The sequence below is a fragment of the Streptomyces sp. SAI-127 genome (assembly GCF_029894425.1).
Taxonomy (GTDB): domain Bacteria; phylum Actinomycetota; class Actinomycetes; order Streptomycetales; family Streptomycetaceae; genus Streptomyces.
This window is the reverse complement of the sequence record NZ_JARXYJ010000001.1, coordinates 9,024,169-9,081,839: the sequence shown is the minus strand read 5'-3', so window position 1 is coordinate 9,081,839 and position 57,671 is coordinate 9,024,169. Positions and strand designations below refer to the sequence as shown.

General features: G+C 69.1%; 42 protein-coding genes and 3 pseudogenes (2 of these 45 only partly in view). 30 read left to right on the top strand and 15 right to left on the bottom strand.

Features of this window, described 5'->3' with window-relative positions; genetic code table 11:
- Both M2157_RS41695 and M2157_RS41690 read left to right on the top strand, forming a co-directional pair.
- Positions 1-26, top strand: the final stretch of a protein-coding gene (locus M2157_RS41695; RefSeq protein ID WP_280867758.1) for a hypothetical protein. Its footprint begins 394 nt before the window's first position; the window shows 26 of its 420 coding nt (coding positions 395-420); its start codon lies off the left edge, out of view; it ends in the stop codon at positions 24-26.
- A gap of 614 nt (positions 27-640) precedes the next feature.
- Positions 641-1,069, top strand: a complete 429-nt coding sequence (locus M2157_RS41690; RefSeq protein WP_280867757.1) for a hypothetical protein — start codon at positions 641-643, stop codon at positions 1,067-1,069.
- Between the two features lie 30 nt (positions 1,070-1,099).
- Here the strand turns inward: M2157_RS41690 and M2157_RS41685 are convergent, their stop codons facing one another.
- The 4 genes from M2157_RS41685 to M2157_RS41670 all read right to left on the bottom strand — a co-directional run bounded on the left by M2157_RS41685 (position 1,100) and on the right by M2157_RS41670 (position 7,682).
- Positions 1,100-2,221: an IS630 family transposase gene (locus tag M2157_RS41685; RefSeq protein ID WP_348541822.1), complete on the bottom strand. Its 1,122-nt coding sequence runs from the start codon at positions 2,219-2,221 to the stop codon at positions 1,100-1,102.
- Between the two features lie 165 nt (positions 2,222-2,386).
- The gene (locus M2157_RS41680; RefSeq protein ID WP_280867755.1) at positions 2,387-4,219 is read right to left on the bottom strand and encodes an ABC transporter ATP-binding protein; all 1,833 of its coding nucleotides are present in this window, start codon (positions 4,217-4,219) and stop codon (positions 2,387-2,389) included.
- Positions 4,216-6,135 (bottom strand): ABC transporter ATP-binding protein, encoded by a 1,920-nt coding sequence (locus M2157_RS41675; protein WP_280867754.1) that lies wholly within the window; start codon positions 6,133-6,135, stop codon positions 4,216-4,218. Before M2157_RS41675 ends, M2157_RS41680 begins: the two co-directional genes overlap by 4 nt.
- 137 nt (positions 6,136-6,272) lie before the next feature.
- The gene (locus M2157_RS41670; RefSeq protein ID WP_280867753.1) at positions 6,273-7,682 is read right to left on the bottom strand and encodes an aldehyde dehydrogenase family protein; all 1,410 of its coding nucleotides are present in this window, start codon (positions 7,680-7,682) and stop codon (positions 6,273-6,275) included.
- Between the two features lie 514 nt (positions 7,683-8,196).
- On the opposite strand from M2157_RS41670, the gene M2157_RS41665 reads away from it, so the two are divergent.
- The 11 genes from M2157_RS41665 to M2157_RS41615 all read left to right on the top strand — a co-directional run bounded on the left by M2157_RS41665 (position 8,197) and on the right by M2157_RS41615 (position 20,213).
- On the top strand, positions 8,197-8,565 hold the full coding sequence (locus M2157_RS41665) for a cupin domain-containing protein (protein ID WP_280867752.1): 369 nt from the start codon (positions 8,197-8,199) through the stop codon (positions 8,563-8,565).
- 6 nt (positions 8,566-8,571) lie between these two features.
- Complete coding sequence (locus M2157_RS41660) at positions 8,572-10,062, top strand: nucleotidyltransferase family protein (protein ID WP_280867750.1); 1,491 nt, start codon at positions 8,572-8,574, stop codon at positions 10,060-10,062.
- On the top strand, positions 10,056-11,606 hold the full coding sequence (locus M2157_RS41655) for a class I adenylate-forming enzyme family protein (protein WP_280867749.1): 1,551 nt from the start codon (positions 10,056-10,058) through the stop codon (positions 11,604-11,606). The genes M2157_RS41660 and M2157_RS41655 overlap by 7 nt, the downstream gene beginning before the upstream one ends.
- 112 nt (positions 11,607-11,718) lie before the next feature.
- On the top strand, positions 11,719-12,978 hold the full coding sequence (locus M2157_RS41650) for an aminotransferase class I/II-fold pyridoxal phosphate-dependent enzyme (protein ID WP_280867748.1): 1,260 nt from the start codon (positions 11,719-11,721) through the stop codon (positions 12,976-12,978).
- The gene (locus M2157_RS41645; RefSeq protein ID WP_280867747.1) at positions 12,975-13,748 is read left to right on the top strand and encodes an SDR family oxidoreductase; all 774 of its coding nucleotides are present in this window, start codon (positions 12,975-12,977) and stop codon (positions 13,746-13,748) included. Before M2157_RS41650 ends, M2157_RS41645 begins: the two co-directional genes overlap by 4 nt.
- 49 nt (positions 13,749-13,797) lie before the next feature.
- Positions 13,798-15,162: a 3-deoxy-7-phosphoheptulonate synthase class II gene (locus tag M2157_RS41640; protein ID WP_280867746.1), complete on the top strand. Its 1,365-nt coding sequence runs from the start codon at positions 13,798-13,800 to the stop codon at positions 15,160-15,162.
- Positions 15,155-16,309 carry a hypothetical protein gene (locus M2157_RS41635; protein WP_280867744.1) on the top strand — a complete coding sequence of 385 codons (1,155 nt, stop codon included), beginning with the start codon at positions 15,155-15,157 and terminating at the stop codon, positions 16,307-16,309. Before M2157_RS41640 ends, M2157_RS41635 begins: the two co-directional genes overlap by 8 nt.
- Positions 16,306-17,163 carry a hypothetical protein gene (locus tag M2157_RS41630; protein ID WP_280867743.1) on the top strand — a complete coding sequence of 286 codons (858 nt, stop codon included), beginning with the start codon at positions 16,306-16,308 and terminating at the stop codon, positions 17,161-17,163. Before M2157_RS41635 ends, M2157_RS41630 begins: the two co-directional genes overlap by 4 nt.
- A gap of 5 nt (positions 17,164-17,168) precedes the next feature.
- A complete protein-coding gene (locus M2157_RS41625; protein ID WP_280867742.1) occupies positions 17,169-17,915 on the top strand; it encodes a hypothetical protein in 747 nt (248 codons plus the stop codon).
- The gene (locus tag M2157_RS41620; protein ID WP_280867741.1) at positions 17,915-18,898 is read left to right on the top strand and encodes a phosphotransferase; all 984 of its coding nucleotides are present in this window, start codon (positions 17,915-17,917) and stop codon (positions 18,896-18,898) included. The genes M2157_RS41625 and M2157_RS41620 overlap by 1 nt, the downstream gene beginning before the upstream one ends.
- Positions 18,899-19,130: 232 nt before the next feature.
- Positions 19,131-20,213, top strand: coding sequence for a 3-deoxy-7-phosphoheptulonate synthase (locus M2157_RS41615; protein ID WP_280867740.1), 1,083 nt, complete (start codon positions 19,131-19,133; stop codon positions 20,211-20,213).
- 62 nt (positions 20,214-20,275) lie between these two features.
- Here the strand turns inward: M2157_RS41615 and M2157_RS41610 are convergent, their stop codons facing one another.
- Complete coding sequence (locus M2157_RS41610) at positions 20,276-21,613, bottom strand: condensation domain-containing protein (protein ID WP_280867739.1); 1,338 nt, start codon at positions 21,611-21,613, stop codon at positions 20,276-20,278.
- 1,314 nt (positions 21,614-22,927) lie between these two features.
- On the opposite strand from M2157_RS41610, the gene M2157_RS41605 reads away from it, so the two are divergent.
- Positions 22,928-24,340, top strand: coding sequence for a condensation domain-containing protein (locus M2157_RS41605; protein ID WP_280867738.1), 1,413 nt, complete (start codon positions 22,928-22,930; stop codon positions 24,338-24,340).
- Positions 24,341-24,388: 48 nt separating this feature from the next.
- On the opposite strand, the pseudogene M2157_RS41600 reads toward M2157_RS41605, so the two are convergent.
- Positions 24,389-24,511, bottom strand: a pseudogene (locus M2157_RS41600) (type II toxin-antitoxin system PemK/MazF family toxin); the annotation flags it as partial.
- 9 nt (positions 24,512-24,520) lie between these two features.
- Between M2157_RS41600 and M2157_RS41595 the strand changes: the two are divergent.
- The 5 genes from M2157_RS41595 to M2157_RS41575 all read left to right on the top strand — a co-directional run bounded on the left by M2157_RS41595 (position 24,521) and on the right by M2157_RS41575 (position 31,766).
- Positions 24,521-24,688, top strand: coding sequence for a hypothetical protein (locus M2157_RS41595; RefSeq protein WP_280868384.1), 168 nt, complete (start codon positions 24,521-24,523; stop codon positions 24,686-24,688).
- A gap of 138 nt (positions 24,689-24,826) precedes the next feature.
- Positions 24,827-25,882 (top strand): NAD-dependent epimerase/dehydratase family protein, encoded by a 1,056-nt coding sequence (locus tag M2157_RS41590; protein ID WP_280867737.1) that lies wholly within the window; start codon positions 24,827-24,829, stop codon positions 25,880-25,882.
- A gap of 136 nt (positions 25,883-26,018) precedes the next feature.
- Positions 26,019-27,716 carry an NlpC/P60 family protein gene (locus M2157_RS49185; RefSeq protein WP_348541821.1) on the top strand — a complete coding sequence of 566 codons (1,698 nt, stop codon included), beginning with the start codon at positions 26,019-26,021 and terminating at the stop codon, positions 27,714-27,716.
- Between the two features lie 167 nt (positions 27,717-27,883).
- Positions 27,884-30,787: a glycosyl hydrolase 115 family protein gene (locus tag M2157_RS41580; RefSeq protein WP_280868343.1), complete on the top strand. Its 2,904-nt coding sequence runs from the start codon at positions 27,884-27,886 to the stop codon at positions 30,785-30,787.
- Between the two features lie 208 nt (positions 30,788-30,995).
- Positions 30,996-31,766 carry a LuxR C-terminal-related transcriptional regulator gene (locus M2157_RS41575; RefSeq protein WP_280867736.1) on the top strand — a complete coding sequence of 257 codons (771 nt, stop codon included), beginning with the start codon at positions 30,996-30,998 and terminating at the stop codon, positions 31,764-31,766.
- On the opposite strand, the gene M2157_RS41570 is transcribed toward M2157_RS41575, so the two are convergent.
- The 7 genes from M2157_RS41570 to M2157_RS41540 all read right to left on the bottom strand — a co-directional run bounded on the left by M2157_RS41570 (position 31,735) and on the right by M2157_RS41540 (position 43,517).
- On the bottom strand, positions 31,735-33,216 hold the full coding sequence (locus M2157_RS41570; protein WP_280867735.1) for an MFS transporter: 1,482 nt from the start codon (positions 33,214-33,216) through the stop codon (positions 31,735-31,737). The genes M2157_RS41575 and M2157_RS41570 overlap by 32 nt on opposite strands.
- A gap of 107 nt (positions 33,217-33,323) precedes the next feature.
- Complete coding sequence (locus M2157_RS41565) at positions 33,324-34,769, bottom strand: alpha-amylase family glycosyl hydrolase (protein WP_280867734.1); 1,446 nt, start codon at positions 34,767-34,769, stop codon at positions 33,324-33,326.
- The gene (locus M2157_RS41560; protein ID WP_280867733.1) at positions 34,766-37,477 is read right to left on the bottom strand and encodes a glucosidase; all 2,712 of its coding nucleotides are present in this window, start codon (positions 37,475-37,477) and stop codon (positions 34,766-34,768) included. The genes M2157_RS41565 and M2157_RS41560 overlap by 4 nt, the downstream gene beginning before the upstream one ends.
- Before the next feature lie 103 nt (positions 37,478-37,580).
- A complete protein-coding gene (locus M2157_RS41555) occupies positions 37,581-40,958 on the bottom strand; it encodes a pyruvate carboxylase (protein ID WP_280867732.1) in 3,378 nt (1,125 codons plus the stop codon).
- 148 nt (positions 40,959-41,106) lie between these two features.
- A complete protein-coding gene (locus M2157_RS41550; RefSeq protein WP_280867731.1) occupies positions 41,107-41,895 on the bottom strand; it encodes a DUF427 domain-containing protein in 789 nt (262 codons plus the stop codon).
- A 13-nt stretch (positions 41,896-41,908) separates the two neighbouring features.
- A complete protein-coding gene (locus tag M2157_RS41545; RefSeq protein ID WP_280867730.1) occupies positions 41,909-43,105 on the bottom strand; it encodes a cysteine desulfurase-like protein in 1,197 nt (398 codons plus the stop codon).
- A 43-nt stretch (positions 43,106-43,148) separates the two neighbouring features.
- Positions 43,149-43,517, bottom strand: coding sequence for a MerR family transcriptional regulator (locus M2157_RS41540; protein ID WP_280867729.1), 369 nt, complete (start codon positions 43,515-43,517; stop codon positions 43,149-43,151).
- Between the two features lie 101 nt (positions 43,518-43,618).
- On the opposite strand from M2157_RS41540, the gene M2157_RS41535 reads away from it, so the two are divergent.
- The 3 genes from M2157_RS41535 (at position 43,619) to M2157_RS41525 (ending at position 46,796) form a co-directional block, all read left to right on the top strand.
- Positions 43,619-44,692: an alkene reductase gene (locus M2157_RS41535; protein WP_280867728.1), complete on the top strand. Its 1,074-nt coding sequence runs from the start codon at positions 43,619-43,621 to the stop codon at positions 44,690-44,692.
- A 74-nt stretch (positions 44,693-44,766) separates the two neighbouring features.
- Positions 44,767-46,026 carry a glycosyltransferase family 4 protein gene (locus M2157_RS41530; protein WP_280867727.1) on the top strand — a complete coding sequence of 420 codons (1,260 nt, stop codon included), beginning with the start codon at positions 44,767-44,769 and terminating at the stop codon, positions 46,024-46,026.
- Positions 46,023-46,796, top strand: a complete 774-nt coding sequence (locus M2157_RS41525; RefSeq protein ID WP_280867726.1) for a hypothetical protein — start codon at positions 46,023-46,025, stop codon at positions 46,794-46,796. Before M2157_RS41530 ends, M2157_RS41525 begins: the two co-directional genes overlap by 4 nt.
- Positions 46,797-46,800: 4 nt before the next feature.
- Here M2157_RS41525 and M2157_RS41520 read toward each other — a convergent pair whose 3' ends face one another.
- The gene (locus M2157_RS41520; RefSeq protein WP_280855974.1) at positions 46,801-47,511 is read right to left on the bottom strand and encodes a GntR family transcriptional regulator; all 711 of its coding nucleotides are present in this window, start codon (positions 47,509-47,511) and stop codon (positions 46,801-46,803) included.
- 91 nt (positions 47,512-47,602) lie between these two features.
- On the opposite strand from M2157_RS41520, the gene manD reads away from it, so the two are divergent.
- From manD to M2157_RS41495, 5 genes are read left to right on the top strand one after another with little or no spacing between them, the layout of a single operon-like run.
- Positions 47,603-48,811, top strand: a complete 1,209-nt coding sequence (gene manD / locus M2157_RS41515; protein ID WP_280867725.1) for a D-mannonate dehydratase ManD — start codon at positions 47,603-47,605, stop codon at positions 48,809-48,811.
- Positions 48,808-50,106 (top strand): mannitol dehydrogenase family protein, encoded by a 1,299-nt coding sequence (locus M2157_RS41510; RefSeq protein WP_280867724.1) that lies wholly within the window; start codon positions 48,808-48,810, stop codon positions 50,104-50,106. The genes manD and M2157_RS41510 overlap by 4 nt, the downstream gene beginning before the upstream one ends.
- A gap of 38 nt (positions 50,107-50,144) precedes the next feature.
- Positions 50,145-51,524, top strand: coding sequence for an MFS transporter (locus M2157_RS41505; protein ID WP_280867723.1), 1,380 nt, complete (start codon positions 50,145-50,147; stop codon positions 51,522-51,524).
- The gene (locus M2157_RS41500; protein ID WP_280855977.1) at positions 51,521-52,549 is read left to right on the top strand and encodes an L-idonate 5-dehydrogenase; all 1,029 of its coding nucleotides are present in this window, start codon (positions 51,521-51,523) and stop codon (positions 52,547-52,549) included. The genes M2157_RS41505 and M2157_RS41500 overlap by 4 nt, the downstream gene beginning before the upstream one ends.
- A gap of 35 nt (positions 52,550-52,584) precedes the next feature.
- Positions 52,585-53,559 (top strand): sugar kinase, encoded by a 975-nt coding sequence (locus tag M2157_RS41495; protein WP_280867722.1) that lies wholly within the window; start codon positions 52,585-52,587, stop codon positions 53,557-53,559.
- A 3-nt stretch (positions 53,560-53,562) separates the two neighbouring features.
- On the opposite strand, the gene M2157_RS41490 is transcribed toward M2157_RS41495, so the two are convergent.
- A complete protein-coding gene (locus M2157_RS41490; RefSeq protein ID WP_280867721.1) occupies positions 53,563-54,720 on the bottom strand; it encodes a cytochrome P450 in 1,158 nt (385 codons plus the stop codon).
- A gap of 121 nt (positions 54,721-54,841) precedes the next feature.
- Between M2157_RS41490 and M2157_RS41485 the strand changes: the two are divergent.
- From M2157_RS41485 to M2157_RS41475, 3 genes and pseudogenes are all read left to right on the top strand, one after another.
- A pseudogene (locus M2157_RS41485) lies at positions 54,842-55,372 on the top strand (hypothetical protein); the annotation flags it as partial.
- Positions 55,373-56,329: 957 nt separating this feature from the next.
- Positions 56,330-57,103: pseudogene (locus M2157_RS41480) on the top strand (hypothetical protein); the annotation flags it as partial.
- 62 nt (positions 57,104-57,165) lie between these two features.
- On the top strand, positions 57,166-57,671 hold the start of the coding sequence (locus M2157_RS41475) for an AAA family ATPase (protein WP_280867720.1). The gene runs 712 nt beyond the window's last position; the window shows 506 of its 1,218 coding nt (coding positions 1-506); it begins with the start codon at positions 57,166-57,168; its stop codon lies off the right edge, out of view.

Sequence of the window (57,671 nt, the reverse complement as noted above, 5' to 3'; positions counted from 1 at the left end):
GCCCCACGACCAGACACTCTCCCTGAGCTTGGGGCGCACAGCGGAACGGCCCGGCAACCATGGGGCCATCTGACGACGTTTGAAGACGGACCCTAGTGCTTCACACCGGCTCCTACCGCCCGTTTCCGCGGCCGTGCCGTCAGGCGCGTCTGATGCTGCTCGTGCCATAACGGCCCTATCTCGGCGATCAGTTCAGCGATCACAACCGGCGACAGCCCGATGCATCTTCCATGATCGGGAGTTACACCGAACGTCTTACAGTCCCCCGGGCCACGGCCAACCGTGCACGAGGACGTTAGAGTCCTTTGGGTCCCTTACGGGCGCGACTTAACGCTGTGACCTGCACATTTACGAGGGACCGAACGGCAGGGACTGAACGTGCACAGGCCCTCCACCAAGTGCGTGTCGTTGCCGGGTGTAGCGGTGGAACGGCACGGCTCTGCCGGCGTATGTACGGGGAAGCGCCCGTCGGCGCCACTGTTCTGAATGTGGGGCCTACGGCTAGTGCTGTGACCGCATAGGTTCGCCGGGTTGGTCGTGTGCTCAGCTCCTCGCCGATCCGTTGCTGATGATGCGCGGAGATCAGCGCAAGGTGACACCTTCGTGATCCATACTCTGTGGCGGAAGCTTCGGGGAGGGCATGTCCTTGCAGCACAGCGGTGGGATTACACGAGCAGTCAGGCGAGCAGCGGCCGTTGTCGTTGCCGCTGTCCTGATGAGCGGTTGTTCGTCGGACGATCCAGCGCAGGCCAAGGAGCGGCAACGGGATTACTGCACCAAGCTGGGGTCCTGGCAGGACGCGGCGCACGCCACGACAACCGGCGAGCCAGACGCCGATGCCGGTGACGGACAGAGTGTCCAGTCGCCCGAGTTCGATAACACCGAATCGGCAGGGCATGCGGTCATCGAGGCCTCGAAAGGGCTTGACCGGGCAGGCCTGGAACACGGTGGCACCGACATCCTCGATGACACCGTCAACGCGGTCGGCGGCGACATCGGGGCTGAGGGTCGTGCAGTGTCCTACTGCGATAGCTCAGGTTTCGAGACCTTGGTCAGTTCGGCTGGCTAGTGCTATGAGCGCATGGGTTCGCCGGGTCGTTCAGGCCGCGGCGGCGAGGGGGCGTCTGCCCCATCGGATGACCTTCTCGCTGCGGATGCGGGCGCGTTCCTTGCGTTCGGCGGCCAGGACGCCCGGGTGGCGGGCGTTGGCGTTGCGCCAGCGCAGGTAGGCGTGCAGGGCCCGGGTCTGGACGGTGTGGTTGGGGTGGTGGGAGTTGGCGATGGTGAACTGCCGCAGCGGTCCGAAGTGTGCCTCGATGGGGTTCGCCCAGGAGGCGTAGGTCGGGGTGAAGCACAACTCGACCTTGTTCTTCTTCGCCCAGCGGCGGACGTCGGCGCCCTTGTGGGCGGACAAGTTGTCCAGGATCACGTAGATCGGTGCGCCGTCGGGCCGGGCGGCACGGATCGACTTCAGCGCGGCCAGCGTGTTCGCGGCACCTTTCCTGCGGTGGTTGACGCCCCACAGGCGGTCGTCGCCGACCGAGTAGCAGCCGTGGAAGTACCGGACTCCGTGAGTGCGGTGGTAGGTGGCCGGCAGCCTGTCGGGGCGTTTCCGTGGTGCCCAGCCCGAGCCTGCGGTGGGCCGGATGCCGAGCGGTCCGAACTCGTCGAAAGCGAAAACCCGGTCCGGGAAGCGGTCCAGGACCTCCTCGATCCGGTCCAGCTTCGCCTCGCGGTCCGGGTCGGGAGATTCCTTCCAGGTCTTGGTGCGCTGGAAGGTGACACCGCGGCGGGCGAGCAGGCTGCGTAACGCTTCGCGGCCGATGCGAATGATCCGGCCGTGGACTCTGCGCAGGTAGGCGACAAGTTTGCGCAGTGACCAGCGAGTGAAGGGCTGGCCGAGCTTGACCGGGCGGGTGGTGGCCGTCTGGACGACGAAGTCCTCGTCGTCAGGGCTGAGTTGGCGGGGACGGCCTCCCGCCCACTGAGGGTCCAGACAGGCCAGGCCGATCTCGTTGAACCGGTGGATGACATCCCGGACGGTGTCCTCGTCGGCCGCCACGAGTTGGGCGATCACCGGCACGCGGTTCCCGCCGGCCGAGGCCAGCAACATCATCGCGCGCCGGTAGCGCACCGAGTTGGTACTGCCCCGGCGCACGATCTGCTGCAGCTTCTGCCCCTCCTGGTCGGTCAACCTGCGCACACGGACAGGCTCAGCCACCGCGCCTCCAGCGGTCGGATCGGACGTCACCCCACATCCAACCGCCACCACGGCCAGCCCGGCGAACCTATGCGGTCAGAGCACTAGATAGAGGCTTCGCGACCGTGGTCCTTATGACTTCGGCCGAGCAGTGGGCGTTCTGCGATGAGCTGAAGTCCTTGAGGATCATGTATAGGCGGATGCCTGAGCCTTGTAGAGGGCGGCGTAGTGCAGGCCGGCCGCCATCAGCTCCTCATGGGTTCCGTTCTCCACGACCTTGCCGTCCTCGAGAACGACTATTTGGTCCACCATCCGCAGTGTGGAGAACCGGTGCGATATGAACACGGTGATGCCGCCTCTGCGTCTGCTGGTTACAGCGGCTCGCTCGGCGATCTGCTCGAACAGGTCGTGCTCCGCCTGAGGGTCGAGTGCGGCAGTCGGCTCGTCAAGGACGGTCAGGAGGGGTTCCTCCCGCATCAGGGAACGGGCGAGCGCCAGTTTCTGCCACTGCCCGTGGGAGAGTTCGGTCCCCGCGTGTGAGGTGCCCAGCAGGGTGTTCAGTCCGTGCGGCAGTACGTCGATCAGGCTTGCGGCGCCTGCTGCGTCGACGGCCCGGCGTACCACCGTCTCGTCGTCTTTGCGTGCCATGTCGCCGATTCCCACCACCTGGCTGACGGGGAGGTGGAATTTGGAGAAGTCCTGGAACACGGCTGCATTCCTGGCATACCACTGCGCGGGGTTCATCGCTGTGGTCGGCCGACCATCGAGAGCGATCTCCCCTCGTACGGGACGGTACATGCCGAGCAGCAGCTTGATCAGAGTGCTCTTTCCCGCACCGTTGAGTCCGACAATGCCCACCGTCGATCCCGGCGCGATGGACAGGTTGATGTGCGACAGAACCTCGTGGTCGTGGTGGGGGTAGGTGAACGACACGTCCTTCAGGACAAGTCCGTGGCCGATACTGGTCGGTGCGGGTTCCCGGCCGCCGGGATGACCTGCTTCGTAGTCCTGCAGCCAGAGGTATTCAGCCGCGACCTGCCGGACCTCCGCGATTTCTCCGACTCCGCCGACCGCGTCCGACACTTGTAGGCGCAAGCGGACGGACAGGGTGATGACCAGGATGACGTCTCCCAGACCTGCTTGGCCTCCCTGGACCAGTTGCGCAACGACGGCCAGCGCCCCGACGAGGCCCACGGCGTAACAGGCCCAGCCGGCGACCTGCCACAGGGCGGCCTTCGCGCGAGCCGTACGTTCCGCCGCCGTGCACTCCTCCCACCGCTGATCGGCGAGATCGGACAGATGGGCACCGCTGCCTGAAATCCAGATCTCCTTCGCGGAATCGGGAGAAATGCACAGGGAATGCAGCCGTCGCTCGTGCCGCATGGTCTCGGCCACCCGTTCCTCCGCGGCCGCCACGATGCGATGCCCCCGTTTGCCGAACCAGATCGGCGGCGCGGCGAGAACCGCCAGCCCTATGACCGCCGGGCTGATGGACGCGAGGAGCACTATCGACAGGCCCAGGCTCAGCGCCGCGGCGGCCGCGTCCGCGATCGTCCAGCAGGATTGGGCGAGTTTTCTGGTGCCCCGCTGGAGAATAGCTATTCGATTGAGGTCTCCGGACTCCTCCAGGTGCGTGATGGTAGGAATGTCCGCCGTAGCCCGCAGCGTCTCGTCCGTGAGCAGCATCGCCACTCGATCGGCCAGGTCACCCTGCAGATGTGTCTGAATGCGATGGCATGCTCCACGGACGACCTGACCCGCCATAGCGACACCGACCGCGGTCAGGACCCCGAGGGTGATTCCGCCGCGGCAGGACTCCACGATCCAACGCTGGCTCACCGCGATGGCGCTGATGGACAGTGCGTAGGCCACAGTGAGCACGACGATCAGCCTGGCGGCTCTGGGATCGGTACGACGGGACAGGCGCAACACGTGTCGCAGGACCGAGAAGATCCGGGAGGGAGCCGTTCCGCCGACTTTGCCTGTGGTGGTTCGCGCGGCTTTGGTGAATGGCTTCATGAGTTCGCCCTCTGCGCCTGGAAGCGCGAAGCTTGCAGCTTGAAGAGTCTCGCGTATTCGCCGCCTGCGGCCATGAGTTCCGAGTGGCTTCCGTTTTCTGCGAGTTGGCCGTCCTGGAGGAGGAGTATCCGATCGGCGTTGCGTATCGTCGACATGCGGTGGGAGATGAGGATGACGGTGGCTGACGGCACGCTCTGAACGACACGTTGGTAGAAGTCGGCCTCCGCATGGGGATCGAGGTGGGCGGTCGGCTCGTCGAGGATCAGGCAGGTACGTTCGTGATCCATCGCGTACAAGGACCGGGCGATGGCGAGTTGCTGCCACTGACCGCCGGAGAGACCGGTCGCCGACGTCCCGGCCGACCACAGCGATGTTTCCACGCCGGCGGGCAGGTGGGAGAGGACGTCCTCGGCGCCGGAGCGGCGCACCGCCTCCAGCAACTCCGCCTCATGACTGTCCTGCTCGGGCGCCGACAGCCACACGTTGTCTGCGACAGACAGCGGATAGCGGACGAAGTCCTGGAATACGACGGTCAGTCTGCGCCGCCAGTCGTCGATGCGAACCGATGTAAGGTCCTGGCCGTCGAGGAGGATCCTGCCACCGGTCGGGCGGTACAGGCCGGCGAGTAGCTTGATCAGCGTGGTCTTGCCGACGCCGTTGCCTCCGACGATGGCCGTCACTTCTCCGGGGCGAACGTCGAGCGTCAGACCGTCGAAGACCTTGTGCGGTGAACCCGGGTAATGGAAGGAGACCGCTTCGAACCGGATGGCAGGTCGTTCAGCGAGAAGGGGCAGCCGACCGGTTTCCGAAGCCGACCATTCCCGACCTCGTCGGCGCAGTCGGGAGGTGGCTTCAAACCCACGGAGGCCGATCTCGATGTCGTAGGCCTCACGGCCGATGAAACTGATGCTCAGAATGGCCCACATCGACACAAGACACGTGGTCAGAGTGGCGATGGAAATCCTTCCGGCCAGTGCGGCGAGGCCGGGCAGGAGCATACCGATCAGCACCGACCCGCCAGCGAGGATCAGGGTCCAGTGCTGCCGTCCGAGCACGCCCCGCAGCACAGTCAGATAGGTGTCGATCCACTGCTGAGCCTCCTGGTACCGCAGGTGCACGAAGTGTGGGGACAGCCCGTACAGCCTCACCTCTTTGGCATCGGTGCCCTCGCTGAGGACCGAGGTCCAATAGCGCGTGCGTCGTTCGATCGGCGCGGCCCCGTCCTGCGCCCGGGCCAGGTAGAGCCACTGACGGCGCAGCAGGGTGCGGGTGAGTAGGGCGGCGGCGAGCACGGTGGCCGCCAGAGCCCATGAGAACGCGACCGCCATGACGACGGCGGCGATCACCGCGCTGAGTAGACGGCCGGCCAGGCTCAATTGAGCCGTGGCTGCCATTCCCGGCGAGCGCTCCCGCTCCTGGTTCGCCGGACCGATGTCCGAGGCACGCACGATGTCGGCTTGAAGTGCGGAGTCCTCCAGATGCGCGATGGTTTCGGGCGACAGCGCGAGGCGCCGTATGTCCGACCGTAGCCACCCGTCCAGGCGTTGGGCGATGCCGCGCTCGAGTACGCTCTTCGCCGCCTCGAGGACGTGTCCCAGCAAGAGCACTCCGCCGAGGCCTACCAGCAATACAGTGGTCGAACTGCCCGAAGAGCTATGCGGATTGGACAGTCTCGCCGAGATCGTCCGTGTCAGGTGTCCCGCGAGCAGGGCGTTCACGCCGGGCAGCAGAGCGTTGGCGAGGACGACGACGATGAGACACGGGACGGCGAACGGGCCGCCATGCCTTAGGAACAGCAGCAGTCGGCCCCTGGAGCGCCAGGCCTTCCGGGTCCTGCTTACGGAGAGACCCGCCCGGTCCTTGAACGTCGGCGCATCCGATCGGCTTGCCTGTTCGTAGGCGTCGTGGCTATTCACCGTCGCTCCGGCGTCGTGAGGTCCGGACGGCAGGCGCATGCTTCGCGCATGCCGGTATGCCGCTTGTCACGCCTTGTCTCTCCCCTGGTCGGCCTGCTTCGGACGGTGTACACGGGAGTGCTCCAACTACCCGGCTGTCATCCGGTGTTGACCGTGATTGTCTTGGGCCGCTGGTATTCGGTGAGCGCGAGAACACTGAGGTCGGTGCCGTGCCCCGACTGCCCGCGACCGCCGTGCGGCAGTTCAGCGGTCTGCTCCAGGTGGCAGTTGACCCACACCTCTCCGGCATTGATCAGCCGCGCCATGTGGAGGCCGCTGCCCACCGAGGTGCTCCATACGCTCGCCGCGAGGGCGTGGGGCAGGCTATTGGCCATGAGCACGGCCGCCTCCTCGTTCTCCGCCTCCTGCACGGTGAGCGCTGGCCCGAACGTTTCCTCGGTGATGACGGGGGCGTCGTCCGGCAGGTCCGCCAGGATCAGTCCGGGCCGCCAGTACCCTTCCGTCTCGTTGTCGGCCAGGGCCATCTCGGCGACGTGCCGGATGCCCGCCGGGGCCGCATCGATGATGCGGTCGTACCGGTCGAGCTGTTGAGAGTTGTTGAGCGGGCCAAAGTCCACGCCTGCCCGGCGTCGCCCCATTGCTGCGGCCAGACCTTCGATCACCTTGTGGTAGTTGTCCCGGAGGGTGATGATCCTGGCCGGTGCCGCGCAGCTCTGGCCCGCGTTGTAGAGGCAGGCGTCGACCAGTCTCAGGTAGGTGTGGTCGGGAGCGTCGGGTAGCACGATCGCAGGGCAGTTTCCGCCCAGTTCGAGGCTCACCCGGCGTGTCCCCGCAGCGGCCACGACGTCCATGCCGCCTGCTTGGCTTCCGGTGAATGCGACCGCGTCCACGGCGCTGCGCACCAGCAGCCTGCCGGTTTCCCGATCGCCGGGAATTACAGTGAGCACCCCACTGCCCAAGGCCTCTTCGGCATCCTCGGCGATGCGCAGAACACTGTCCGGGGTGGTCTCGGCCGGCTTCACCACCACCGTGTTTCCCGCAGCCAGCGCCGGCGCGATCCGCCAGATCGCCATCAGCAGTGGGTAGTTCCACGGCACAATCACGCCCACCACCCCCAGCGGCTCCCACCGGACCCAGCTCTCCCGGTGCGGCAACCGATGTCCGCTGCCGGGGGTCAGGTCGGCGCGAATCGCGCCGGCGTAGAAGCGGAGCAGGTCCGCACACTGCGCGACCTCCCCGGCGGCCTCGGCACGAGGCTTTCCGGTTCCCGCCTGCTCGGCGTGGATGTACGCGTCGGCCCTGGCCTCGACGAGTGCCGCCAACCGAAGCAGGGCGCGTGAGCGCTCGCCTGTCGTCGTGCCTGCCCAGCCGGGCTGTGCGCCCCGCGCCGCCTTCACCGCTGCGGCCACGCCCTGCTCATCAGTCTTGGTGACATTGCCCCGGGGGCGGCCTGTGCGCGGGTCGACGAGCATGACGGTGTCCATCTCGCCCGAGGTTCCGTCAGTCTTCGCGGGTTTCTCCTGAGTTACCAAGCCGTCCTTCTCCATCCGCTGTCAGATGCAACCGGAGTACCGCCAATTCGTCCCCCCACATGTGAGCGGCCAGGGCAACGTAACCCTGGCCCTACTCCCCGACAAGGCACCGGCGATCCTTAGAGGATCTCTTTGCACTTCCGAAGAAAGCCTTTGCCATGCATCTGTGGCGGCCGCGGGGTACGGGATTGACACACCGGGTAGACAACCCCACGATTGAAACGCTCCTGTCGCTCACTCATCGCCAGTTAACTCTCCTATCAGCAAGAGAGATTGACTGTCACCGCCATATGTCCTGCGGTCTCGCCGCAGACACGTCAGCGCGTGCTGGTGACGTGGAGCGTGAGAAGGAAAGCGCACTCATTCGAGAGAGCCAATCGAGTTTGCGAGTGAAAGTTGATGAAGGCTCTTTGCCTCAGCGAGCCTTCTGCCACGTACGTCATTCCTGACGCCTCGGAAAGAGAGCCATATGCGCGGGTTCAACTCCACCGGACACCTCCGTTCCCTCCCGCAGTGCCCTCCTGTGCAGGTGCGCGACGGAAAGGGCTTCGACCTGCTGGGAGTGACCGGCCGCTCCGGCCCACAGGCGGTTTCGTTCTCGGGCCATGCCATCGGTCTGGACGAGATATGTATGGAGCCGGGGACCCGGTTCGACATGCACGAGCACGAAGGCGACCACATCCTCTACGTCCTCGACGGCGAAGGAGCCATCTGGATCGGAGGATCGCTCTACCCGCTGAAGCAGGGAGACTCCGTCTTCGTTCCCGCGGAGTGCCCTCATGGGGTGACCACCGCGCAGGGCTGCGACAGCGTTTTCAGGTTCCTGGCCTTCGGAGTTCCGCACCATCCGCTGGACGACGACCACAGGATGCGGCTCGTCGAGACCCACGAGGTGTGACCCGCGATGCAGCAGACACTCGATGACATCGCGACCACTGTGGCCGACGTCCTCGCCGGACTGCTGGAGTCGCAGGACGAGGCTCCCGCACTCGACCGCGGCGCGTTGGAAGGCGCCTCGCTCCATGACCTCGGGGTCGACTCACTGACGCTTGTGCAGTTCACCCAGTGCGTCGAGGATACGTTCCAGATCCGTATCGAGGACGACGACCTGACCCAAGAGGCCTTCACCAGTTTCGACAGCGTGTGCGCGTTGGTGGCGCGCTACCTCGACGCCGGGAAAGCTGGCAGCCGCCAGGCGGAATCTCTTCCCCCCGCTGCCGGGCGACGGCCGGACGTCAGCGGCCCGGCAGTCACCGCACAGTGGGCCGAGGCCGGCCTGGAGGCCGAGCTGCTGGTTTGTACAGCGCGCGTCGGCATGACGCGGGAACACGTCGAACGCGCACTTTCTCTGCTGAGCTCTACCGAACCCCGCCTGGACTGGGGCTTGTTCATGGACCTCGCCACCAGGCACCGGGTGCTGGGGCTGGTCGCGCACAACTTCGACCGGGAGGGCCTCGGCCCGATCGGCACGGTCCGCAGGTCCATTCTGCGCGCGGTCTACCTGTACAACCGCGGCCGGGCCCAGGCCTGGGAGCGCGAACGCCGTCAGCTGTTCACCGCGTTCGACAAGGACGGCGTACGGCCGGTCGTCCGCAAGGGCTCGTACCTGTCACCGCACGTCTATCCCGACCCGGCCATGCGCTACATGGAGGACACGGACCTGTACGTCGCCGGCGACGACGTCGAACAGGTCGCCGCCACCCTGCAGCGCCTCGGCTACCAGCAGGGCACCGACTCGGCCGACCGGCGGACGGTCGGCCCGTTGCCCCGCACGACCGCGCTGTTCTGGGGATTCAACGTCGCGGCCCTGCCCCCGTTTCTCCGGCCCACGAGCGACCCGTACATCGACGTGTTCTCCATCGACCTGCGTCGCGACCTGATGGAGCCGGCCAGCGGGAAGAGCCTGCCCGCAGAAGACTTCCGGAGCCGGGCACAACGGGTTCGCCTCGCCGGTGATACGGCGTGGGTGCCGAGTCACGAGGACATGTTCCTGGACCTGGGCATCCATCTGTTCCGGGAGGCCACGACCCTCAGCTCCATCCGCTCCGGCAAGGATCTGTGCCTCATCCGCTTCGTCGACATGGTGCAGTGGTACCGGCACGCGGAGAGTGCGCTCGACATCGATCAACTGGTCCGGCTCGCCGAACGGTACGGCGTGGAGGCGGAGTTCTACTACAGTCTGCACTTCACCGACGTGCTGTTCCCCGGTGTGCTCGATCCGGGGCTGCTGAGGCGACTGCGTCCCGACGATCTGTCGTACCTGGACGAGTACGGTGCCCTTGACGGGAGTCCCGCCACCTGGCCGGTCGGCTTCCGGGCCAGGATGTTCGACCGGAACCGTGTCCGACACGTCTCCGAGCCTTCCGCGCTGCCGCGGCCCCGACGCCAATGGTGAGTGCGGGGGCCCGGACGGGGCGGCCGGGAGTCGACGTCTACTGCGGGATCCCGGGCACGTCGCCGCTGCTGGAGCCGACGCTGATCACCGAGTGGTTCGACAACGCTGTTATCCAGTACCGGGATCTGACCTGTCTAGTCGAAATAGGTCCCTCGGGCACCGAGACGTCGAGGATCACCTATCAGGCGCTCGGCCGGGCCGTCGACGAACGTGCGAAGTGGCTGCGTGAGGCAGTCCCCTCAGGTACGGCGTATGTCGGGGTGCGGGTCTCCAACACCGCCGACAGCATCGTCGATCTGCTGTCCGTCCTGCGGATCGGGGCCGCCGCGGTCATCGTCGACGACAACGACGCCGAGGAACGACGCGAGGAGCAACTCGGCCTGCTGTGCGGGGCGGTGATCGAAGCCACGCCGGGCGGCCGTCGGGTCCGTCTGCAGATCCCCACATTTACGGGCACACAGCCGGACAGCCGACCTATCGCCTTCGTGCTGTACACCACCGGATCCACCGCCGCCTCGAAGCCGGTCGCGCAGAGCCACTACTCCGTCCTGGTCAACGTCCGGGCGACGATCCGGCACCACCGGATGACCTCGGGCCAGACCATGGCGTGTGCCCTGCCCGTCTCACACGTCAACGGGCTGCACTTCGGTGTCCTTGCCACCCTGCTCAGCGGCGGAACCTGCGCCCTGTTCCAGGGTTTCGACCCCCTGTCCTACCTCCGTGGCCTCGCCACAGTGGGCGCCACCCGTGCGACCACCGTGCCCAGTCTGCTTCAGGTTCTGTCGGAACTGAGGCGCTGGCCCGACCTGCCGGCACTCCGGTACTTCATCAGCGCGGCCGCCCCGCTCGCCCGGGGGACCGCTCAGGCGGTGTACGAGCGGGGCCGACACCGTGTCGTACAGGGCTACGGACTGTCCGAGTGCATGAACTTCGCGACCACGATGCCGGCCGACCTGGCGGGACCGGAGTACGAGGACCATGTGCTCGGCCGCGAGGTGCCCGCCGTGGGCCATCCGCTCCACGGATGCGAGGTCGCGGTCCTCTCCCGCGACGGGCGGACCCTCGGGGAGGGCGAGGTCGGCGAAGTGGGCGTACGAGGACACTCTCTGATGTCGTGCTACGTCGGTGACGAGGAGGCCACCGCCCGCACCCTGCGCGACGGATGGCTGTGGACGGGAGACCTCGGGCGACTCGACGTGACCGGGGGCCACCGCCCCTGGCTCACTCTGGTCGGGCGGCAGAAGAACGTTGCGAAGTGCGGCGGGGTCTCCGTCTCGCTGGAGGAGGTCGACCGGTGGATCACCGTCATGCCGGGGATTCGCGAAGCCTGCTGCGTCAGACGCGCAGACCCGCGCCGCGGCGACGCCCTGACGGCGTTCTACGTGGCGCTGCCGGGCAGTCGTCCTGAGTCCCGTGACCTGATGGCGCACGTCCAGCGCAAGTTTGACACCCAACTGCTCGGGCTGCGGACCGTCGAGATTGGTGAACTCCCCCGACTGCGCTCGGGAAAGCTCGACCGCCGCTCCCTGGAACAGCGCCTCTGACGGCAGCGGGAGACCAGGTGGGCCTACGCGACACGCTGCCCGATTTCCTTCCGGCACAAGCACGGTGTCGCCCAGTGACCTTTCGGAACTACATGATCAGTGGGAGTGCGCAGTGACGACTAGGACGGTCACGCCACGGGCGTTGGCCATCGAAGGGGGCACGCCGACCCGTACGGCCCCGTGGCCCACGTACGACAAGGGTGACCGGCTCCTCGGGGAGGCCGAGGAGGCGGCCGCGGTCCGCGTGATCCGCAGCCGGCGCCTGTTTCGGTACGACACCCGGCCGCACACGGAGACCGAGGTCGGCAGGTTCGAGGAACGCTTCCGCGGCTTCTGCGGCAGTGCTGGCGCGCTGGCCGTCTCCAGCGGCACGACCGCCCTGGCTCTGGCCCTGATGGCGGCCGGTATCGGGCCGGGAAGCCGGGTGGCCTGCCCCGTCTTCACCTTCGCGGCCACCCCCAGCGCGATCCTTCTCGCTGGCGCCGAACCGGTGCTGGTTCCCGTCGACGAGAACCTGCACATCGACCTCGACGCACTCGCCAAGACCGTGTCGCACGTCGACGCGGTGATGGCGGTGCACATGCGAGGCGCGGCCGAGGACATGGACGCGATCGTGGCGCTCGCGGATCAGGCAGGTGTCCCGGTCTTCGAGGACGCGGTGCCGGCCATGGGCGTGCGACTGCGCGCGCGGCAGCTCGGTACGTTCGGTTTGGCAGGCGCCTTCAGTACCCAGTCCGACAAGAGCATCAACACCGGCGAGGGCGGGATCCTCGTCAGCGACGACCTTGGCCTTGTGGCCCGTGCCGCAGTCCTGTCCGGGGCGTACGAGGGACGGGTACGCCGGCACTTCGCGACAGCCGAGCTGGATGACCTGGCCCTGCCCCTTTACAGCTTCCGGATGGACGAGCTGCGCGGCGCGCTGGCCGCCGCCCAGCTCGACTCCCTTCCGCTGCGGCTGGAGCGCCTGTCCACCAACTACACCAGGATCAGCGGAGAGTTGAGCGGTCTCGAGGGCATCCGCGTCCGCAGGCCGATCGAAGGGGCGATCCTGGGCGATGCCCTGCTGCTGATGATCGAGTCCGGTGCGGCCACCGACGCCGAGTGGTTCGCCCGGGCCCTACGCGCCGAGGGCATCGATGCCCGCGCCTTCGGCGACCCTACGGACCGCAACGTCCGCGCGTTCTGGAACTGGCGCTTCCTGGGGAAGGACACGGACGGCCCGAACGGCCCCCTGGCCTCATCCGTCCGCCATGTTGCCAGGACCGTCGACATTCCCCTCTCGGCCTCGATGGACGAACAGGACTGCGCGGACCTGGTGTCCGCCGTCCGCCTGGTCGCGCACCACCTGCCGTCCGCTAGGACACTCGCGTGACGACACCACTGACCGACCTGTTCTCACTGGACGGCCAGGTCGCCGTGGTGACAGGCGGCAACGGCGGGTTGGGCCTGGCGATGGCCCGCGCCCTGCGGGACGCCGGTGCCACAGTGGTCGTCACCGGACGCGACCCGGAGAAGAACGCCGCAGTCTCGGACGAGTTCGAGGTCAGGCCCCTCGATATCACGGACGCTCTGGCCGTCACCCGGTTCTTCGACGACATCGCACGCGACCACGGCATACACATTCTGGTCAACAATGCCGGCATCTATCTGGACGACCCTGTCAGTGAGGGCGATCTGTCCGCCTGGGAGCGGATGATCGACGTCAACCTCACAGGATCTCTGCGCTGCGCCCGTGAGGCCGCGCGGCACATGCGCGAGACCGGATCCGGGAAGATCATAAACGTCGGGTCGGTGTACTCCGTCTTCGGCCATCCCCGTTCGGCCGGATACGCGGCGACCAAGGCGGGCCTGGTCGGGCTGACCCGCTCCCTGGCCGCGGAGCTGGGCGGTCACGGCATCCAGGCGAACGCCGTCCTGCCGGGCTGGTTCCCCACCGACATCAACGGCGAACTGCCCCGGATGCCCCGGGGCGAGGAGATCCGACGCCGCAGCCCGGCTGGCCGTTGGGGCAGGAACCCCGATCTCGCCGGGATCACCGTCTTCTTCGCCTCCCGAGCATCGGACTTCGTCACGGGGGCGGCTGTCCCCGTCGACGGCGGATACATGATCAGCGATCGGTTCCTCGACGAAGGTCCGGGCTAGGACCTGTCCGCCGGCAGTCGCTCCTTTTCCTCATCTCTAAGAAGGCACCATGACCGTAAACCGCGACATCTCCGTATCGAAGAGCTGGACGCCGACGTCCTGGCGGAACCATCCCATCGCACAGCAACCCAACTGGCCCGACCAGGCGGAGTACGAGGCCGTACTCAAGGAGATCGCACGGCGCCCCCCGCTGGTCTTCGCGGGAGAGATCCGCACGCTGCGGGACCAGCTGGCGGAGGTCTGCGCCGGGCGCAGCTTCCTCCTCCAGGGCGGCGACTGTGTCGAGACCTTCGAGGCGTTCACGGCGGACAACATCCGGGACAAGCTCAAGGTTCTCCTTCAGATGGCCATCGTCCTCACCTACGGCTCCAAGGCACCCGTGCTGAAGGTGGGCCGCATCGCAGGGCAGTTCGCCAAACCCCGCTCCAGCGAGACGGAGACCATCGACGGGGTGACGCTCGAGTCGTACCGCGGTCCGGCCGCCAACGACCTCGCGTTCCTGCCCGAGGCGCGGCGCCCCGATCCGTGGCGTTTGTTGCGGGTCTACGACCAGTCGGCGGCCACACTCAATCTGGTACGCGCCTTCACGCACGGCGGATTCGCGAGTCTCAGTCAGGTACACGCGTGGAACAGAGAATTTGTCCGGCGCAGCCCACGGGGACGTGACTACGAGCGGGTGGCCACCGAGATCGACAACGCACTGGGCTTCGCCCGCGCCTGCGGGATGCCCGTCGATCATTCGGTCACCTCGCAGGTCGAGCTCTTCACGTCCCACGACGCGCTCTTCCTCGGATACGAGGAGGCCCTGACCCGCGCCGACTCCCTGACCGGCGAGTACTACGACGTCTCGACTCACTTCCCGTGGATCGGCGAGCGGACCAGGGACCCCGACGGCGCCCATGTCCACTACTTCTCGGGCGTGGGCAATCCGGTCGGCTGCAAGCTCGGTCCCGGGACGACCACCGACGAGGTCGACGCGTTGGTGGCGCGGTTGAACCCCGGCAACGATCCGGGGCGCCTGACCTTCATCGTGCGCATGGGCAAGGACCGGATCGACGAGAACCTGCCGCCGCTGGTCCGGCACGTCCGTGCCAAGGGGCACCAGGTCGTCTGGTCCTGCGATCCGATGCACGGCAACACCTTCACGGCAGCGACCGGGCAGAAGACCCGCCACTGGAAGGACATCGTGGCCGAGGTGCGCTCGTTCTTCGCCATCCACGAGCAGGAGGGGACACATGCCGGGGGCGTACACATCGAACTGACCGGGGAGCCGGTCACCGAGTGTCTCGGCGGCGCCGGCAACATCACGGAATCCGACCTGGTGACCCGCTACGAGACGGCCTGCGACCCCCGGCTGAACAATGAGCAGGCGCTGGAACTTGCCTTCTGCCTGGTCGACCTCCTCCATGTCTGAGCACAGGCCCGTGACCATGCTCACCGAGGCGCACGGCACAGCCCCGCACTCCGGCTGGTGCGACGACGCCGTCCGACGGCTGCTGCCGCACCGCCACCGCCGTCCGAAGCATGAGCGGTGGACGGAACGGCTCGGGGTCCTCATCCGCGTCGCCAGCGACGACGAGGCACTGCTGGCAAGTCTCACGGACTTCTACCACCCTTACTACGCCCTGGTGCCGGGTCGTCCTCCGCGCGCCCCCGACCTGACCCTGAAACTGCTCATTGACGGACCGCCCGCGACCGGGACGCCGTGCACGGACATGCGCGTTTTCCGCGACCGGCCCGAACTCCACGGGTGCGGCGCAGGGTTGACGCTGGCCCGGCGGCGCAGTCCCGACGTCGTGATCGCCGTGGACGAGGCGCGCCGCGACGCGCTGGTGGTCGGATCCAGCACCGTAGAGGTCGGACTGCAAGCCCGGGTCCTGCTGAGGGACCAGTTGCTCCAGCGTGTCGAGCACAGGAGCGGTTTCCGCATCTTCCACGCGGCCGCCGCCGTGCGCGAGGAACGGGGCGTGGCGATACTGGGCGACCGCAACGCGGGCAAGACGACCGCGCTGCTGGCTCTGCTGGGCGCCGGATACGACTTCGTGACCGCCGACCGCCTGAGCGTCGGACCGGACGGCCAAGGCGTCGTCATGGTCGGGGTCCCGGCTCGCGTCAACGTGCACACCGTGGTGTTCGGCCCCGGACAGCCGTTGGACAGTCTCACCGGGGGCGCCGACTGGGAAGCCGCCGTCGAAGGCAAGGTGCTGGTCGACGTGCCAGCACTCACCGGCCACTTCGGCGTCGGCACCACACCGAGCGCCCGACCGGCGACGCTCCTGCTGCCGCAGATCGATGCCACCGCCGGCTCCGTGCGGGCCGAGGTGGTGTGTGACCCGGGCCGGGCACGTGAGTTGGTGCGGCACAACCAGCTGCGGAAGGACAGCCCGGGCAACACCCACCGCCCATGGCTGAAGGCTCCCCTTCCCCCGGCACCCGGGAGTACCGCGACGGACTCCGACCTGCTGGATCGGCTGGTCGCGCAGTGCCGCGTCATTACCGTCAGGGGCTGCTACGCCGACTACCTCGACTGGCTTGCCAGCGCCATGGGAGAACTGTTGTGATCCAGCCCGCCGCCTCTCCCCGGACCTTCCCCGACACCGTTGGCGAGGAGGAGATACGCGCCCGCGTCAACCTGCCCAGGGAGCGGGAACCATCCGAGATTGCCCTCGTCGTCGGCCCGTGCCGGTCCGGGACCACCGCCGTGCTGCGCGCGACCGCCGCCACCGGACACCGTGCCTACTTCCAGCCGTTCAAACGAATCGTCCGGCACACGCTGATCGGGGAGGACTCCCGGTTCGTCCTCCCCTCCGGTCCCGGACCGGTGGTGCTGAAGGAAACCCTCGGACCCTTCCTCCTGGCCGAGTCCCTGTTCGACCCGGTCGCCGTGCTCAGCGGCCTGGAGCGTCCCTCTCGCCTCAGCGTGATCGTGACGCTCAGGCATCCCGCTGACATGTACCTGTCCTGGCTGCAGCTGTACCGAGCGAACGGCACATTCGGCGGCATCGACACAGAGGTCTTCGTCGCGGCGTTCCGGCACACCCTCGCCCTTCACCGACGGGCCCGCGACAGCGGCCTGCGCGTCACCGCGTTCGCAGCCGACGCCCTGGCGGAGAGGAAGCCCGAGGACGTCCTGCCGGTGCTGTTCGCCCGGCACGGCCTCGCCTACACGCCTGCCGCCGTCCACTGGCCCACCGATCCCGACGCACTCGACGCGTCGATCATCCGGGAGCCCGAACCGGAGCTGTTCCGCGCGCCCGGAGCCCTCGACGGCGTGCGCCGCGCCGCGACGTTCACCTTTCGCGCTCCGCAGGCGGACCAAGCACGAAAGGGGGTGCCCCACCAGGTGGCCGAACTCATCGGCCCGTACGAGCGCTTCGCGGCGCAGTCCACAGATGACCTTGGAGGACCAGCATGAACCTCGTGTCCGACACCTCTGCGCGGAAGAGCGACACGGCCCCACAGCGGCAGCCCGTCGCATTGCTCGACGACCAGGAACCCTTCGACTGGGGGGATTTGCGTGCCTCCGGGGATCGTGCCGACGCGCTGCTGGAGCGTATCGCCGACGACCCCCAACTGCTCAGGACCCTCCTGACACGGACGGCCGAGGACGACACCCTGCTGTCCATGTGCGAGAGGCACCGCCCGTTCGACAAGATCGTCATCTACGACGGCGGCGACCGGAACTTCCGTATCCGTCTGCACATCTGGCGCACCACCGAATTCGAACGCGCCCACCAGCACCGATTCTCGTTCACCTCCAGGCTCCTCCAGGGGCATTACCGGCATGTCCTGTACGACTCTCCCCGGCCTGCCCGGTCCGAGGCAGCCCGCCACCACATGGACCCCGAGCATCCAGACTCGTCCTCGGGACTTGACCTGGCCCGGATCCGGCCGACGCTGGAGTATGAGATGAAGGCGGGTGACAGCTACACGCTGCACCACGAGGCCGTACACGCCACCCTGGTCCATGCCGATACGGTCTCCCTGATCCTGCGCGGGCCGGCGGAAAAGGACGTCGCGTTCGTCGCCAACCTCGACCAGGGCGGGCTCTACTGGCGCTTCGGCCGACGCGACGAGGACCAGACGCGCATTCGCGCCAAGCAGCTCACCAGGGACGAGTTGACAGGCTGCGTCGCGGATCTCCGGAGCAGGGGGCTTCTCGGCTAGTGGCCCAACTCCGTGACCGGAACGAGCCGGTCCCCGCCCTGCTGTCGCGACATGGCCTGAGCGGCGTCGACTGGCGGCCGCTGTCCCACGGCGGCTTCTCCGGCGCGACGCTGCTCGCGGGCCGGGACGGCGCCGGCCGATCCTGGGTGCTCAAGCGCACCTGCCGCAGAGACGACTGGATCATGAAGGCCACGGCCGACGTCCACGGGCGCGAGTGCGGATTGGCCAAAGTCGGACTGCTGCTCGGTGAGCGCGTCCGTTCCGCGGCAGTGGACGGCGTGCGAGCGGGACGGCACTTCTACACCTTGATGCGGGACATCTCCGATCGCATGGATCTCCGCGTTCTCGACAGGCCGGCCCTCGAAGGCGTGATCACTGGCATGGCGGCCCTGCACGCGGAGCAGTACGAGGCCCCCGCCCACTACTGGTGCAGTCTCGAAGACCGACTGCTGTTGTTGACTCGGGGAATCCGCGCGTTGCGCGGGGGGCATGACATGAACGGCCTGGCCCAGCAGGTCCGGACGGGATGGGAACTGTTCGCCCGTCGAGCTCCCCGCGACGTACGCGATCTCGTCGAGGCTGTCCGCGCCGACGCCGCCGTCCTCGCCCCCGCCCTGGCAGTACTGCCGACGACCTCTCTGCACGGTGATCTCAAGCTGGACAACATGGGGCTCGACCGATCGGGCGTGCTGTGGCTCATCGACTGGGCGCTGGCGGTCCGCGGCCCGGCCTGTGTGGAGCTCGGCTGGTTCATCGCGGTCAATTCGGGCTGTCTGAGCCTTGGCCCGCAGCAGGTGGTCGACCTGTACACGGACGTGTCGGCGCTCGACCCCGCTCTGCACCACCGGCACGCGGCGATGACCGCGTTCTGCGGGCTGCTCCTGCGGGGGTGGCGCATTGCTCTGGACCTCCAATCGACAGGCCGCACCGACGAGTTCGCCTGGTGGTGTCGGCTGGCCGCGGAGGCGGCGCAGTACATGTAGGCCGCAGTGACGTGCTAGCCTACGTGCATGTCCATGGCGAATCGTTGGTATTGGCGCTTTCCGCTGGCTCCGGGTGGAGCCAGGGGTCACGTGCGCTGACCGACCTTTCACCCGGAGCCTGCAGGGCAGAGACGATCCGTCTCTGCCCTTCGTCGTTACGGCGGGCCGGCCCGGGTGTGGAAGACACGGACGGAACCGGACCGCCTTGTGAAAAGGGACGGGATCCTCCTCCATGACAACACCGACCGGCGTCTCACCCCAGACCAACGACCTTCGTGTCACCGGCTTCCAGCCCCTCGTCGCTCCCGCCGTCCTGCGCGATGAGCTTCCGCTGGGGCCGACCCGCGCAACCCTGGTGGAGAGCAGTCGCCACGCCGTCAGGAAAGTGCTGACCGGCGAAGACGATCGGCTGCTTTTGGTCGTCGGCCCCTGCTCGGTTCACGACCCGGCTGCGGCCAGGGACTACGCACACCGGCTGGCTGCGGCGGTCGCCCCGCTCAGTGACGAGCTGTGCGTGGTGATGAGGGTGTACTTCGAGAAGCCTCGTACGACCGTCGGTTGGAAGGGGCTGATCAACGATCCGCACCTGGACGGCACGCACGACGTACAACTGGGGCTGCGTCTGGCACGTCAAGTCCTGCTCGACGTGCTCGACACGGGGTTGCCCGTCGGTTGCGAGTTCCTGGAGCCGACCAGCCCGCAGTTCATCTCCGACGCGGTGACATGGGGCGCCATCGGCGCACGCACGCCGGAGAGCCAGGTGCACCGTCAGCTCGCCTCGGGACTGTCGATGCCCGTCGGATTCAAGAATGCGACGGACGGGGACGTGATGCCGGCCATCGACGGTTGCCGAGCCTCGGCCAGCGACCACGTCTTCTTCGGCATTGACGACGAGGGCCGTGCCTCCATCGTTTCCACCAGCGGAAACCCGGACGGCCACATCATCCTGCGCGGCGGACGAGGCGGTCCGAACTACGGCCCGGAGGGCGTCCGCGACGCGATCGCCCTGTTGGTCAAGTCCAAGCTGGAACCCCGTCTGGTCATCGACGCGAGCCACGCAAACAGCGGCAAGGACCATGTCCGCCAGGCGGCAGTCGTGCGGGACGTCGCCGCGCGCATCGCCGCAGGGGAACCTGGGATCGCCGGCCTGATGGTGGAGAGCTTCCTCACCGAGGGTCGGCAGGACCCGGGACCGCTGGAGACGCTCGCCTACGGACAGAGCGTCACCGACGCCTGTGTCGGTTGGGACGAGACCGAACAACTGCTCGCTGAGCTGGCGGAGGCCGTGCGCCGCCGACGCGCAGACCGTAGCTGACCTCGGGTTCCTTGGGGGTGGGAGGCTCTCATCTCCAAGGAACCTGTCACGCGACGAGTCGATCAGCGGTCTGTGCGCTCCCCGAGGAAAGCCCTCGTGAACCGCAGCGGGTGCTCGGCCGGCTCCGCTTCACCCCGTGCCGCACCCACGATCAGAGCTTCGAGGGCGAGAAGAACCTGCTCGACACGGATCTCAAGGAAGTAGGCGTCGTGCACGACCACGCCGAGCACCGCTCCTTCCTTCCCGGCCCCATCGCGGACGATGACCGACAGAAAACGGCTGTCGGTCCTGAACGCTCCCCTCACTGGCTCGATCCGCGTGGCATCCATACAGTTCAGGTCATCACCGGAGTTCTCTACAGGTGAATCCTGGCCAGCGCTCCGGGAGTCGTTGTACGCGAAGTCGAGCTCAACGCCGTCCAGTTCCCGGAATATCTCCTGCAGTGCCTCCTCGTCATAATGGCTGAAGCGGAAACCCCGGATGCTCGCCTCCCACGCACCCTTGATGATTTCTGTGAAGGGCGCATCCAGTTCTTCGATCAACCCGGGCATGAACTGCACGAGTTCACCGACGCAATACCGCTCCCGCGCGTCACGACGATTGGAGGCGGCCGCGCGAAATGATGCCGCACTTCGCCTCGTGAGCGCTCCCGTAATCACGGCCACCGCTGCCAGGTAAACTATGGACGTACTGACTTTGCGCTGCTTGGCGAGGACAGCCACGGCCGCCCTGACCGCCGGGGAATCCATCGTCGCAGCCCGGCTCAGTTCGTCCCTGTGCGGGCACGCGGCCAGCACTTTCTGCCAGTACGCGAGCGCGACGGAATTCTTCTCCTGCCCTGTCGGCGACTGTTCGTAGCGTGCTCGGTCGATCGGCTGCAGACTGGACCCTTTGGGACGTTTCCACGCGCCCAGCAGAAGGTAGTCGTTCAGCGCGTTTCGCAGGACCCTGAACCCCAAGGCGTCCAGGGCGAGATGAGAAGCCGCAGTAACCAGGTACGCCGGACGCTCGCCGACCACCACCACGGCGAAGAGTACGGGCGGATCGACCGCGGGATCGTGCAGCTCACGCCGGAACACCTGGGCAACCGCGTCCACGTCAGCCTCGACGCAGTCCTCGCCGCTCTCCAGGACGGAGATGTCGATCTCCCCCCGGGCCTCAACCTTCTGACACGGGACCCCGTCCGCATCGGTCGGGAACGTGGTCCGTAGCGCCTCAAACTCTTGGTACGCCCATTGCAGCGCGCCGCGGACCTGGTCCAGAGTGACTCCTGCTGGAAGAGGTATGACGCGACAGAGCCGGTGTTTGAGTCTGGAACCCCGCCAGGTTCTGCGCTGCGGCCAGGTGAGAGGGGCGCTCGCGTCGCGGTGGCCTTCCAGGGTAATCGGAACTTTTCTCACCGGTACTCCCTGCCGAGGGTGCGCAGTTGAGCTGCTGGTCACGATCATCCAACACGGACAGAAAGCGCCTGACAACTGTGCCCTCGACAGATGAATTCCAAAGTTCGGTAAATCCGAAGGCCGAAAACCTCCGTCATCTGCCCCCCAATTCAAAGGCATTCGACGATCCAGATGGCGGAGCGGCCGCCGATGACCAAGTCGAGGAAGCTGAGGTCGAGACCGCTGATCCAGTTCCCAGAAGGCGCTGCGCACGCCGAGCTCCTCCGTTAGCGTGATGCGATTTAACCTGTAAGTCCGAATAATGTTTCCATGTCGCATAGAGGTCTATGGGCTGTCGAGATCCTCCTCTCTGCGGAGGAGCGCCTCGAATCGTTGCTACAGGCGGCAGGCAGAGCAGAGGGCCGGCCGACCGCGCGCAGATCATCTTGGGCTGCACGGACGGTGCGTCAAGCGCCCAGAGGCCATTGGCTTGGGCGTGAATGAGATGAGGGTGCGCAAGTGCCTCGCGGTTCGCGGTTGTGCGGCTGAAGGGTCTTGCGGACGAGCCGCGGCCGGGCAGCCGCAAAGGCGGAGCTGGTCTTGACCGAGGCCGGTTGCCGCAGTTGATGCGGTGCACCAAGCGAGCAGGGATCGCACAGTTCTTCGCTACTCGCGCTCCTGGAGCCACCTGGACACCTGGGCGGTGGGCGCCTCCAGTACGCCAGCCGTGCCTGCTTGAAGCGCTCGTGCATCGCGGCGGCACGTCGGCCACCGTCCCGTCGCCGACAGTGTGGTTCAGGTGCTGCGAACGGCTCTCTGACCGCGCACAACCGGTTGATCACGGCCATGCGGAGCTGAACCCGCGGCGCGGCACGGTTGGCGTGACGTCGACTGCGTTATGGCGTCCAAGCGACTGTGACGAGGCGAGGTTGAAGCACTCACTATCGTGTGGAGGCTCACTCGACGTGTCAACCTATCGCCGAAGAGCGATAGCAAATGCTTTCATAGCCAATAGTAAAGGCTTCCTTTTGGACCGTCGGTCCCCTTGACGGCTGGTTGATCCCCCAGACTACGGTTGGCCACCTGCTGCCAGGTTAAGTGCTTCAATTCCCAACAATGTCTCTATGTGGCACGGCTGTTTTGTCAGCCCCATCAACACGCTGGCTCTCCTTGCGGGACGTCGGCCTGAGAACTAACTCCCGAGTCCAACAGCCAGAATGGTTGGACTGTTGACGGCCGGCTCCGCTCCGCGAGGAGTGAGGCGCACGACAAGTGAGGGAAGCGGAGAAGTCGCCCCGAACCAGTAGGCCCCGCCCGGTCTCAACCGCAATAGAAATGGAGGGTGATTTGCGCAACCTGCCAGCATTCGAACCCATCCTGGCCGGACCGTCAACCATTCACACTGTGCAGTTCTCCGGCAGCGGACACGGTACTTACCCGTTAACGTGGTCTCAAGAATGGCTTTGGAGAGGGATCGTTCTCACCGCCCCGAACATCGAACGCATGAATCTGGGGCGGATTGTTCCAGTTCCGTCCGGGCTTCCTCTCGGCTCCACACTCAGGGCGATATCAGCACTGATGCACCGACACGAAGCGCTCCGGACTCGATTCCATCTCGATGAGCGTGGCAGACCGCGCCAAGTCGTTGCCGACCGAGGAGAGTTGACGGTCGAGGAGTACGAAGCAGCAGGCGCGGATTGCCGTGACGTCGCTCGTGCAGTGAAGGAGAGGCTCTGCGCCGCTCCGTTCACCGCGCCGGAGGTCTCGCTGCGAGTCGCCCTGATCACTGAAGAGCAAAGACCAGTTATGCTCGTTCTTTGTGCGTTTCACATGGCGACCGACGCCTGGGGAGCGGGTCGCATCGTCGACGACTTGACATCAATCATGGGCTCGCTCCGAGACGGGATTTTCGACCTGCTCTCAAGCTTTCCGACCCAGGTCCACGAAAGGCTCGAATTCGAACAGGGTGCGCAAGGGGTCAGATGTTCCGAAAGGTCACTTGAATACTGGGGTAAGCAAATATCACGATTCCCTGAAAATTCTCTCCCGGCGGCAGAAGGTAAACCAGACGGTGCGCCTTTCAGGGAGATCAGCATGGATTCTGCAGCACTCGCTGCGACCTGCCGTGCTCTGGCGCAGAGGGCGAAGGTGGGTGTTGGCGCAGTGTTTATCGGGCTCACTGCCACGCTTCTTTCTGCAATAAACGGAAACGCTGGGGTCGGGTTTCTTGTCTTCACTCACAATCGCTACGGCCGGAATTGGGCCAAGCTTTCCGGTCCCCTGGTCCAGGACTTCCCCCTCTATGTGGAAGTGGCTGGTAGAACGCTCCTCGAAGTGGCACGAGACATTGATCAAACGACTCTCAGCGGCAGCTTCTACGGACAGTACAACCCGACTCGCCTCCCTTCCTTGCTCTCCAGTGTGTCGGGGAGTTTGGGATTCAATCCGGATCTCTCTTGTGCCGTGAACACGAAATTGTCCCGGGAGTCAGGTCCATCGACGCGAGAAAGAGGCGCGCTGAAGGTCGCGGCGCCTCAGGATGTCGAACGCTTGACTGGGGAGACCCGGATCGACGTCGGGGCAGGCTTGCATCGAGAGGACATGAATCTCTTTTTTTCAATTGACTGCCGCACTCACCGTGCCGAGATCCTCATGCGCGCCAATACGCGAATATTCTCGACTAGTCAGATGAGGGATTTTCTGAGAAATTTGGAAGGGTCTTCCGTGCTGAATTTGACCGGGGCCTAGTACTCCAGCCGTAGATCGTGATCTCGATGGTGAGTGGCGCCTCTCCGCCTACCCGAGTTCACCGAGACGGAGGGCGTCCTCAATCTCGCTGAGCTTCGCGGAGGACAGGACGCCCGCCCGCTCGATCAGGTCGTCCTGGGACACGGTGGTCAGCCACGTGCAGGGGGTAAAGACGCCTTCGTGAAGACGTCCGTTGCCCTTCGATCCATCCCCGTTGAGGGTTTGTTGTTTGTCGACTTCCAGGAGGGGGTCGACGCTGATGAACTGGCCGATGACGGGGTCGCATTCACGGGCACCAATGTGGGTGAGACCGGTGGTGGTGTCGCGTGTCTTGCCGAGGAAGCCTGAACGGCCGGGTCCTGCACGGCGGATCGGATCAGGCGGGAGACCGCCCGGCTCGCAGGAGTGGCGACGCTCCGAGTCCGTCACCTCCCGCTGAAGATCTGCCGGTGCTTCAATGTCACTCCCCGGGTGGAGGAGCGACGCATGGGTGCGGAGTCGGGCAGCGTCCTGGTGACCGGCGGCAGCGGGTTCGTGGGCAGCCATCTGGTGCTGCGGCTGCTGGAGCGGGGTTACGAGGTGCACACCACCGTGCGCAGTCTCGCGAACGCGGCGAAGGTGCGGCCGCTGCGGCGGATGGAAGCGGAGTTCCCCGGCCGGCTCACGCTGTTCGAGGCCGACCTCCTCGACGAGGGCTCCTTCGACGAGGCGATGGAGGGCTGCCGCGTCGTCTTCCATGTCGCCTCGCCGTTCTTCATGCCGGAGAAGATCAAGGACGGCCAGAAGGACATGGTCGACCCCGCCCTGACCGGCACCCGCAACGTCCTGGGCGGCATCGAGCGGACGCCGACGGTCGAGCGGCTGGTCTTCACCTCCACGGTCGGCGCGATCTTCGGCGACTACTCCGACGTGCGGGACATGGACGGGCAGGTCCTGTCGGAGAAGTACTTCAACACCAGCAGCACGCTGCAGAACAACCCGTACCACTACGCCAAGACGGTCGCCGAGCGCACGGCCTGGGACGCGGAGGCCGCGCAGGACCGCTGGCACATGGTGTCCGTCAACCCCGGCCTGATCCTGGGCCCTTCGCTCGCGCCCGCCTCCGAGTCCGGCAGTCTCTTCCTCCTGGAGGAACTCTTCAAGGGTTACTTCTTCTACGGCGCCCCGGACTTCAGCTTCACCACGGTCGACGTCCGTGACGTGGCCGACGCGCACATCGCGGCGGCGGAGAAGCCCGACGCCAAGGGCCGTTACATTCTGGCCGCGCCGACGATGACGTCGTTCCACGAGATGTCCCGCATCATCCGCACCCGCCATCCCCGCGGCCTGCGCATCCCGCGCACCGCGCTCCCGCACTGGCCCGTGCGCGTACTCGGCCCCGCCTTCGGACTGACCCAGGACTACATCCGCAAGCACCTCGGCATCCGCTTCAAGGTGGACAACAGCCGCAGCGTGAACGAACTGGGCCTGGTCTACCGCCCGGTCGAGGAGACAGTCCTCGATCACTACGAGGCGTGGCTCGCCCAACAGGCAAAACGCTGATCCGCTCGGGAGAACCGGCTTGCACGCGACGAAGGTCACAGGTACATCTCACACTTTTCACACTTCAACCTTCACGAGAGCCTCACAAGTTGGCTAAGTTGACGGCGAGCAGTACGACGGAAGGGGCATGTCTTTCATGGCGCCGGATCGAACTTCGCGCAATGGAGGGTTCAGCCTCCCGGCCAAGCGCAACTCCGCACTCGCGACGGCCGCCATCGCCTCCGCGGCCCTCCTCTCGCAGACCGGGAACGCCGCCGCGGACGAGGGGCCGAGCCCCGACGAGGTGAGCCGACGGGTCACCAATCTCTACGACCGGGCCGAGGACGACTCCGGTACCTACAACGCCACGCGCGCGGCCGGAACGGCGTCGAGCACCCGCGGCCGTACCAGTGCGGCGACCGGTGGCGGACGAAGGGCCGGCGGCGATCCCGCTCTCGACGACCTCGCCAAGCAGTGGTACGGCATGGCCCGCGCGAAGACGGGTCCGATGATCGAGGCGACCCTGCCCTCCGACCGCGTTGCCGCCCGCCCTGCCGAGACACGTCGCCAGCGCCCGTCGGACGCTTCCCCGGCACGCGAACCGAAGCCGGCCGAACGCGCGATGCCGGAACTGACCGCCGCGCCCATGCTCGCCCTGCCGAGCGCACCGGAGACGGCACCGGCCGCACTCACCGCCGCGCCGGCCCCCCAATCACCTTCGTGGGCATCGGAACCGGGCCCGCAGAACCTCACCGGCACCGGCGAAATGCCCGCCCTGGGCAGCTCCCAACTCGTCACCGCTGTCCCCGAGTACACGCCGCAACCCATCACCGGGGCCCCTGAGTACACCGCCCAGCCTGCCACCGGGTCCGCCGAGTACACCGCCCAGCCCACCATCGGCTTCCCGGAGTACACCGCGCAACAGGCCACGGCGATCCCCGACTACACCCCGCAACTCACCGCCGGGTTCCCCGAGTACTCCGCCCAGTCCGCCACCGGCTTCCCGGACTACACACCGCAGGTCAGCGCGGGGTACCCCGAGTACAGCCCGCAGATCAGCACGGGGTTCCCCGACCACACCGGGCAACTCGGCACAGTGCTGCCGGAGTACACCGCACAAACCACCACGGGATTCCCGGACCACAGCGGCCAACTCGGCACTGGAACACCTGAATACGCCGCACAGACCACCACGGGGTTCCCCGAGTACGCCGGACAACCCACCACAGCCTTCGCCGAGTACACCGCACAAACCACCACAGGCTTCGCCGAGTACTCCGCGCAACCCACCACCGCATACCCCGACTACTCCACACCCCTCACCGCCCCGCTCGCGGCGATCGCACCCCCGCCGGCCGACACCCTCCAGAGCCTCCCGGCCGCCGTCCAGAGCATCCCGGCCATCCCGGCCCCCCGCGCCCCCGAGCCGGACTGGCAGGCACCCCAGCCGGCAGCGGCCCCGAGCGTCGACCTCCCCACCGTCGACCCCGGTTACGACTCGAAGGTCATCCAGGTGCTCGCCTTCGCCCGCTCCCAGATCGGCAAGCCCTGTGTCTGGGGCGCGGCGGGCCCGGGTTCGTACGACAACTCCGGTCTCACCCAGGCCGCCTGGAAGGTCGCCGGGGTCTCCCTCCCCCGCACCGCCCTCGGCCAGGCGAGCACCGGCACGGCGGTGTCCCTGTACGCCATGCAACCCGGCGACCTCGTCTTCTTCCACGACGACTTCAGCCACGTGGGCCTGTGCACCGGCAACGGCATGATGATCCACGCGCCGGGCCCGGGTGCGTCCATCCGCGAGGAGTCGATCTACCCGACCGGCGAGTCGATCATCCGCGGCGCGATACGGCCCGTCTGACACGCCGGGCGAGCACATCACGGCACTCCCTTCACGCACACCTCTGGACGCCCCGCGAACACCTCGCCTAGGGTTCCGGAGAAAGCGCTTTCTGGCCTGACCATGCCAACCAGGGGGAGCGTCTCGTGCCGCACCAGCAATGGACCCGCAAGTCCTTCCTCCGGGGAATGGCCGCCGTCGGCGCGGCCCCCCTCCTCCCCGGCCTGATCCCGACCACCGCTCACGCCGCCTCCTCGGACCGTCCCGCCTTCCCGCTGGCGGCGGGCGGCACGGCCGTCGGCATCGTCGTGGACGCGGCGGACGACCCCGCCGTCGTCCGCGCCGCGGGCGATCTCCAGTCGGACGTCGAGCGTGTCTCCGGAGCGAGACCCGACCTGCTCCGCGCGCTGCCGCGGAGCGCCCCCCTGCTCGTCCTGGTGGGCACCCTCGGCGCGAGCCCCGCCATCGACCGCCTCGTCTCGCAGGGGCGCCTGGACGTCTCCCGGGTGAAGGGCCGCTGGGAGGCGTCCGTGACCCAGGTGATCGAGCGTCCGCTGCCCGGCGTGGACCGCGCCCTGGTGATCGCGGGCAGCGACCGGCGCGGCACCGTCTACGGGATCTACGACACCTCGGAACGCATCGGCGTCTCCCCCTGGTACTGGTGGGCGGACGTCCCCGTCGAGCGCCGGGACACCGTGACGGTCCCCGCTGGCCGCTTCGAGCGCCGGGAGCCGTCGGTCCGCTACCGGGGCGTCTTCATCAACGACGAGCAGAACCTGACCACTTGGTCCCACCGCACCCAGGAGACCGACAAGAACATCGGCCCCGAGACGTACCAGCGCGTCTTCGAGCTGCTGCTGCGCCTGAAGGCCAACTACCTGTGGCCGGCGATGCATCCGTACTCCGACTTCTTCAACAAGTACCGGGAGAACCCCGAACTCGCCGACCGCTACGGCATCGTCGTCGGCTCCAGCCACCCCGAGGCCCTGCTGCGCAACGGAGTCCACGAGTGGGAGCCGTGGATCGCCGAACACCCGAACGCCGACGGCAGTGCGCCGGTCTACGACTACACGGTCAATCCCGCTGTCATCTCCGACTACTGGAGGGCTCGGGCGAGACAGAACGCCGCGTACGAGAGCAGCTGGACGCTCGGCATGCGCGGTCTGCACGACAGCGCGCTGGAGACGAAGTACGCCACCACGATCCCGGAGAAGGTCGTGGTGATGAACGACATCATCGCCGACCAGCGCCGGATCCTCGCCGAAGAGGTCGGTTCCGCTGCCGAGCCGCAGATCTTCATCCCGTACAAGGAGGTCCTGGACCTGTACAACGCGGGTGTCCAGGTCCCCGACGACGTCACGCTGATCTGGCCGGACGACAACCACGGCAATATGCGCCAGCTGCCGAACGAGGCGGAGCGGGCGCGGTCGGGCGGCAACGGGATCTACTACCACCTCTCCTACTGGGGCCGTCCGAAGAGCTACCTGTGGCTGGACACGACCCAAGTGGCCAAGGTCTGGCAGGAGTTGCGGCGGGTCTACGAGCACGGAACCGACCGCATGTGGATCTTCAACGTCGGTGACCTCAAGTCGATCGAGACCGGCCTGTCCTTCGCGATGGACATGGCCTGGGACGTGGACCGCTGGGAGGCCGACGAGGTCGAGGGCTTCCTGGCGGAGTGGGCCGGAAGGCAGTTCGGGCGACGCCACGCCAGGGAGATCGCCGCGATCCGCACGGAGTACTACCGGCTCGCCGGGGAGCTGCGTCCCGAGTTCATCGCCGCGGGCCTCGTCTCCGTCGTCCACCACGGCGACGAGGCCGGGCGCCGGATGGCGGCGTACGACCGGCTCCTGGCGCGGGTCCGGGCGGTGGGCGCCGAGCTGCCCGACGCCTATCGGGACGCCTTCTACGAACTGGTCGAATATCCGGTGCACGGCGCGTACTTGATGAACCTCAAGTACTACTGGGCGGACCGCAACGCGCTCGCCGCCCGGCAGGGCCGTGGGGCCGGCACGAACCGCCTCGCGGACCTCGCGCTCGCCGCGCACACCGCGGAGGCCGCTCTCACCAGCAGGTACAACACCGAGGTGGCGGGCGGGAAATGGAACGGGATCGTCAATCCGTACCCGTCCCAGATCCCGAAGGCACCGGGGCGCCCGACCGTCACCAGGGTGACCCGGCAGGAGACCGGCGGGCTCGGGGTGGCGGCCGAGGGGAACGAGACCGGGGCCGGCCGGCCGCTGTCGTTCTCCTCGTACACCCGGGACCGGCGCTTCGTCGACGTCTTCAACACCGGGTTCCAGCCCCTGGACTGGGCGGCCGAGGCCAGTCACCCGTGGGTGACGCTGAGCACGGCCGGAGGCTCGCTCACCGAGCAGCGGCGGGTGTGGGTGGAGATCGACTGGGAGCGTGCGCCCGAGGGTGTGCAGGAGGCCACGGTCGTCCTCACCGGCGCGGGGCAGCGCTTCGACGTGCCGTTGCGGGTGGTCAACGGCCGCCGAAGGGCCCGTGGCTTCGTCGAGGCCCACGGTTATGTGTCGATCGACGCGGCACACGCCGACCAGAGGGTGGGCCGAGGCGGTTGCCGCTGGCGGACCGTGCGGGGCCTCGGTCGTCGTACGGGAGCCGTCGAGGCCGTTCCTTCCACGGCGGCTCCGATCACCGGTGACTTCGCCTCCCGGGCACCGGAGTTGCGGTACCGGGTGCGGTTCGGCAGCACGGGCACCTTCCCCGTCACGGTCTTCCGGCTGCCCTCGCTGGACGAGCGCGGGCAGCGGCGGGTGGCCGTCGGGCTCGACGACCAGCCGGTAACCGTGCTGTCCGGGCAGGCCGTCGCGACCGGCAACCGGGGGGACGCCTGGGCCCGCCAGGTGGAGGACGGCGTCGAGCGGCTGACCGCCACCGTGACGGTCGCCGAGGCCGGGGAGCATGTGCTGAGGATCTTCATGGTCGATCCGGCGATCGCGGTGGACCAGATCGTGATCGACACGGGCGGTCTGCCCGCCACCTACCTCGCGCCGCCGGAGAGCTACCACCCGGTGTTCAACCCGGAGCCCGCGCCCGGCCCGGGTCTGGAGGCGCCGGACCAGTAGACCGAGGGCTTCGTGCGGGCCGCCGGTCCCCCGTGCCGGCGGCCCGCACGCGTCGCGGCCGGCGCTGCCGTCCCCACGGGGAGACAGGCGTATCCGGCGGGCCGCCCTCCCCCCACTGCGGCCCGCCGGAGCTTCAATGTGCTGGAGTACATCCGAGAACGTCGATGTTGCTCGGATGAAGTGTGGGTCAGCGAGGTACTACGCCGGTATGGGTACAACTGCGTATGAGCGGGTGCTGTCGGTCGCCGTGTCCGCGCTCCACGAACGCGACCCTGAACGCCTGTGGCCCCTGCTGGCGGCCGAACTGCCGGTCCTGTGCGGTGGCGACGCCCTGATCTACAAGCTGGACAACTGGAACGAGAGCGAGGGCACGCTCGGTCTGTCCCCCGGTGTCACCGCGGAGTTCGTCGCGCTCGGGGACGAGGACGCCGCGCTGCTGCGCGCCGGATACCCGTTCGCCCGGCACTACGCGGACAGACCCGACCGGGCGCCGGTCACTGCTGGTCGGGTGGCCGGTCGGTCCTGGCCCGGAAGCCAGACCGCGCGGTTGCTCGACGACCTTCTGGACGTCGACCATGTGCTGGGCATTCCGCTGCCGCAGTCGACGACTCCGGTCACCGGGTGCATGGTGTACCGCTCCGGGCGGGACTTCACCGACGACGAACTGCGCCTGGCCGAGCAGTTGCAGCCCCTGCTGGCCGCCGTCGAGCAGCAGCGGCAGCTCCTGCGACGGCTCGACGCCCCTTCCGAGGAGGCGGCCGACGTGGCGCTCACGCCCCGGGAGACGACTGTGCTGCTCCTGCTCGGCGACGCCCTGACCGCCCTGTCGATAGGCCGCAGACTCGGGATATCCGAGCGTACGGTCCACAAGCACATCGCGAACATCTACCGCAAGCTCGGCACGCACGACCGCGTCAGTACGGTGCTGCGCGCCCAGCGGCTCGGGCTCATCCCTGGGGCACCGGCGGCCCGCCCTTGAGGCGTTCCAGGTCGGAGGGGCGGACCTGGATGACCACGACGGCGATGAGCGCGGCGACCACCGTGAAGATCGCGGCCATGACGAAGGCGGCCGAGACACCGGCGGTGAGGACCTCGTCGCCCCAGGTGCCCGGGAGTTCACCGGTGCGTTGGAACAGGCGGCGCTCGGCCGGGGTGGCCTGGGCGAGGAAGCGCGGGACATGCTTCTCCGCCTCGTTGGTGCTGGCCGTGCCGAACATCGTGACCAGGATGGACAGCCCGAGCGAACCGCCCACCTGCTGAGTGGCGTTGAGGAGCCCGGAGGCCGCGCCGGTCTCCTCGGTGGGCACGTTGGAGAGCGCCATCAGAGTCAGCGACACGAACTCCATGCCCATGCCGAGGCTGAAGACGAGCATCGGCCCGAGGACACTGCCCGCGTAGGTGGAGTGGACGTCGGTCAGGGTCAGCCAGGCCAGCCCGGCCGCCGCGAGGATCGCGCCCCCGACCATGAAGGGCTTGGGCCCGTACACCGGCAGGAACCTCGAGGCGAGACCGGCGCCGATCGCGATGACCACGCTGACCGGCAGGAACGCGAACCCGGTCGCCAGCGGGCTGAAGTCCAGCACGTTCTGTGTGAAGAGGGTCAGGAAGAAGAACATGCCGAAGATCGCGGCCGCGAGGCACAGCATGATGCCGTAGGTGCCCGCGCGGTTGCGGTCGGCGAACATGTGCAGCGGCGTGATCGGCTGCCGGGAACGCTTCTCGACCAGCACGAACAGCACGAGGAGGACGACCGCGCCGGCGAACGAGGCCAGGGTGAGCGCGTCCCGCCAGCCCTCCTGGGCGGCCCTGATGAAGCCGTACACCAGCAGCACCATGCCCGCGGTGGCGGTCAGCGCGCCGGTGATGTCGAAGTTGCCGGGATGCCGCTCCGACTCACGGATCCAGCGGGGCGTGGCGAGCGCGATGAGCAGTCCGATCGGGACGTTGACGAACAGCACCCACCGCCAGTTGAGCCACTCGACGAGGACTCCGCCGGCCAGCAGTCCGATCGCGCCGCCGCCCGCCGAGACCGCGGCGAAGACGCCGAACGCCCGGTTGCGCTCGGGTCCTTCGCGGAAGGTCGTACTGACCAGGGAGAGGGCGGTCGGGGACGCGATGGCGCCGCCGACACCCTGAAGGGCACGCGCGGCGAGGAGTTGGGCCTCGTTCTGGGCGAGTCCACCGAGCAGCGAGGCGAGCACGAACAGCAGTACTCCGAAGACGAACACGCGGCGTCTGCCGAGGATGTCGCCGGTCCTGCCGCCGAGCAGCAGCAGCCCGCCGAACGTGAGGGTGTACGCATTGACCACCCAGGCCAGGCTGGTGGTGGAGAAGTCGAGGGAGCGCTGGATGTCCGGGAGCGCGATGTTCACGATGGTGATGTCGAGCACCACCATGAGCTGGCAGGACGCGATGACGAGCAGGGCCATGACGTTTCCGCCGCCGCCGGAGTCCGGTGGGGCCGTCCGTGGTGCAGAACTCGCCTGCGGGTCGCTGCTCATAATCTCCGTTCGACCGTACGCCTGTGCCGTGGCCGTCACCACTTGAGGACGTGGCACCCCCAGCCCTCCAGGGACACGAACAGACCGCAGTCGGCCAGTTCGTCTCCGTCACGGTCGTACACCGCCCCGGTGAGCAGGTCGCTCGCACGGCACACGCGGCCCCTCAGGTCGTCCCACGGCAGCGGCAGCCTCGCCTGGGCCGGGCCGTCGGAGTCGTTCACGACGACCAGGTGGCGGGCGTCGGCGTGCGTCCAGGTCCAGGCGAGCAGGTCGCGGTGCGTGTCGTTGTCCGGCCAGCCCGTCGGCGTCAGCGGCCGCCAGTCCCCCCTGCGTACGGCGGCAGCGGCGGGCAGCAGTCGGCCGTAGAAGTCGCGCAGGGGCTCGTCGACGGGCTCCTGCGGCCTGCGCCTCAGGAACACGGGTGGCCGCACCCGGCGCCCCTCGAACTGGCCCTCGTGCCAGAGGGTCGCGCCCGGCAGGGTCGCCACGGCCACGGCGGCCGCCCGGCCCCGGTCACCGGGCAGGGTGGCGGCGGCCCGGGGCTCGTCGTGGTTCTCCAGGAAGCGGACGAGACCGCGCTGGTGGGCGAGGTCGGCGTCCAGGTGGGCGCGGACGGAGTCGGCGCTCTCGTGCAGCAGACGGTCGTAGAGGCGTTTGTCGTAGCAGTGGTCGAAGCCCTGCTGCCGGAGGGCCCCTTCGAGGTCCCAGTAGGCCTCGGCGACGAAGAGGAGACCGGGGTGGCGGGCCCGCACGCGCGGGATGACGTACGGCCAGAAGTCCTCGGCGGGGGCCGTGCCCGCGCGGTCTCCCCAGGTCTTCCCGAAGATGTCGTTCATCAGCAGCATGGCCATGTCGCAGCGCACGCCGTCGGCCTGGTCGCCGATGGACACGAGGGTGTCCACGGTCGCCTCGCGCAGCGCGTCGCTGAAGGCGTTCAGCTGGACCACGTCCGGCCAGGGCGGGAAGTAGGGGTCACGGCCGCGGGCGTAGACCTCTCCCCCGGCCTCGATGAAGTCGGCCGGTGCGCGGGCCAGGTCGTCGGCGGTGCCCCGGACGAGACGGTCGGGGCCCGACGTGAGCCAGGGGTGGTCGGGGGCCACGTGGTTGGGGACGTGATCGAGGATCAACCGCAGCCCTCGTGCGGCGAGTCGGGTGCGGGCGGCGGCCAGGCCGTCGGGTCCTCCGAGGGAGGCGTCGACGACGTAGTCGCGTACGCAGTACGGCGATCCGGCGATGTCCGCGTCGGTGAGGTCGGGCAGGGCCTCGCGGAAGGAGGCCCTGAGCCCCTCGTCACGCAGGGCGATCTCCAGTCCTGCCGGACTGCGCTCCCACACGCCCATCAGCCAGACGGTGTCGACGCCGGGTGGCGCGACGGCGTCCCAGACCTCGCCGGGCACGTCGCCGAGGGTGACGGGACGGCCGTAGCGAACGCTCAACTCGTGCAGCCAGACGAGGGTGTTGATCTCGTGGATCACCGTCATGACAGGGGCTCCTCCCGGTCGCCCGGCGGCCGGAGCGACTCCCGCCCGCCCCGGTGCCAGGCCTCCTCGCTGATCGAGTGGAACAGGGTCGCGGTGGCCGCCACCAGGCCCGTCCAGCCGGTCTGGTGGGAGGCGCCGAGACCGGCGCCGTTGTCACCGTGGAAGTACTCGTAGAAGAGGATCAGGTTCTTCCAGTGCGGGTCCTTGGCGAACACGGTCTGTGCGCCGTGCACCGGGCGGTGGCCGTCGGTGTCGGGCAGGAAGGTCGCGGTGAGCCGGTCGGAGATCTCGCGGGCGACCTCGTACAGGTTGAGCTGCCGCCCGGAGCCCGTCGGGCACTCCACGGTGAAGTCGGGGCCGTGGTAGCCGTGCAGGTTCAGCAGGGCGCGGATCAGCAGGATGTTCATCGGGAACCACACCGGGCCGCGCCAGTTGGAGTTCCCGCCGAACATGCCCGAGTCGGACTCGGCCGGCAGATAGCCGACACCGAACGTCCGGCCGTGCACGTCGAAGGTGTACGGGTGCTCCGCGTGGTACCGGGACAGGGACCGGATGCCGTGCGGGCCGAGGAACTCGTCCTCGTCGAGCATCCGGGCCAGGATGCGGCGCAGCCGGTCCTCGCCGAACAGCGCGAAGAGGTAGCGGCCGTCGGTGCTGGGATCCGCGTTCGCGTGCTGCGAGACGAAGGCCTCCACGGCCGGATGCCGCCTGATGAAGTTCCTTGCTCCCTCGACCAGTTCGGGGAAGGCGCGGTCCGCGCGGCCGCCGATGACGCTCGTCGCCGCAAGCGGTATCAGGCCGACCAGGGACCGTACCTTCAACCGGGTCGCGGTGCCGTCGGGCAGCCGGAGGACGTCGTAGAAGAAGCCGTCCTCCTCGTCCCACAGGCTGGCGTTGTCCTTGCCGATGCGGTTCATGGCGACGGCGATCCAGGCGAAGTGCTCGAAGAGCATCTGCGCCTGCTCCACGTAGACGGGGTTGTCGACGGCGAGTTCGATGGCGATGTCGAGGAGGTTCTGGCAGTACAGCGCCATCCAGGCGGTGCCGTCGGCCTGGTCGAGCTGACCGCCGGTGGGCAGGGGTGCGCTGCGGTCGAAGACGCCGATGTTGTCGAGACCGAGGAAGCCGCCCTGGAAGACGTTGTTGCCGTCGGCGTCCTTGCGGTTGAGCCACCAGGTGAAGTTCTTCATCAGCTTCAGGAAGGCGTTCTCCAGGAAGGCGCGGTCGCCGTGGCCCGTGCGGTGCTTCTCCAGCTCGTAGACGAAGAGGACGGCCCAGGCGTGCACGGGTGGGTTGACGTCCCCGAAGTTCCATTCGTACGCCGGGATCTGGCCGTTGGGGTGGAGATAGAGGCGGCGCAGCAGCAGGTCCAACTGGCCCTTGGCGAAGCCGATGTCGACCATGGAGAGGGCCAGGGTGTGGAAGGCGAGGTCCCAGGCCGCGAACCACGGGTATTCCCAGGTGTCCGGCATCGACATGATCTCGTCGTTGACCATGTGGTACCAGGCGCTGTTGCGGAGGCCCGGGTCGGCGGAGAGCGGGTCGACGCCGTGTTCGGCGAGCCAGCGCTCCACGTCGAGGTAGTAGCACTGCTTGCTCCAGAGCATTCCGGCGAGGGCCTGGCGGACGAGCCGCCGCTCTTCGTCTCCGGTGGTGGGCGGTGTGATGGCGGCGTAGAACGTGTCGGCCTCGGTTCGGCGCACCTGCATGGTGGTCTCGAACTCGCCCCAGGGGTCCGCGAGTTCGGTGTCGGTCAGGCGCAGGCGGATCCGGGCGCTGTCCTTGGCGGGGATCGTCAGCACGTGGTGGACGGCGGCCTTGGTGCCGGTGCGCGCGGGGTTGACGGCTTCTTGCACGCCGTGGACGACGAATCGGTCGATGCCGTCCTTCACGTACGGCGTGCTGTTCGGGCTGCCGAAGATCCGCTCGTTGTTGGTCTCGTTGTCGGTGAAGAGCGTCTCGCCCCGGTGATACAGCCACCGTGGGCCCAGTTCCTCGTGGTCGGCGCGGATCGCCCCGTCCGTCGCCTGCAGGGCGGGGACCGCCGTGCCGCCCGCCCAGGACCAGGTGTGCCGGAACCACAGGGTCGGCAGGAGGTGGAGCGGGGCGTCGTCCGGGCCCCGGTTGTGGGCGGTGATCTCGATCAGGAGGTCTTCCGGGCCTGCCTTGGCGTACTCGACGAACACGTCGAAGTAGCGGTCCTCGTCGAAGACACCGGTGTCGAGGAGTTCGTACTCGACGTCCTCGCGCCCGCGGGCCTGGTTCGTGGTGACGAGGTCACCGTAGGGGAACTCGCCCTGCGGGTACTTGTAGAGGTACTTCATGTACGAGTGGGTGGGCGTGTTGTCGAGGTGGAAGTAGTACTCCTTCACGTCCTCGCCGTGATTGCCCTCCGCGTTGGTCAGGCCGAACATCCGCTCCTTGAGGAGGGGATCGCGGCCGTTCCACAGGGCGAGCGCGAAGCACAGCCGCTGTTTGTCGTCGCTGACGCCGGCGATGCCGTCCTCGCCCCAGCGGTAGGCGCGGGAGCGGGCCTGGTCGTGGGTGAAGTACGACCAGGCGTCGCCGTTGTCGCTGTAGTCCTCGCGGACGGTGCCCCACTGGCGTTCGCTCAGGTACGGGCCCCAGCGTCGCCAGGGCACCGCACCCGCGTCGGCTTCCGCCAGGCGCCGCCGTTCGGCGTCCGGTGCGCTGCTGTCGGTCTCCATCGCCCGTCCTCCCGGCCGCCCGGCACATGGGTCCAGACTCGGACGGGTCCGACGTGACCGCAATGGCGATGACCCGTCCGGAAACGGGCGTCACCGTTCCGGCTCAGGCGATCTCGACCAGCAGGTCGCCACCTTCCACCTGCTGGATCTTGTTGATGGCGAGCCGGGACACGCGACCCGCCTTCGACGCGGTGATCGCGGCCTCCATCTTCATGGCCTCGATGGTGGCCACGGTCGCCCCGGCGTCGACCTCGTCGCCCTCGGCGACCGCCAGCGTGACGACGCCGGCGAACGGGGCGGCGACATGGCCGGGGTCGGAGCGGTCGGCCTTCTCGGTGGTCGGGATGTCGGAGGAGGCCGCGCGGTCGCGGATCTGGATGGGCCGCAGCTGGCCGTTGAGCGTGGACATCACCGTGCGCATGCCGCGCTCGTCGGCCTCGCCGATCGCCTCCAGCGCGATGAGGAGCCGGACACCGGGTTCCAGGTCGACGGCGTACTCCTTGCCCGGCCTGAGGCCGTAGAAGAAGTCCTTGCTGTCCAGGAGGCTGGTGTCGCCGTAGGACTGCCGGTGGGTCTCGTACTCGCGGGTCGGGGCGGGGAACAGGAGCCGGTTGAGGGTCGAGCGGCGGTCCTTCTCCAGGCCTGTGCGGTCCTCGGCGTTCAGTTCCTCGACGGGCTTGGCGTCGGCGCGGCCCTGCAACGCCTTGGTGCGGAACGGCTCGGGCCAGCCGCCGGGCGGGGTGCCGAGCTCGCCGCGCAGGAAGCCGATCACCGAGTCGGGGATGTCGAAGCGGTCCGGGGTCTCCTCGAACTCCTTCGGGGTGACCCCGGCGCCGACCAGGTGCAGGGCGAGGTCGCCGACCACCTTGGAGGACGGGGTGACCTTCACCAGGTGGCCGAGGATCTTGTCGGCGGCCGCGTACATCGCCTCGATGTCCTCGAACCGGTCGCCGAGACCGAGCGCGACAGCCTGGGTGCGCAGGTTGGAGAGCTGGCCACCGGGGATCTCGTGGTCGTAGACCCGCCCGGTCGGGGAGGCGAGGCCCGCTTCGAAGGGCGCGTAGATCTTGCGGACGCTCTCCCAGTACGGCTCCAGGTCGCCGACGGCCCTGAGGTCGAGGCCGGTGGGCCGATCGGAGTGGTCGGTCGCGGCGACGATCGCCGACAGGGAGGGCTGCGAGGTCGTACCGGCCATGGAGGCCACGGCACCGTCCACGGCGTCCGCGCCCGCCTGGATCGCGGCCAGGTAGGTGGCGAGCTGGCCGCCCGCGGTGTCGTGGGTGTGGATGTGCACGGGGAGGTCGAACTCGCGGCGCAGGGCCGACACCAGCTTGGCCGCGGCGGGGGCGCGCAGCAGGCCCGCCATGTCCTTGACGGCCAGGACGTGGGCGCCCGCGTCGACGATCTGCTCGGCGAGGCGCAGGTAGTAGTCGAGGGTGTAGAGGCGTTCGTTCGGGTCGGACAGGTCCGACGTGTAGCAGAGGGCGACCTCGGCGATCGACGTGCCCGTGGCGCGGACCGCCTCGATGGCGGGGCGCATCTGGCTGACGTCGTTGAGGGCGTCGAAGATGCGGAAGATGTCGATGCCGGTGGCTGCCGCCTCCTGCACGAAGGCGTCCGTCACCTCGGTGGGGTACGGGGTGTAGCCCACGGTGTTGCGGCCGCGCAGCAGCATCTGGAGGCAGATGTTGGGGACGGCGTCGCGCAGGGCGGCCAGCCGCTCCCAGGGGTCCTCGGCGAGGAAGCGCAGGGCGACGTCGTAGGTGGCACCGCCCCAGCACTCCAGGGACAGCAGTTCGGGCAGGGTGCGGGCGACGGCCGGGGCGACGGCGAGCATGTCCTTCGTGCGCACGCGGGTCGCGAGCAGCGACTGGTGGGCGTCGCGGAAGGTGGTGTCGGTGACGCCGATGGTCGGTGACTCGCGCAGCCAGCCGGCGAAGCCCTCGGGGCCCAGCTCGGTGAGCCGCTGCTTGGAACCGGCCGGCGGCTCCACCCCGGCGTCCACGCGAGGCAGCTTGGTGACCGGATCGATCACGTCGGGCCGCTCGCCGTGCGGCTTGTTCACCGTCCGGTCGGCCAGGTAGGTGAGCAGCTTGGTGCCGCGGTCGGCCGAGTGCCGGGAGGTCAGCAGGTGCGGGCGCTGCTCGATGAACGACGTGGTGACGTTGCCCGCCTGGAAGTCCGGGTCGTCGAGGACGGCCTGGAGGAACGGGATGTTGGTGGCCACGCCCCGGATGCGGAACTCGGCCACGGCACGCCGGGCCCGGTTGACCGCGGTGGTGAAGTCCCGGCCCCGGCAGGAGAGCTTGACCAGCATCGAGTCGAAGTGGGCGCTGATCTCGGTACCGGCGTGGGTGGTGCCGCCGTCGAGGCGGATGCCGGAGCCGCCGGGCGAGCGGTAGGCGCTGATGCGGCCGGTGTCGGGGCGGAAGCCGTTGGCGGGGTCCTCGGTGGTGATACGGCACTGGAGGGCCGCGCCGTGCAGCTGCACCGTCTCCTGGGACAGGCCGAGGTCGGCGAGGGTGGCGCCGGCGGCGATGCGCAGCTGGGCCTGGACGAGGTCGACGTCGGTGACCTCCTCGGTGACCGTGTGCTCGACCTGGATGCGCGGGTTCATCTCGATGAAGACGTGGTTGCCCTCGCGGTCGAGGAGGAACTCCACGGTGCCCGCGTTGCGGTAGCCGATCTCGCGGGCGAAACGCACGGCGTCGGCGCAGATCCGGTCGCGCAGGCCCGGATCGAGGTTGGGTGCGGGGGCGAGCTCGATGACCTTCTGGTGGCGGCGCTGCACCGAGCAGTCGCGCTCGTAGAGGTGGATGACGTTGCCGTGCCCGTCGGCGAGGATCTGCACCTCGATGTGGCGGGGCTCGACGACGGCCTTCTCCAGGAAGACGGTCGAGTCGCCGAAGGCCGAGGCCGCCTCACGCGCGGCCGCCTCGATGGACTCGCGCAGCTGGGCGGGGTCCTCGACCCGGCGCATGCCGCGTCCGCCACCGCCGGCGACGGCCTTCACGAACACCGGGAAGCCGACGTCCTCGGCGGCCCTGACCAGCTCGTCCACGTCGGTGGAGGGGGCCGAGGAGCCCAGGACCGGTACGCCGGCGGCGCGGGCGGCGGCGACCGCGCGGGCCTTGTTGCCGGTCAGCTCGAGGATGTCGGCGCTCGGTCCGACGAAGGTGATGCCCGCTTCCTCGCAGGCGCGCGCCAGCTCGGGGTTCTCGGAGAGGAAGCCGTAGCCGGGGTAGACGGCGTCGGCACCTGCCTGGCGGGCGGCGCGGATGATCTCGTCGACGGAGAGATAGGCCCGCACGGGATGGCCCGGTTCGCCGATCTCGTAGGCCTCGTCGGCTTTGAGTCGGTGCAGTGAGTTGCGGTCCTCGTGCGGGAAGACGGCGACCGTCCTCGCGCCCACCTCGTAGCCCGCGCGAAACGCGCGGATCGCGATCTCACCACGGTTGGCGACCAGTACCTTGCGGAGCATTCCCGTTCCCTTCCGCCTGCCGGTGACGCCCCCCATGGTCTCGGCAAAGACAGCCGGTGGCCATGAGAGTCAGGTCACGTATCGTGGTCGGTTTGGGGGTGATCTGCGCAGGTACAGCGGTTGTACGGCCTCCTGCGGGCAGCTCTGCTCACTCGACCGTCCCGGTGAAGGGAGTCACCGGACGCTCCAGGCGCTCCCCGTCCCGGGTGATGTCGACGGCTTCGTTGAAGAACGCGAGCAGCCCCTTGACGGCGGCCACGGCGGGGAGCGGGTCCGGGTAGCTCCAGACGATGTTCGGGTGGCCACCCGTCGACCAGTACTCGGCGGTGCCCTTGTAGGGGCAGTCGGTGTGGTGGTCGGTGGCTTCGAGGAGGTCGAGGCGGACGTCCTCGCGCGGGATGTAGTAGCGCGTGGGCAGGCCCGTCTCGAAGAGCAGCACGGGACGGCGGGTGTCGGCGACGGCCGTCCCGTCGATCTCGACCCGCACATGGCGGCTGCTGGGCATGGCGTCGACGCGTTTGTGCGGGTCACGGGGGTGGACGAAGATCTCTTCCTCCTCCTCGTACCAGTGGTCGAGGCCGGTTCCCCAGCGCCGGAACCACGCGAAGGCGATGTGGCCGGCCAGGTCGGCGGCCGGGAAGGTCCAGGCGGCGTTCTCGACGAGCTCGCCGTCGGCCTCGAGGTCGTAGAAGATCCGCGATCCGGTGTGGGTGCCGGTGGCCGGGTTCTTCGCGGGCCGCAGCAGGTCCTCGCGGACGTCGGCGCGCGGGAAGGCGTACAGCGGGACGGGCACGTCCGGCTCCCACACGAGGACGGGGTGCCGGCTGTCGACGACGGTGACGTCTCCCTTGCGGCCGCGCACCCAGCGCTCGCTGGGCTCCCACAGCAGGCCTTCAGGGGTGGTCCGTACCTCTGGTGCGGTGGGGAAGGTGGTCATGAGCGTGTCTCCTTCACCTCTTGAGGAAGTCGGTCAGTCCCGTCAGGAGCCGGTCGACGTCCTGTGAGTCGTTGTAGGGGGCGAGGCCGACGCGCAGACCGCCGGTGTCGCCGAGGCCGAGGTGGCGGGAGGCCTCGATGGCGTAGAAGGAACCGGCCGGGGCCTGGACGCCGCGCTCCGCGAGGAAGGCGTACGCGTCGGCCGTGCTGTGGTTCTCGAAGGTCAGCAGGACGGTTGGGGTGCGGTCGGCGGCCCTGGAGTGGACGGTGACGCCGTCGAGCGCGGCGAGCCCTTCGTCGATCTGCGCGCGCAGGACCCGTTCGTGGGCTTCGAGCGCGGCGAACCCGGCGGCCAGCCGCTCCCGCCGGGTGCCGGTGGCCCGCGAGTCCGGCCGCTCGGCGAGGAAGTCGACCGCCGCCGTCGTGCCGGCGAGGAACTCGTAGGGCAGTGTGCCCAGTTCGAAGCGCTCCGGGACGGCGTCGGTGGAGGGCAGGAGCTTGTCCGGGTGCAGGGTCTCCAGCAACTCCGGGCGGGCGGCGAGGACTCCGTGGTGCGGGCCGAGGAACTTGTACGGGGAGCAGACGAAGAAGTCCGCGCCGAGCGCTTCGAGATCGACCAGGGCGTGGGCCGTGTAGTGGACGCCGTCGACATGGACGAGTGCGCCGACCTCGTGCGCCGCCTGTGCGATGGCGGGGATGTCGGGGCGCGTGCCGATCAGGTTGGAGGCCGCGGTGACGGCGACGAGCCGGGTCCGCTCGGTCAGGACGGCCCGGATGGCGTCGACCGTCAACTCACCCGTCTCCGGGTCGAATTCGGCCCAGCGTACGGTGGCTCCGGACTGGACCCAGGGGCGGATGTTGGCGTCGTGGTCGAGGCGGGTGACGACCACCTCGTCGCCGGGTGACCAGGTTTTGGCGAGGGTGCGCGCGACGTCGTAGGTGAGCTGGGTGGCGCTGCGGCCGAAGACGATCCCCGAGGGACTCGCCCCGAGCAGGTCGGCCATCGCGCGGCGGGCCCCGGTGACGAGGGCCTCGGCGTTGCGCTCCCCCAGGGTCACCTGTCCCCGGTTCGACAGGGGCTGCGCCAGGGCCTCGGCGATGGCCCGGATGACGGGCTCGGGGGTCTGGGTGCCGCCGGGGCCGTCGAAGTGGGCGGTACCGGCGGCCAGGGCCGGGAAGTGGGAGCGGATGGCGGCGATGTCGTACGTCACGTGGGGCTCCTCGGTCCGACCGGTTCCAGGTGATCTCAGCCTGTCACGCCGTGCGCAGGCTCTCGCGGTGAGCCCGGTTCGTGGCCATCAGCCCGTCGAGGGCGTCCCGGGTCCGGATCAGTTCCGCGATGTGGTCGGTGAGCCGGTCGCGTTCCTCGGCCATCCGCTCCAGTGCGGCGTCGGACGTCTCCTCGCTGGGCGAGTCGACGCACGGCAGGAGTTCGGCGATCGTACGGCTGGACAGACCGGCCGCGTACATCCGCTGGAGGAACGTCACGCGCTCGACCGCGGGCTGCGTGTAGTGCCGCTGCCCGCTCGCGCTGCGCGTGCTGGCAAGCAGGCCCTGCTCCTCGTAGTAGCGCAGGGCCCGGACGCTGACCCCGGCCCGTGCCGCCAGTTCCCCGATGCGCACGCGTTCCTCCCTCGCGGACTTGACCCTCACGTCGACGTCAGGTTTTAGCGTACCTGCGTGCCCGGGACACGGGTGCGACGGATCACCGAAGGAGACATGACGTGACGACCCTTTTCACCGGCTTCCGGCTCGGCGGACTGCGGCTGCCCAACCGGGTGGTCATGGCCCCGATGTCACGGGTGCGGGCCGCCGAGGGCGGTCTGGCGACGCCGTCGATGGCGCGCTACTACGCCCAGCGCGCCACGGCAGGCCTGATCGTCACCGAAGGGGTGCAGCCGAGCCTGATCGGGCAGTCCAATCCGGGGACGCCGGGGCTGTACACCGACGAGCAGGTGGCTGCCTGGCGCCCGGTGACCGAGGCCGTGCACACCAACGGGGGCCGGGTCTTCGCGCAGATCATGCACGGCGGCCGGGTCTCGCACCCGGACACCACCGGTCTGCGGCCCGTCGGCCCCTCGGCCGTCCCCGCGACCGGCGAGGTGTTCACGCCCACGGGACCGCAGCCCACGCCGGTTCCGCGCGCGCTGGGCACGGAGGAAGTGCCCGAGCATGCCGAGTCGTACGCCGGGGCCGCGCGCCGCGCCGTCGACGCCGGGTTCGACGGGGTGGAACTGCACGGCGCCAACGGGTACTTGATCTCGCAGTTCCTGGCCCCCAACGCCAATCTGCGCACGGACCGTTACGGCGGCTCGGTGACCAACAGGATCCGGTTCGCCGTCGAGGCGGCGGCCGCGACCGTCGACGCCGTGGGTGCCGAGCGGACCGGGATCCGTCTCTCACCGGGCGGCACGTTCTGGGGAGTTGAGGAGACCGAGGTCGTCGAGCTGTACACAGCGCTGCTGACCGAGCTGTCCCGTCTCGGGCTGGCCTACGTTCATCTGGAGGCCACCGCCCCCGAGGAGACCCTCCTGAGTCTGCGTCGGGTCTGGCCCGGTGCCCTCGTCATGAACCCGGTGCTGCCGCTGGGCGCCAAGCAGACCGGCCGCTCCGAGGCCGACCACTGGCTCGGGCTCGGCGCCGAACTCATCAGCTTCGGCCGCGCGTTCATCGCCAACCCGGACCTGGTCGAGCGGCTGCGCACCGGTCTGCCGATCGCCCCCGCCGACGAGGCCACGTACTTCCAGGGCGGCGACAGCGGCTATCTCACTTATCCCGCATACCAGTACACGGCGTGACGTCCTGATGGCGAGGACACCACGAAAGGGTAACGAGGGTCAACCGCAGGCAATGTCGGGTGGTCTAGTCCGACATGAAGATCTCTTTCCTGCTCCACAACGCCTACGGGATCGGAGGCACCATCACCACCACCTTCAATCTGGCCCAGGCCCTGGCCGAACGGCACGAAGTGGAGATCGTCTCCGTGCTGCGGCACCGGGAACTGCCCAACTTCGTGCTGGATCCGAGGGTTTCGCTGCGGCCGCTGGTCGATCTCAGGGAGGAGAAGGAGCACCCTTTACATCTGAGACCGGCGCGGGTGTTCCCGCGCTCCGAGTACCGGTACGGGCAGTACAGCGAGTTGACCGACCAGCGCATAGCCGAGACCCTCGCCGCCATCGACGCGGACGCGGTGATCGGCACCCGGCCCGGGCTCAACGTGCATCTCGCGGGTCAGGCGCCACCCCATGTCGCCCGGATCGGGCAGGAGCACCTCACCCTGGACAACCACTCGCCCCGGCTGCGCACCGCGCTGCGGCGGGCCTACCGAGGGCTCGACGTGCTCACCACGGTGACCGAGGCGGACGCGGGCGCCTACCGCCGCCGGATGCGACTGCCGGGCGTCCGCGTCGAGGCGCTTGCCAACAGCGTGCCGGATCCCGTGCTGCCCGCGGCTGACGGTTCCGCGAAGGTGGTCGTCGCGGCCGGTCGGCTGGTCCCGGTGAAGCGGTACGACCTTCTGATCGAGGCCTTCGCCGCGGTCGCCGCCGAGCATCCGGACTGGCAGCTGCGCATCTACGGCAAGGGGGACGAACACGACCGGCTTCGGCAGCTCATCACCGACCTCGGTCTGTGGAACAACGTCTTTTTGATGGGCGCCGCGGCTCCCATGGAGGCGGAGTGGGTCAAGGGCTCGATCGGGGCGGCCGCCTCCGACTTCGAACCCTTCGGCATGACCATCGTCGAGGCGATGCGCTGTGGGCTGCCCGTGGTGAGCACCGACTGTCCGCACGGCCCCGCCGAGATCATCGCGGACGGGGTCGACGGGCGGTTGGTCCCGGTCGGGGACCGGGACGCCATGGCCGCGGCGCTGCTGGAGCTGGTCGGGGACGACGAGCTGCGCCGCCGTATGAGCCGGGCGGCCCTGGAGAACGCGCGGCGGTTCGGTCCCGGACCGGTGGTCGAGCACGCCGAGCGGCTCATCACCGAGGCGGTCTCGGCGCGGCGGGCGGGACGGCCGGTCGTGCGGGAACGCCGGAGCACTCAGCTGGCCGCCCGGGGCTTCGCCGCGCGGGACACGGCTCTGGTCGCGGCGAGCGGTGCGCTGCGCATCGTACGAAAGGGGAGGCCGTGACCACGGCACGCGCCGGATGCGCGATGGACGCGGACGGCAGGATCGTCTTCGAGGTGCCTGAGGCCCACGGCCGCCGGTTGCTGCTGCGGCTGCGTCCGAAGAAGGGGCTGCCCGAGGAGACCCTGCACGTCCTCGAACTGAACTCGGCCGACGACGGGCGCGCGCGTGCCGTGCTCGGGGCCGATCCCGTGCTCGCGGAGGGCCGCTGGGACGTGTATCTGCTGGAGGGTTCCGAGCGGACACGGCTGCGTCCGGGCCCGCGTGACCTGCGGGTCCTGGTCGACGGACACCTGCGGGACCGGCACGCGCCGCTGGCCGTCCGGGTCCCCTATGTCACCAAGGACGGTTTTCTCGCGGTGCGGACCTGGCTGCGGCCCGCGCACGCCGAGGTCGAGCGCGTGGACGTCACGGGCGGGGCACTGACGGTCTCGGCCCGGCTGCACGGTGCCTCACTGCCGGCCGGCGCCGAGGTGCGGCTGCGGCTGCGGCGGGACACGGGGACCGTACGCACGCTCGAGCCACTGGTCGGGGAGGGCGGCCGGGGCTTCTCGTTCACGGTCGCCGACCAGGGCCTGGACATCGGCATCTGGGACATGTTCGTACGGTCCGCTCCCGGAGCCCCGCTGATCCGGCTCGCCCGGCTTCTGGACGACGTGGCGGACCGCAAGAACGTCTTCGTCTACCCGGGAGCCACGGCCGGGGGAATCGTCGTGCGGCCGTACTACACGGTCGACAACGACCTGTCCCTGGAGGTGAAGAAGACCGGCTGAGCCGTCACTCCCAGACCACGACGTTGCGCCGCACCGGCACCGTCGAGGCGTCCGCGGCGAACAGTTCGGGCGAGTGGGCGCGGATGCGTTCGATGTCGTCGAAGACGGCCCTCAGATGCGTGCGCATCGCGGTGCGGGCGAGCGGCACGTCCCCGCCGACGACGGCGTCGAAGATCTCGTGGTGCTGGACGGCGAACACGGCCGGGGACACGTTCTCGTGGAGGCCGAGCCGCCGCGCCCGGTCCAGGTGACCCTTGGCGGCGGCGACGGTCCTCCAGACCTCGCCGTGGCCGCTCAGCCGCATCAGGCCCTGGTGGAAGGCCTCGTCCAGCGCGAAGAACTCCTCAAGACCGAGGTCTTCGCGCTGCTGGCGCCTCAGGTTGTCGCGCAGCTCCTCGACCACCCCGGAGTCGAGCTCCGCGGGCAGGTCCTCCAGCGATGCCAGCTCGACCGCCTCCCGCAGGAACTGCGCGTCCGCGACCCGTGCCGGGTCCACTCGGGACACGAACGACCCGATCTTCGGGAAGACCTGCACCAGACCCTCCTGCGCCAGCAGGATCAGGCTCTCCCGCACCGGGGTGCGGCTGACGCCCAGGGACGCGGCGAGTTCGTTCTCCGAGAGGGCGGCGCCCGGGGCGAGTTCGAGGGTCAGGACCAGCTGACGCAGCTTCAGGTAGATGTCGCGCCGACTGGTCCGCCCGTTCGTTTGAGCCATGCGCACATCGTACGTAGTCACCACCGCACAAGTATTGCGACTCTCCGCGACAGCTGCTTGTATACAAGTACTTCGCGACCAAGGAGGGTCTGTGAGCAGCATCGAGCGCGTGGACGTGTTCGTCGCCTCCCCGGGGCGTACGTTCGTCACGCTGCGCATCACCACCACCGACGGGGTCGTCGGCCTCGGCGACGCCACGCTCAACGGCCGCGAGCTGGCCGTCGCGAGCTATCTGCGCGACCACGTGGTGCCGCTGCTGATCGGCAGGGACCCGGCGCGCATCGAGGACATGTGGCAGTACCTCTACAAGGGCGCCTACTGGCGGCGCGGTCCCGTCACCATGACCGCGATCTCCGCCGTCGACACCGCGCTGTGGGACATCAAGGGCAGGACCGCGGGCCTGCCCGTCTACCAGCTCCTCGGCGGCCGCTCCCGGGACGGCGTCCTCGTCTACTCCCACGCCAGCGGCACCGACGTCCCGTCCCTGCTGGACGACGTCGAGCGCTATCTGGAGCTGGGCTACAAGGCCGTACGCGCGCAGGCCGCCGTGCCCGGCGTCGGAGGGACCTACGGAGTCCGCAAGGGCACGGTCTACGAGCCCGCCGCGACCGACCTGCCGGACGAGCAGCCCTGGGACACCGAGGCCTACCTCGGCTTCGCGCCCACCTATCTGGAGGCCGTGCGCGAACGCTTCGGCTTCGGCTTCCACCTCCTGCACGACGTGCACCACCGGCTCACGCCGATCGAGGCGGCCCGGTTCGGCAAGAGCGTCGAGGGCTGCCGGCTGTTCTGGATGGAGGACCCGACCCCGGCCGAGGACCAGTCGGCGTTCCGGCTGATCCGGCAGCACACGACGACACCGATCGCGGTCGGCGAGGTGATGAACTCGATCTGGGACGTGAAGGACCTCATCACCGAGCAGCTCATCGACTACGTCCGCACAACGGTCGTGCACGCCGGCGGCATCACCCACCTGCGGCGCATCTTCGACCTCGCCGCACTCCACCAGGTCCGCACCGGCTCGCACGGAGCGACCGACCTCTCCCCCGTCAGCATGACCGCCGCCGTGCACCTCGACCTCGCCGTGCCCAACTTCGGCATCCAGGAGCACATGGGCCACCCCGCCGAGACCGCCGAGGTCTTCCGCACGGGCGTCACCTTCGCCGACGGCATGCTGCACCCCTCCGAGGAGCCGGGGCTCGGCGTCGAGTACGACGAGAAGGCCGCCGAGCGCTTCCCCTACCAGCGGCGCTATCTCCCGGTCGCCCGCCGTCGCGACGGGTCGGTGCACGACTGGTGAGCGAGACGCTGAGTCGTACGACCGTCTCGGCGCTCGCGCCCGAGCTGCGGCCCCTGGTCGATCCCGCCGAACTCCACACGCGGGTCGTCCACTTCGGGCTCGGCGCCTTCCACCGGGCCCACCAGGCGGTGTACACCGAGCGGGCCGCCGCGCTCTCCGGGGAGCCCTGGGGCATCACGGCGGTCGCGCCCAGGTCGGCCCGGACCGCACGGGCGCTGCGGGAGCAGGACTGTCTGTACTCGCTCACCGAGCGCAGGCCTGACGGCAACCACTGCCGGGTGGTGGGCTCGGTGGTCGACGCCCTGGCCATGGGGCCGGACGCCGAGAAGGTCGACGCGCTGCTCACGGACCCCGCCGTGACGGTGGTGACACTGACCGTGACCGAGAAGGGATATCAGCGGTCGCCGTTCTCCCCGGTGATCGAGCGGCTCGCCACCGGACTGGCCGCCCGGATGCGCGCGGGGGCACCGCCCGTCAGTGTCGTGTCCTGCGACAACATGGCGGACAACGGGGCCGTGCTCGAGGGGGTCCTGCGCGACTTCGTGCAGGACTGCGAGTGGCCGGACCGCTCGGTGATCCTGGACCGCATGGCCGAGGCCGTCGTCTTCCCCGCGACGGTCGTGGACCGGATCGTGCCGGCCACGAGCGAGGCCGACCGGGCAGGAGCCCTTGACGCGCTCGGGCTGGAGGACGCCCTCCCCGTCACGGGCGAGCCGTACCGGCAGTGGGTCCTGGAGGACTCCTTCGCCGGGCCACGACCGCCCTGGGAACGGGACGGCGCGCTCCTCGTCCCGGACGTGACGCCGTATCAACTCACCAAGCTGCGGCTGCTGAACGGCTCCCACTCGGCGCTGGCCTGTCTGGGCATGGCCGCGGGCCTCGACACGATCGCCGAGACCATGGCGTCCGACTGGGGCGAACACCTCGTACGGGCCCTGTGCGCGGAGGTCTCCCCCACCCTTCCCGCCGGCGGCCCGGACCCCCTCTCGTACGCCGACGCTCTCGTCGTACGGTTCCGCAACCCGGCGATGCGGCACCTGCTGCGGCAGATCGGCACCGACGGCCCGCTGAAGGTCAGGGAACGCTGGCTGCCGGCCCTGCGGGACCTACGGGGGCGTGGCGCCGCTACACCGGTGCTCGAACTCGCCCTCGCCGCCTGGGCGTTGCCGGCACAAGAGCCGATCCCGGCCCTCCTGCGGTCCGTAGGGGCCGCGGACCTGGCCGACGACGAGTCCCTCACCGCCGCCGTCACCGACCGGCTGCCCGCCCTTCGTGCCGGGCGCATCGAGATCTGACTCCCCTCACCTTTCGTCCCCGAACAACGGAGTTCACGATGAAGGACAGCGTCACCGCCGCTCAGCGGACGCCATCCGCCGAGCGGACCACGAGAGATCTGGCGCGGGCCGCCGTCTCGGGCTGGCTCGGCACGGCCATGGAGTTCATGGACTTCCAGCTCTACTCGCTGGCCGCCGCGATCGTCTTCAACAAGATCTTCTTCCCGGACGTCAGCCCCGCCGTCGGACTGATCGCGGCGATGGCCACCTACGGCGTCGGATACGTCGCCCGGCTCGCCGGGGCCGTGTACTTCGGCCGGATGGGCGACCGGATCGGCCGCAAGAGGGTCCTCTACCTGACGATCCTGCTGATGGGCGCGTCCACCACGCTCATCGGCGTGCTGCCGACCTACGCGTCCATCGGCATCCTCGCACCGATGCTGCTCGTCGCGCTGCGGCTGGTCCAGGGGTTCGGCGCGGGTGCCGAGATCGCCGGGGCGACCGTGCTCCTCGCCGAGTACGCCCCCGTCCAGCGGCGCGGTCTGGTCTCCTCGCTGGTGTCGCTCGGCACCAACTCCGGGACCCTGGCCGCCTCCGGTCTGTGGGCGGTGCTCCTCGCCACGCTCAGCGAGGACCAACTGCTGTCCTGGGGCTGGCGGTTGCCGTTCCTGCTGAGCTTCGTGCTGATGCTGTTCGCGTTCTGGCTGCGCCGGGGCCTCAAGGAGAGCCCGGTCTTCGAGGAGCGTCCCGATGTGGTGGACGGGGTGGCGATGGCCAAGGAGGAGGTGATCGCGGCGGCGCACGAGGGCGATGTCCTGGCGGCCGGGATACGGCAGCGCAAGGGCAAGGCCTTCTTCCTCGCGCTGGGGCTGCGGTTCGGGCAGGCGGGCAACTCCGGGCTGATGCAGACGTTCCTCGTCGGGTACATCGCCACCAACCTCGCGGTCGGCCGGTCCGTGCCGACGGACGCGATCGTCTACGGCTCGCTGCTCGGGTTCGTCACCGTGCCGCTGGTGGGCCGGCTCGGCGACCGCTTCGGACGCCGTGCGCTGTATCTCGCGCTCACCGCACTGACCGCGGTCGTCGCGTTCCCGGTGATGCTCCTGATCACCTCGGGGTCGAGCGCGGGCGTGATGCTGGGCATGGTCCTCGGTCTGAACGTCGGTGTGCTCGGGCTGTTCTCCCTGGAGAGCGTCACGATGGCCGAACTCTTCGGCTCCCGCACCCGGTTCACCCAGCTCGCGCTCGCCAAGGAGATCGGCGGCATCCTCGCCACCGCGATCGGCCCGGTCCTCGCGGCCACGCTGACGGCCGTCACCGGCAGTTGGTGGCCCATCGCGGCGATGCTCGTCGTCTACTCGCTCATCACCTTCGTCAGCGCGCTGCTCGCGCCCGAGACACGCGGACGCGACCTCGTCCGGCTGGAGGACGCCGTATGAGGGCGGTCGTGGTGCACGGTCCCGGTGACGTGCGGATCGACGAACGGGAACGTCCGGTGCCGGGACCGGGCGAGGTCCTGCTGGCCATGGAGTGGGGCGGCATCTGCGGCTCCGACATCGCGTACTGGAGGAAGGGTGCGTCCGGCACCGCCGCGCTCACCCACCCGCTGGTCCTCGGGCACGAGGTCGCGGGGCGGATCGCCCAGGTGGGCGACGGGGTCACGGGACTCGGCGAAGGGCAGCCGGTGACCGTCCATCCGGCCCGGCTCGTCGGCGACGGGACGCTTCCCGCGCGCATCGCGGGGCGGACCAATCTCCACCCGCGCGTCCGCTACTTCGGCTCGGCGGCCTTCGATCCGCACACCGACGGCGGGTTCAGCGAGTACCGGACGGTCCCGGCGGCGCAGATCCGGCCGCTGCCCGACGGGGTCGGCACCGAACAGGGCGCGCTCGCCGAGCCGTTGGCCGTCGCGCTGCACGCCGTCGGCCGGGTGCCCGGACTGCGGGGCCGTACGGTCCTCGTCAACGGCTGCGGGCCGATCGGCTCGCTCGTCGTCGCGGCCGCCCGGCTCCACGGGGCACAGACCGTCGTCGCGGCCGACCTGGCGTCCTCCTCCCTGAAGATCGCCGGTGCCATGGGGGCCGACGACACATGTGATCTGTCCGCCGGCGAGGGGCTGCCCGAGGACGTGGACGTGGTCTTCGAGGCGTCCGGGGCGGCGGCCGCGCTCGGCCCCGTACTGCGGGCGGCGGCTCGCGGCGGCACCGTCGTGCAGGTGGGCAACCTGCCCGGGACGGCCGTGCCGGCCGCTCTCGGCGACCTGGTGACCCGGGAGATCACCTGGATCGGCTCGTACCGGTTCGTCGAGGAGATCGACGAGGCGCTGGGCGCGCTGCGGGACGGGCTCGACGTGAGTCCGCTGATCACCCACCGTTTCCCGCTGGAGCGGGCGGAGGAGGCCCTGGCGGTGGCCGCCGATCCGGCCGGCGGAAGCAGCAAGGTCATGCTGCGGCTGGCTCCCTAGGAGTCCTTCGTGTCCGTCCTTCCCAGGAGTCCTTCGTGTCCGATCCGTTCCAGTCCCACCCCGCCGACGTCGTGTGCGTCGGCGAGACGATGGTCGTCCTCGGCCCGCCGGACGACCGTCCGCTCGCCGAGCAGGACACGCTCAGGGTGGCCGTCGGCGGTGCCGAGTCCAACGTCGCCTGCGGGCTGGCCGGGCTCGGGCACCGCGCCGCCTGGCTGAGCCGCCTCGGCGACGACCCGTTCGCCCGGCGCATCCTGGCCGAACTCGGCGCTCGGGGCGTGGACGTGAGCGCCGTGGAGACCGACCCGGAGCGTCCGACGGCGGTCTACTTCAAGGACCCCGGCCCGGGCGGCACCCGTACGCACTACTACCGGGGTGGTTCGGCCGCGACCGCGATGGGCCCGTCACTGGCCCGGCACCCCGCAGTTCGCGCGGCCCGGATCGTGCATCTCTCCGGCGTCGCCGCGGCCCTGTCCGAGAGCTGCGACCGGCTGCTGCAGGCAGTACTGGCCCGGCCGGAGGGGCGCGGGCTCGTCTCCTTCGACGTCAACCACCGGCCCGCACTGTGGCGCGACGGCAGGGCCTCCCGGCGGCTGCTGACGCTCGCCCGCGCCGCCGGCATCGTCTTCGTCGGCCGGGACGAGGCCGAGGAACTGTGGGGCACCGCCCGCCCCGACGACATCGCCGGCCTGCTCGCCCCCGCGCCCGTCGTGGTCGTCAAGGACGCCGGGTCCGGGGCGACCTCGTACGCCGGGGGGACGCGGACCTTCGTGCCCTCGCTGCCCACCAAGGTGGTCGAACCGGTGGGCGCGGGCGACGCGTTCGCGGCGGGTTACCTGGCCGGGGTGCTGGAGGACCGCGCCGAACGCGACCGGCTCCGGCTGGGGCATCTGGCCGCGGCGGCCGCGCTGCGCACCCGGGACGACGTGCCCGTCATGCCGACGCGCGCGGAGACCGACCGCTGCCTCGCGCTGGACGAGGAGGCGTGGGCGGCGACGGCACCGCGCTGAAGGTCATCCCCAGAGCACGTGCAGGGTGGGTGGTTTGCGGAAGACCAGGCCGTACGGGGCCGTGGGGCGGTCCGGGTCGAGGCGGAGAGCGGGGAGACGGTCGAGCAGGTGCCGCAGGGCGATGCGGGTCTCCAGGCGGGCCAGGTGGGCAGCGAGGCAGTAGTGGGGACCGTGGGCGAAGGCCAGCTGGAGGCGGGCGTTCGCGCGGCGGACGTCGAAGCGGTCGGGGTCGGGGAAGACGGCGGGGTCCCGGTTGGCACCCGTCAGGGAGACGGTGACCAGGTCACCCTTGCGGATCGGAGCCGGACCGAGAGTGATGTCCCGGGTGGCGTAGCGGTCGACGACGGCCGCGCCGGGTTCGAGACGCAGGGACTCCTCGATCGCACCGTCCAGCAGGGCGAAGTCGGCCTGCACCAAGTCGAGTTGGTCGGAATTCCGGAGGAGATGCAGCAATGCGTTCGTGATCATCGCCTCGGTGGTCTCTATGCCTCCGAACATCAGCACCGCGGCGTTGGAGGCCACTTCCGGCAGCGTCAACCGGTCCGCGGCGGAGGTCAGGAGCGAGGTGGTGCCCTCCTTGGCGACCGTGGCCTCGACCGCTGTCCGAAGCTCGGCGTACGCCTCCGGTCCCGCGGGTCCGGCCGTACGGCCCGCCGTGATGTCCGAGACGGTCCGCACGATGGCGTCGTACCAGGAGAGCACCGTGTCCGTGCCGGCGCCCACCAGCCCGAGTGCCTCGGTGACGACGGCGACGGCGAGCGGGCCGGCGAAACCGCGGCGCAGTTCGGCGGCGCCCGCCGGTTCGAGTGCGGTGACGAGGCGGTCGGTCTCCCGCTCGATGAACCCGGCGAAGCCGTCCCGCACTTCACGCGGGCGGAAGGGCGCGGTGAACGGCTCGCGGTGGCGGGTGTGTGCGTCGCCGTCCAGGGAGAGCATGCTCGGGCCGACGACCTGGGCGGTCGAGAAGCGGGGGTCGTCCACGGTGAAGGTCTCGGCGTCCCGCATCACGTCGAGCGCGAGATCGCGCCGGGTCACCAGCCAACCGTTCAGTTCGGGCAGCCAGGAGACGGGTTCGTGGGCACGCAGCCGGGCCAGCCGCGGATGCGGATCACTGGCGAGTTCGGCCAGCGTGGTGGTGGCGCCGAGCGGGAATCCGATCACGCTCCAGGCTAACCCGGCGGAAAATACGTGGCAGATGGGCGTGGGGCGGCCTACGCTGCTCCACGATGACGACTCACACTCCTGAACGATTGGGGGTCCCGTCCGCGCAAGGTGAGTGCTGATGCTCACTTCGACCGCGAACGAGGACATCCGTACATCCTTCTGGCCGCGCGTGCGCGAGTTCGCCGTGCCGGCCTCCATGATCGAGACCGCGACCGCCCGTCGCCTCGCCGGGGACTGGGCGGGGGCGTGTGCCGCCGCTGGTTTCGACGTCGATCTCAATCTCCGTGCGGTGGCACGCGATCACGGCCGGGAGCTGGCGTCCCGGGTCCGGTCCGATCTCCGCGCCCTCGCTCCCGACCTGCTGCGCTGGCACATGCCGAGGATCGCCCCGGACGGGCTGCTGCGGCCGGGGGTGACCCTGACACTGGCCCAGTACGACACACCCGAGGGCCCTGTGCATCTCGTGGCCCGGACCGCGCCCGCCTGGGCCGACGCCGGGCAGCGCATCAGCCTCGCGCTGTGGTCCCGGTCCACGGCCGACGCCGTAGGCCATCCCCACCCGCGTCCGAACCGACGGTTCCGGCTGGATCTGCACCGGCATCTGTGGGATGCGGGCAGGGTCGGGGAGTTGCGGGGGCGGTCGGGGGCCGGGGAGGTGCGGGTGCGGGAATGGGGCGGTGAAGTCCACGACCGGGACGGGGCCGGTGAGATGCGGGAACGGTCGGGGACCGGTGAGATGCGGGAGCCGGACCGGTGCGGTGAAGTCCACGACCCGGACGGGGCCGGTGAGATGCGGGAACGGTCGGGGACCGGTGAGATGCGGGAGCCGGACCGGTGCGGTGAAGTCCACGACCCGGACGGGGCCGGCGAGATGCGGGAACGGTCGGGGACCGGTGAGATGCGGGAGCCGGACCGGTGCGGTGAAGTCCACGACCCGGACGGGGCCGGTGATATCCGAGTCCGGACCGGAGCGGGTGAAGGCTACGACCGGACTGGGACCGGTCAGTTCCGCGGCCGGACCGGAGCCGCTGAAGACGACGACCGGACCGGAACCAGTCAGCCCCACGAGCGGACCGGCGCCGGCCAAGGCCACGACCGGACCAGGACCCATCAGACCCGCGACCGGACCGGAGCCGGCCAAGGCCACGACCAAACCGGAACCGGCCAAGGCCACCACCGAACCGCGACCAGACACACCCCCGACCAGACCAGAACCGGTGAAGACCACGACCGGACCAGAACCCACCACCCCCCTGACCGGACCGGAGCCGGCCAAGGCCACGACCAAACCGGAACCGGCCAAGGCCACCACCGAACCGCGACCAGACACACCCCCGACCAGACCAGAACCGGTGAAGACCACGACCGGACCAGAACCCACCACCCCCCTGACCGGACCGGAGCCGGCCAAGGCCACGACCAAACCGGAACCGGCCAAGGCCACCACCGAACCGCGACCAGACACACCCCCGACCAGACCAGAACCGGTGAAAGCCCCGACCAGACCGGAACCGATGAGATGCGGCAAGGTTCGGAGGCTGGTGAGCCCTCGTTCCGCTCGCGGTCCCGTCAACCTGCTCTCCATGAGCTGGAGTTGATGGTCCCACCCGGTTGTGCCGTCGACCGGTGGGCGGCGGAGGCGCGGATACTGCTCGCGGCCGAAGGACGGACCGGCGGAGTCGTGCTGGTGCGGCTCGGTGGGCGGCACCGGCTGGTGCTGGAGCTCGCCGCGGACGACGACGTGATGCGTCCCGTGCCGACTCCCTCGGCCGGTACCGTCTCCGCGCTTCCCGTCCTGCCGGACGCGGCGACCTGGGTGCTGCCCGACCTCCGACTGCTGCGCGCCGGCGCGATCGAGGCGGAACGGCTGCACCCCCTGGTCGCCGCCGCGTTGGCACCCGACCGCACGGCCACCGGACCACGCCGCACCCCGGACCGGCCGGGACGACCGCGTCTCGTGGAGTGCCGGGGAGCCCGACATCGGATCGGCCTGGTCGACGGGGTGCTGGCCCCACTGGACCACGACCCGGACGAGATCCGGCGGGAGGAACTGCTAGTCGCGCTGACCGGCACCCCGCTCCCCTGCCTCCAGGCGATCGACGAGGCACACCGCCGTCCGCACTGCCTGGCCGGTGTCCGCGAACGTCTCGTGCACGGCGACACCGCCGGCGCCCTGGCCGTCGTGGAAGGACTGCTCGGCCCCGAGGCGCTCCTGCGCACCGGCCCCCTCCGGGACGAACTGGAGGCGGCCGCGCTACGGCGCATCACATACGGCCTGTTCAGGGCGGGCCTGACAGGGCCAGGGCCCACCTGGTTCCGACCGCGCCCGAGCGGTCGCGACCCCCGGAACCGGCGTACCCATCCGCGTCACGCGACCTGAATCCTCCACCGGGGAACTTGTCCCCTCCTCCTGGCCCACTCCTAGCCCATAGGTGATCACTCATGCCCATGACTGCCCCTGCTCCCTCCCAACTCGACGTCGCCGCCGACCTGTTGACCCTTCTGCGCGACTCCACCACCGAACCGCGCCCCGACTCCCAGCTGGAGGCCCTCACCCTGGCCGTGGCCGCCGATCTGCCCGTACTGCTGTGGGGTGAGCCCGGCATCGGCAAGACCGCGGCCCTGACCCAGCTCGCCGCTGCCCTGGACCTGCCGCTGACCACCGTGATCGCCAGCGTGCACGAGCCGTCCGACTTCTCGGGGCTGCCCGTGGTCGGGGACGATCCCGCCACCCAGGGCGTGCCGATGGCCCCGCCGGACTGGGCGGTACGGCTGGTGCGGGCCGGCCGGGGGCTGCTGTTCCTGGACGAGTTGTCCACCGCTCCGCCCGCCGTCCAGGCCGCGCTGCTCCGGCTCGTCCTGGAGCGGCGGATCGGCGCACTCCGGCTGCCGCCCGGTGTGCGGATCGTGGCCGCCGCCAACCCCAGGTCCTCGGCGGCCGACGGCTG

Bases quoted from the DNA above. Each gene is read 5' to 3' on its own strand.
- M2157_RS41680 (WP_280867755.1), bottom strand. From the start codon at position 4,219: ATGAAGCCATTCACCAAAGCCGCGCGAACCACCACAGGCAAAGTCGGC.
- M2157_RS41560 (WP_280867733.1), bottom strand. From the start codon at position 37,477: ATGGAGACCGACAGCAGCGCACCGGACGCCGAACGGCGGCGCCTGGCG.
- M2157_RS41635 (WP_280867744.1), top strand. From the start codon at position 15,155: ATGTCTGAGCACAGGCCCGTGACCATGCTCACCGAGGCGCACGGCACA.
- M2157_RS41520 (WP_280855974.1), bottom strand. From the start codon at position 47,511: ATGGCTCAAACGAACGGGCGGACCAGTCGGCGCGACATCTACCTGAAG.
- M2157_RS41605 (WP_280867738.1), top strand. From the start codon at position 22,928: ATGGAGGGTGATTTGCGCAACCTGCCAGCATTCGAACCCATCCTGGCC.
- M2157_RS41500 (WP_280855977.1), top strand. From the start codon at position 51,521: ATGAGGGCGGTCGTGGTGCACGGTCCCGGTGACGTGCGGATCGACGAA.
- M2157_RS41670 (WP_280867753.1), bottom strand. From the start codon at position 7,682: ATGGAGAAGGACGGCTTGGTAACTCAGGAGAAACCCGCGAAGACTGAC.
- M2157_RS41570 (WP_280867735.1), bottom strand. From the start codon at position 33,216: ATGGCCCTGCTCGTCATCGCGTCCTGCCAGCTCATGGTGGTGCTCGAC.
- M2157_RS41655 (WP_280867749.1), top strand. From the start codon at position 10,056: ATGGTGAGTGCGGGGGCCCGGACGGGGCGGCCGGGAGTCGACGTCTAC.
- M2157_RS41565 (WP_280867734.1), bottom strand. From the start codon at position 34,769: ATGACGGTGATCCACGAGATCAACACCCTCGTCTGGCTGCACGAGTTG.
- M2157_RS49185 (WP_348541821.1), top strand. From the start codon at position 26,019: ATGGCGCCGGATCGAACTTCGCGCAATGGAGGGTTCAGCCTCCCGGCC.
- M2157_RS41660 (WP_280867750.1), top strand. From the start codon at position 8,572: ATGCAGCAGACACTCGATGACATCGCGACCACTGTGGCCGACGTCCTC.
- M2157_RS41530 (WP_280867727.1), top strand. From the start codon at position 44,767: ATGAAGATCTCTTTCCTGCTCCACAACGCCTACGGGATCGGAGGCACC.
- M2157_RS41615 (WP_280867740.1), top strand. From the start codon at position 19,131: ATGACAACACCGACCGGCGTCTCACCCCAGACCAACGACCTTCGTGTC.
- M2157_RS41640 (WP_280867746.1), top strand. From the start codon at position 13,798: ATGACCGTAAACCGCGACATCTCCGTATCGAAGAGCTGGACGCCGACG.
- M2157_RS41580 (WP_280868343.1), top strand. From the start codon at position 27,884: ATGGCCGCCGTCGGCGCGGCCCCCCTCCTCCCCGGCCTGATCCCGACC.
- M2157_RS41575 (WP_280867736.1), top strand. From the start codon at position 30,996: ATGGGTACAACTGCGTATGAGCGGGTGCTGTCGGTCGCCGTGTCCGCG.
- M2157_RS41590 (WP_280867737.1), top strand. From the start codon at position 24,827: ATGGGTGCGGAGTCGGGCAGCGTCCTGGTGACCGGCGGCAGCGGGTTC.
- M2157_RS41550 (WP_280867731.1), bottom strand. From the start codon at position 41,895: ATGACCACCTTCCCCACCGCACCAGAGGTACGGACCACCCCTGAAGGC.
- M2157_RS41555 (WP_280867732.1), bottom strand. From the start codon at position 40,958: ATGCTCCGCAAGGTACTGGTCGCCAACCGTGGTGAGATCGCGATCCGC.
- M2157_RS41505 (WP_280867723.1), top strand. From the start codon at position 50,145: ATGAAGGACAGCGTCACCGCCGCTCAGCGGACGCCATCCGCCGAGCGG.
- M2157_RS41690 (WP_280867757.1), top strand. From the start codon at position 641: ATGTCCTTGCAGCACAGCGGTGGGATTACACGAGCAGTCAGGCGAGCA.